Origin of the sequence: Nostoc sp. NMS9 (assembly GCF_017114995.1) — a bacterium.
In the GTDB taxonomy this organism is placed as follows: Bacteria; Cyanobacteriota; Cyanobacteriia; order Cyanobacteriales; family Nostocaceae; genus Nostoc.
This window is the reverse complement of record NZ_JABXKL010000093.1, coordinates 1-57,374: the sequence shown is the minus strand read 5'-3', so window position 1 is coordinate 57,374 and position 57,374 is coordinate 1. Positions and strand designations below refer to the sequence as shown.

The 57,374-nt window shown below is 40.5% G+C and carries 57 protein-coding genes, 1 pseudogene and 1 riboswitch (1 of these 59 running past the window's edge); of the genes and pseudogenes, 27 read left to right on the top strand and 31 right to left on the bottom strand.

Features of this window, described 5'->3' with window-relative positions; all coding sequences use genetic code 11:
• Positions 1–1,921: the 5' portion of a TrkA family potassium uptake protein gene (locus HWQ40_RS31730; RefSeq protein ID WP_292785880.1), read on the bottom strand. The gene continues 155 nt to the left of window position 1, outside the view; only the first 1,921 of its 2,076 coding nucleotides appear in the window; its start codon is at positions 1,919–1,921; its stop codon lies off the left edge, out of view.
• An 87-nt stretch (positions 1,922–2,008) separates the two neighbouring features.
• Positions 2,009–2,093: riboswitch (Fluoride riboswitch) on the top strand.
• A 95-nt stretch (positions 2,094–2,188) separates the two neighbouring features.
• On the opposite strand from HWQ40_RS31730, the gene HWQ40_RS31725 reads away from it, so the two are divergent.
• From HWQ40_RS31725 to HWQ40_RS31715, 3 genes are all read left to right on the top strand, one after another.
• On the top strand, positions 2,189–3,517 hold the full coding sequence (locus HWQ40_RS31725; protein ID WP_292785879.1) for a voltage-gated chloride channel family protein: 1,329 nt from the start codon (positions 2,189–2,191) through the stop codon (positions 3,515–3,517).
• Between the two features lie 217 nt (positions 3,518–3,734).
• Entirely contained in the window at positions 3,735–4,946 is a 1,212-nt protein-coding gene (locus tag HWQ40_RS31720; RefSeq protein WP_292785878.1) for an ATP/GTP-binding protein, read from the top strand.
• Positions 4,939–5,538, top strand: coding sequence for an RloB family protein (locus tag HWQ40_RS31715; RefSeq protein ID WP_292785877.1), 600 nt, complete (start codon positions 4,939–4,941; stop codon positions 5,536–5,538). Before HWQ40_RS31720 ends, HWQ40_RS31715 begins: the two co-directional genes overlap by 8 nt.
• A gap of 37 nt (positions 5,539–5,575) precedes the next feature.
• Here HWQ40_RS31715 and HWQ40_RS31710 read toward each other — a convergent pair whose 3' ends face one another.
• From HWQ40_RS31710 to HWQ40_RS31690, 5 genes are all read right to left on the bottom strand, one after another.
• The gene (locus HWQ40_RS31710; RefSeq protein WP_292785875.1) at positions 5,576–6,214 is read right to left on the bottom strand and encodes a Uma2 family endonuclease; all 639 of its coding nucleotides are present in this window, start codon (positions 6,212–6,214) and stop codon (positions 5,576–5,578) included.
• 127 nt (positions 6,215–6,341) lie between these two features.
• Positions 6,342–7,577, bottom strand: coding sequence for an LL-diaminopimelate aminotransferase (locus HWQ40_RS31705; protein WP_292785873.1), 1,236 nt, complete (start codon positions 7,575–7,577; stop codon positions 6,342–6,344).
• A gap of 193 nt (positions 7,578–7,770) precedes the next feature.
• Positions 7,771–9,129: an NAD(P)/FAD-dependent oxidoreductase gene (locus HWQ40_RS31700; protein WP_292785871.1), complete on the bottom strand. Its 1,359-nt coding sequence runs from the start codon at positions 9,127–9,129 to the stop codon at positions 7,771–7,773.
• Positions 9,130–9,363: 234 nt separating this feature from the next.
• Positions 9,364–10,290, bottom strand: coding sequence for a DUF4349 domain-containing protein (locus HWQ40_RS31695; protein WP_292785869.1), 927 nt, complete (start codon positions 10,288–10,290; stop codon positions 9,364–9,366).
• A 108-nt stretch (positions 10,291–10,398) separates the two neighbouring features.
• Positions 10,399–11,031 (bottom strand): DUF1003 domain-containing protein, encoded by a 633-nt coding sequence (locus tag HWQ40_RS31690; protein ID WP_292785868.1) that lies wholly within the window; start codon positions 11,029–11,031, stop codon positions 10,399–10,401.
• Between the two features lie 122 nt (positions 11,032–11,153).
• On the opposite strand from HWQ40_RS31690, the gene HWQ40_RS31685 reads away from it, so the two are divergent.
• Complete coding sequence (locus tag HWQ40_RS31685) at positions 11,154–11,294, top strand: hypothetical protein (protein ID WP_292785866.1); 141 nt, start codon at positions 11,154–11,156, stop codon at positions 11,292–11,294.
• Positions 11,295–11,631: 337 nt separating this feature from the next.
• Here the strand turns inward: HWQ40_RS31685 and HWQ40_RS31680 are convergent, their stop codons facing one another.
• Positions 11,632–11,772, bottom strand: a complete 141-nt coding sequence (locus tag HWQ40_RS31680; RefSeq protein ID WP_292785864.1) for a hypothetical protein — start codon at positions 11,770–11,772, stop codon at positions 11,632–11,634.
• Positions 11,773–11,973: 201 nt separating this feature from the next.
• On the opposite strand from HWQ40_RS31680, the gene ilvC reads away from it, so the two are divergent.
• A complete protein-coding gene (gene ilvC, locus HWQ40_RS31675; RefSeq protein ID WP_292785863.1) occupies positions 11,974–12,969 on the top strand; it encodes a ketol-acid reductoisomerase in 996 nt (331 codons plus the stop codon).
• 232 nt (positions 12,970–13,201) lie between these two features.
• Here the strand turns inward: ilvC and HWQ40_RS31670 are convergent, their stop codons facing one another.
• From HWQ40_RS31670 to ovoA, 5 genes are all read right to left on the bottom strand, one after another.
• Positions 13,202–13,612: a pentapeptide repeat-containing protein gene (locus tag HWQ40_RS31670; protein ID WP_292785861.1), complete on the bottom strand. Its 411-nt coding sequence runs from the start codon at positions 13,610–13,612 to the stop codon at positions 13,202–13,204.
• A gap of 63 nt (positions 13,613–13,675) precedes the next feature.
• Entirely contained in the window at positions 13,676–13,969 is a 294-nt protein-coding gene (locus HWQ40_RS31665; RefSeq protein ID WP_292785859.1) for an HU family DNA-binding protein, read from the bottom strand.
• The gene (locus HWQ40_RS31660; protein ID WP_292785858.1) at positions 13,970–14,146 is read right to left on the bottom strand and encodes a hypothetical protein; all 177 of its coding nucleotides are present in this window, start codon (positions 14,144–14,146) and stop codon (positions 13,970–13,972) included.
• A 682-nt stretch (positions 14,147–14,828) separates the two neighbouring features.
• Positions 14,829–15,548, bottom strand: coding sequence for a sterol desaturase family protein (locus HWQ40_RS31655; protein WP_292785857.1), 720 nt, complete (start codon positions 15,546–15,548; stop codon positions 14,829–14,831).
• A gap of 170 nt (positions 15,549–15,718) precedes the next feature.
• On the bottom strand, positions 15,719–17,056 hold the full coding sequence (gene ovoA / locus HWQ40_RS31650) for a 5-histidylcysteine sulfoxide synthase (protein ID WP_292785856.1): 1,338 nt from the start codon (positions 17,054–17,056) through the stop codon (positions 15,719–15,721).
• 768 nt (positions 17,057–17,824) lie between these two features.
• Here ovoA and HWQ40_RS31645 point away from each other — a divergent pair.
• Together HWQ40_RS31645 and HWQ40_RS31640 are read left to right on the top strand one after the other, a co-directional pair.
• Entirely contained in the window at positions 17,825–18,820 is a 996-nt protein-coding gene (locus tag HWQ40_RS31645) for a glycerophosphodiester phosphodiesterase (protein ID WP_292785855.1), read from the top strand.
• Between the two features lie 35 nt (positions 18,821–18,855).
• A complete protein-coding gene (locus HWQ40_RS31640; protein WP_292785853.1) occupies positions 18,856–20,031 on the top strand; it encodes a DUF3466 family protein in 1,176 nt (391 codons plus the stop codon).
• 153 nt (positions 20,032–20,184) lie between these two features.
• Here the strand turns inward: HWQ40_RS31640 and HWQ40_RS31635 are convergent, their stop codons facing one another.
• From HWQ40_RS31635 to HWQ40_RS31620, 4 genes are all read right to left on the bottom strand, one after another.
• Entirely contained in the window at positions 20,185–20,880 is a 696-nt protein-coding gene (locus tag HWQ40_RS31635; RefSeq protein ID WP_292785851.1) for a class I SAM-dependent methyltransferase, read from the bottom strand.
• 218 nt (positions 20,881–21,098) lie between these two features.
• On the bottom strand, positions 21,099–22,196 hold the full coding sequence (locus HWQ40_RS31630; RefSeq protein ID WP_292785887.1) for an iron-containing redox enzyme family protein: 1,098 nt from the start codon (positions 22,194–22,196) through the stop codon (positions 21,099–21,101).
• 239 nt (positions 22,197–22,435) lie between these two features.
• On the bottom strand, positions 22,436–24,280 hold the full coding sequence (locus HWQ40_RS31625; RefSeq protein ID WP_292785849.1) for a penicillin-binding protein 2: 1,845 nt from the start codon (positions 24,278–24,280) through the stop codon (positions 22,436–22,438).
• A gap of 20 nt (positions 24,281–24,300) precedes the next feature.
• Positions 24,301–24,981 (bottom strand): hypothetical protein, encoded by a 681-nt coding sequence (locus HWQ40_RS31620; protein ID WP_292785847.1) that lies wholly within the window; start codon positions 24,979–24,981, stop codon positions 24,301–24,303.
• A gap of 502 nt (positions 24,982–25,483) precedes the next feature.
• Here HWQ40_RS31620 and HWQ40_RS31615 point away from each other — a divergent pair.
• Both HWQ40_RS31615 and HWQ40_RS31610 read left to right on the top strand, forming a co-directional pair.
• Entirely contained in the window at positions 25,484–25,684 is a 201-nt protein-coding gene (locus HWQ40_RS31615) for a hypothetical protein (RefSeq protein WP_292785845.1), read from the top strand.
• A 534-nt stretch (positions 25,685–26,218) separates the two neighbouring features.
• Complete coding sequence (locus HWQ40_RS31610) at positions 26,219–26,551, top strand: hypothetical protein (protein WP_292785843.1); 333 nt, start codon at positions 26,219–26,221, stop codon at positions 26,549–26,551.
• 15 nt (positions 26,552–26,566) lie between these two features.
• Here the strand turns inward: HWQ40_RS31610 and HWQ40_RS31605 are convergent, their stop codons facing one another.
• Entirely contained in the window at positions 26,567–26,725 is a 159-nt protein-coding gene (locus tag HWQ40_RS31605; protein ID WP_292785841.1) for a hypothetical protein, read from the bottom strand.
• A gap of 26 nt (positions 26,726–26,751) precedes the next feature.
• Between HWQ40_RS31605 and glgB the strand changes: the two genes are divergently transcribed.
• A complete protein-coding gene (gene glgB, locus HWQ40_RS31600) occupies positions 26,752–29,043 on the top strand; it encodes a 1,4-alpha-glucan branching enzyme (protein WP_292785839.1) in 2,292 nt (763 codons plus the stop codon).
• 463 nt (positions 29,044–29,506) lie between these two features.
• Complete coding sequence (gene ligA, locus HWQ40_RS31595) at positions 29,507–31,543, top strand: NAD-dependent DNA ligase LigA (protein ID WP_292785837.1); 2,037 nt, start codon at positions 29,507–29,509, stop codon at positions 31,541–31,543.
• A gap of 224 nt (positions 31,544–31,767) precedes the next feature.
• Here the strand turns inward: ligA and HWQ40_RS31590 are convergent, their stop codons facing one another.
• Positions 31,768–32,544, bottom strand: a complete 777-nt coding sequence (locus HWQ40_RS31590; RefSeq protein WP_292785835.1) for a Uma2 family endonuclease — start codon at positions 32,542–32,544, stop codon at positions 31,768–31,770.
• A 97-nt stretch (positions 32,545–32,641) separates the two neighbouring features.
• On the opposite strand from HWQ40_RS31590, the gene HWQ40_RS31585 reads away from it, so the two are divergent.
• Positions 32,642–32,845 carry a hypothetical protein gene (locus tag HWQ40_RS31585; RefSeq protein ID WP_292785833.1) on the top strand — a complete coding sequence of 68 codons (204 nt, stop codon included), beginning with the start codon at positions 32,642–32,644 and terminating at the stop codon, positions 32,843–32,845.
• A 78-nt stretch (positions 32,846–32,923) separates the two neighbouring features.
• Entirely contained in the window at positions 32,924–33,049 is a 126-nt protein-coding gene (locus tag HWQ40_RS31580; RefSeq protein WP_292785832.1) for a hypothetical protein, read from the top strand.
• 18 nt (positions 33,050–33,067) lie between these two features.
• On the opposite strand, the gene HWQ40_RS31575 is transcribed toward HWQ40_RS31580, so the two are convergent.
• A complete protein-coding gene (locus HWQ40_RS31575; protein ID WP_292785830.1) occupies positions 33,068–33,736 on the bottom strand; it encodes a cadmium resistance transporter in 669 nt (222 codons plus the stop codon).
• Positions 33,737–34,489: 753 nt separating this feature from the next.
• Between HWQ40_RS31575 and HWQ40_RS31570 the strand changes: the two genes are divergently transcribed.
• Positions 34,490–35,563, top strand: coding sequence for an aliphatic sulfonate ABC transporter substrate-binding protein (locus HWQ40_RS31570; RefSeq protein WP_292785828.1), 1,074 nt, complete (start codon positions 34,490–34,492; stop codon positions 35,561–35,563).
• Positions 35,564–35,733: 170 nt separating this feature from the next.
• On the opposite strand, the gene HWQ40_RS31565 is transcribed toward HWQ40_RS31570, so the two are convergent.
• Together HWQ40_RS31565 and HWQ40_RS31560 are read right to left on the bottom strand one after the other, a co-directional pair.
• Positions 35,734–36,471, bottom strand: a complete 738-nt coding sequence (locus HWQ40_RS31565) for an SDR family oxidoreductase (protein ID WP_292785826.1) — start codon at positions 36,469–36,471, stop codon at positions 35,734–35,736.
• 223 nt (positions 36,472–36,694) lie between these two features.
• On the bottom strand, positions 36,695–37,360 hold the full coding sequence (locus HWQ40_RS31560) for a phosphoribosyltransferase (protein WP_292785824.1): 666 nt from the start codon (positions 37,358–37,360) through the stop codon (positions 36,695–36,697).
• Between the two features lie 804 nt (positions 37,361–38,164).
• On the opposite strand from HWQ40_RS31560, the gene HWQ40_RS31555 reads away from it, so the two are divergent.
• Both HWQ40_RS31555 and HWQ40_RS31550 read left to right on the top strand, forming a co-directional pair.
• On the top strand, positions 38,165–38,665 hold the full coding sequence (locus HWQ40_RS31555) for a hypothetical protein (protein WP_292785822.1): 501 nt from the start codon (positions 38,165–38,167) through the stop codon (positions 38,663–38,665).
• Between the two features lie 71 nt (positions 38,666–38,736).
• Positions 38,737–38,928: a hypothetical protein gene (locus tag HWQ40_RS31550; RefSeq protein WP_292785820.1), complete on the top strand. Its 192-nt coding sequence runs from the start codon at positions 38,737–38,739 to the stop codon at positions 38,926–38,928.
• Between the two features lie 176 nt (positions 38,929–39,104).
• Here HWQ40_RS31550 and HWQ40_RS31545 read toward each other — a convergent pair whose 3' ends face one another.
• A complete protein-coding gene (locus HWQ40_RS31545; RefSeq protein WP_292785819.1) occupies positions 39,105–39,896 on the bottom strand; it encodes an ion transporter in 792 nt (263 codons plus the stop codon).
• Between the two features lie 88 nt (positions 39,897–39,984).
• Between HWQ40_RS31545 and HWQ40_RS31540 the strand changes: the two genes are divergently transcribed.
• Complete coding sequence (locus HWQ40_RS31540) at positions 39,985–40,410, top strand: nucleoside deaminase (RefSeq protein WP_292785818.1); 426 nt, start codon at positions 39,985–39,987, stop codon at positions 40,408–40,410.
• Between the two features lie 177 nt (positions 40,411–40,587).
• Here the strand turns inward: HWQ40_RS31540 and HWQ40_RS31535 are convergent, their stop codons facing one another.
• From HWQ40_RS31535 to HWQ40_RS31525, 3 genes are all read right to left on the bottom strand, one after another.
• Entirely contained in the window at positions 40,588–41,091 is a 504-nt protein-coding gene (locus HWQ40_RS31535) for an O-acetyl-ADP-ribose deacetylase (protein WP_292785817.1), read from the bottom strand.
• A 218-nt stretch (positions 41,092–41,309) separates the two neighbouring features.
• Positions 41,310–41,972 carry a response regulator transcription factor gene (locus HWQ40_RS31530; protein ID WP_292785816.1) on the bottom strand — a complete coding sequence of 221 codons (663 nt, stop codon included), beginning with the start codon at positions 41,970–41,972 and terminating at the stop codon, positions 41,310–41,312.
• Positions 41,972–43,237 (bottom strand): sensor histidine kinase, encoded by a 1,266-nt coding sequence (locus tag HWQ40_RS31525; RefSeq protein ID WP_292785815.1) that lies wholly within the window; start codon positions 43,235–43,237, stop codon positions 41,972–41,974. Before HWQ40_RS31525 ends, HWQ40_RS31530 begins: the two co-directional genes overlap by 1 nt.
• 343 nt (positions 43,238–43,580) lie before the next feature.
• On the opposite strand from HWQ40_RS31525, the gene HWQ40_RS31520 reads away from it, so the two are divergent.
• The 3 genes from HWQ40_RS31520 (at position 43,581) to HWQ40_RS31510 (ending at position 45,157) form a co-directional block, all read left to right on the top strand.
• Positions 43,581–44,099, top strand: a complete 519-nt coding sequence (locus HWQ40_RS31520; protein WP_292785814.1) for a P pilus assembly/Cpx signaling pathway, periplasmic inhibitor/zinc-resistance associated protein — start codon at positions 43,581–43,583, stop codon at positions 44,097–44,099.
• Between the two features lie 200 nt (positions 44,100–44,299).
• Positions 44,300–44,542: a regulatory protein SipA gene (sipA, locus tag HWQ40_RS31515; RefSeq protein ID WP_292785812.1), complete on the top strand. Its 243-nt coding sequence runs from the start codon at positions 44,300–44,302 to the stop codon at positions 44,540–44,542.
• A gap of 57 nt (positions 44,543–44,599) precedes the next feature.
• Positions 44,600–45,157 (top strand): peroxiredoxin, encoded by a 558-nt coding sequence (locus HWQ40_RS31510; protein WP_292785885.1) that lies wholly within the window; start codon positions 44,600–44,602, stop codon positions 45,155–45,157.
• Positions 45,158–45,460: 303 nt separating this feature from the next.
• On the opposite strand, the gene modA is transcribed toward HWQ40_RS31510, so the two are convergent.
• A complete protein-coding gene (gene modA / locus HWQ40_RS31505; protein WP_292785810.1) occupies positions 45,461–46,270 on the bottom strand; it encodes a molybdate ABC transporter substrate-binding protein in 810 nt (269 codons plus the stop codon).
• Positions 46,271–46,364: 94 nt separating this feature from the next.
• Between modA and HWQ40_RS31500 the strand changes: the two genes are divergently transcribed.
• The 6 genes and pseudogenes from HWQ40_RS31500 to HWQ40_RS31475 all read left to right on the top strand — a co-directional run bounded on the left by HWQ40_RS31500 (position 46,365) and on the right by HWQ40_RS31475 (position 51,769).
• Positions 46,365–46,808 (top strand): molybdopterin-binding protein, encoded by a 444-nt coding sequence (locus tag HWQ40_RS31500; protein WP_292785807.1) that lies wholly within the window; start codon positions 46,365–46,367, stop codon positions 46,806–46,808.
• Between the two features lie 84 nt (positions 46,809–46,892).
• A pseudogene (locus HWQ40_RS31495) lies at positions 46,893–47,321 on the top strand (LLM class flavin-dependent oxidoreductase); the annotation flags it as partial.
• A 27-nt stretch (positions 47,322–47,348) separates the two neighbouring features.
• The gene (locus HWQ40_RS31490; RefSeq protein WP_292785806.1) at positions 47,349–47,963 is read left to right on the top strand and encodes a carbonic anhydrase; all 615 of its coding nucleotides are present in this window, start codon (positions 47,349–47,351) and stop codon (positions 47,961–47,963) included.
• Positions 47,964–47,983: 20 nt separating this feature from the next.
• Entirely contained in the window at positions 47,984–48,550 is a 567-nt protein-coding gene (gene ssuE / locus HWQ40_RS31485) for an NADPH-dependent FMN reductase (RefSeq protein ID WP_292785804.1), read from the top strand.
• 441 nt (positions 48,551–48,991) lie between these two features.
• Entirely contained in the window at positions 48,992–50,350 is a 1,359-nt protein-coding gene (locus tag HWQ40_RS31480) for an FAD-binding oxidoreductase (RefSeq protein WP_292785802.1), read from the top strand.
• A 63-nt stretch (positions 50,351–50,413) separates the two neighbouring features.
• Positions 50,414–51,769: a (Fe-S)-binding protein gene (locus tag HWQ40_RS31475; protein WP_292785800.1), complete on the top strand. Its 1,356-nt coding sequence runs from the start codon at positions 50,414–50,416 to the stop codon at positions 51,767–51,769.
• 181 nt (positions 51,770–51,950) lie between these two features.
• On the opposite strand, the gene HWQ40_RS31470 is transcribed toward HWQ40_RS31475, so the two are convergent.
• From HWQ40_RS31470 to HWQ40_RS31460, 3 genes are all read right to left on the bottom strand, one after another.
• Positions 51,951–53,396, bottom strand: a complete 1,446-nt coding sequence (locus tag HWQ40_RS31470; protein ID WP_292785799.1) for a PQQ-dependent sugar dehydrogenase — start codon at positions 53,394–53,396, stop codon at positions 51,951–51,953.
• A 631-nt stretch (positions 53,397–54,027) separates the two neighbouring features.
• Entirely contained in the window at positions 54,028–54,834 is an 807-nt protein-coding gene (locus tag HWQ40_RS31465) for a pentapeptide repeat-containing protein (protein ID WP_292785798.1), read from the bottom strand.
• 10 nt (positions 54,835–54,844) lie between these two features.
• Positions 54,845–55,486 (bottom strand): hypothetical protein, encoded by a 642-nt coding sequence (locus HWQ40_RS31460; RefSeq protein ID WP_292785797.1) that lies wholly within the window; start codon positions 55,484–55,486, stop codon positions 54,845–54,847.
• A 125-nt stretch (positions 55,487–55,611) separates the two neighbouring features.
• Between HWQ40_RS31460 and HWQ40_RS31455 the strand changes: the two genes are divergently transcribed.
• Positions 55,612–55,824: a hypothetical protein gene (locus tag HWQ40_RS31455; protein WP_292785796.1), complete on the top strand. Its 213-nt coding sequence runs from the start codon at positions 55,612–55,614 to the stop codon at positions 55,822–55,824.
• Positions 55,825–56,163: 339 nt separating this feature from the next.
• Here the strand turns inward: HWQ40_RS31455 and HWQ40_RS31450 are convergent, their stop codons facing one another.
• Both HWQ40_RS31450 and HWQ40_RS31445 read right to left on the bottom strand, forming a co-directional pair.
• Complete coding sequence (locus HWQ40_RS31450; protein ID WP_292785795.1) at positions 56,164–56,538, bottom strand: hypothetical protein; 375 nt, start codon at positions 56,536–56,538, stop codon at positions 56,164–56,166.
• 99 nt (positions 56,539–56,637) lie between these two features.
• Positions 56,638–57,003 (bottom strand): hypothetical protein, encoded by a 366-nt coding sequence (locus tag HWQ40_RS31445; RefSeq protein ID WP_292785794.1) that lies wholly within the window; start codon positions 57,001–57,003, stop codon positions 56,638–56,640.
• Positions 57,004–57,374 lie beyond the last annotated feature (371 nt).

Here is a 57,374-nt window from a genome sequence, read left to right as displayed (position 1 = left end):
CTGATATTATACTTATTTCATTTGCACCATCAAAAATAGCATCTTGGGCTAAAACTTTCTCCACCTGTACTTGCCAAGTTCGAGGAAACATTTCACCTCGCTCAATCCGCTGGAGGCTATTGCTATTTGCCAAAACAATCAGGCGATCACCAATAGTAAGTTGTGTATGATCGCCAGGCATTAACTTAACAGGCGATCGCTTGAGGCTTTGATATAAAATTGGTACAACTCCATAACCATAAGCAACCTCAGCCAATAGTAATCCATTCAGTGTATCTCCAGCCTCAATCATATACTCTACTACCAAAATAGCTTGAGTATCGAAGTTAAACAAGCTGAGAATATTTTCTCCAAAAGCCGCAGCAGCAAACACTTCTGCTGAAATAGCAGATGTGCAAATAACTTGAGCATAAGGAAACAACCGTGCTACGTTATCACGAAAGTATTGGTCGTAAGTCCGAATAATCACACGAGTTGTAGGACTCTGAGCGTATGCCATCAAAGCTATTTCCAAATTTTCCATGTCATCGTCCGTAACAACAACGACACTTTTACTATTAGCGAGATTTACCTTGACTAGAGCATCAGCAATATTATCAATAATCAGTGGTATTTTGTTGAAAAAATCGGCGTTTAGTGCTGTGCTGCTAATACCTACCAAAGGTTGCTTGAATTCTTGTAACAAAGTTGCGACTCGCTGACCAACTCGATTTAATCCAATAAGTACAACATGGTCTTTTTCAGGGATTGATGGCTGAAAACTATTGAAGAACTTAAACCTTGAACTTAACAAAGCATCAGTTAGCAATGCATATAAAACCCCAACAAAACCGATACCCGTTAAAGTTAGTGCGAGGCTAAACAATCGCAACCACCCTGGCATATTTTGCGCTGGCTCTGGTGGGGTTTTAAAATTCACACCGCCAAATATATCTCCGTATCCTCCCAAAAGCAAGACAACAGTAGCATAAAATGCTTCTATTATGTTACTTCCAGGATAATTTAAGATATAAATAATTGTTCCAAAACACCAAAGAAAAAGTACTGTAATTCCACAGATAATTGCCACCCGCAAACTCTGATAACGATAGAATCTTCGCAAGAGATATGCTATTTTCTGTTTGAAATTATTCCAAGCTCTGCCTAATACAATTTCTTGCCATAACTGCTGCCAGTTGTACTTACGCACAGTAGCAAGTTGTTTCAAACTTTTAAGCTGCTCTGTAACTTCGATATAAATAATCGTATCACCTGGGTGTAATGTCGCTTCTGGTTCCCACTGATGAAACTCTTTAGGTAAGGGAGATGAATCATTAGCGTGATTTAATACCCGACGATATAAAGTATTTAGTTCATGTATACGCCATTTATTGCTCCAGTTATCACTCATTTTAATCTGACGCTTTACTACCCGAAATTGGCGTTCCTCTAGTTGGAAATATCCAAGATTATCATCTCCAAGGGCTGCAACAGCAAAGCCAGAAGCAGAAATTTGATTTGGCTCAAAGGCAATAAAATTACCAAGAGTTTGACTTAAAAGTTCATTGAGATTTTGTTTGTCAGAACGTACAACCAGGCGAACTTGAGGATTTAAAAGCCTTGCAGCAAAGGCAGCTTCTATATTTACCCGCTCATTACCAGTGACTAAAAGTACAGTTCGGCATTGAGAAATATTTGCCTGTTCTAAAACACTAGACTGACGGCAATCTCCGATTAATAACTGTTCTAATAAACTTGATAAATTTGATACCTGCAAATTTTGAGGTTGTTCTTGATCGATAGCATTGACAATAGCACCATACTCTTTTAGGACTGCAACACAATGCTGACCCAAACTTCCTAGCCCACAAACTAAAAACCGATCTAGTTTTGTCTGAGAATCTTTAACAGGCTGATAATTATTTTTTGATGATGGCAGCATATAATACCGCCAATGATACAGATTATTTATCTATATCGTAGAATACCAAAGATATTGACCCACAGCAAAAATGGTATTATTAATTAAATCATTAACGGCGATGGAGCTCGCCAAAACCGCCTTTCTGGCGCGATAAACTCTCTTCTGGAAGGCTGATGGCTCCTACTTTCCTTGCTAACTGCGGGAGAGTAGGGCTTGGCTAAATGCATTACCTGACTCTCCTGTAGAAAGTATCTGTCTACAAATCGCACCTCAAAGAGTCATGGTATGAAACACTTTCGTCAGTTTGAACCATTTATTGCCTTACCTCATCTAATCAAGTGGTTGCCTATTTCTTTTGTAGTTGGCATTCTTGCTGGAACTGCTTCTGCGGCTCTTTTAGGATCATTGGAATGGGCAACTGATTGGCGAGAATCGCATCGCTGGATTATCGCCTTGCTTCCTCTTGGTGGCTTCTTAAGTGGCTGGATTTATCATCAATTTGGTCGGACTGTAGAAGCTGGAAATAACCTTTTACTCGAAGAAATTCATAATCCTAAAAATATTATTCCCTTCCGTATGGCTCCTCTTGTTTTACTAGGAACAGACCTTACCCATTTTTTTGGTGGTTCAGTCGGTCGTGAAGGTACAGCATTACAAATGGGTGCTTCTCTAGCAGACCAGTTAACTAAAATATTGCATTTTCAAGGGGCTAATCGACGAATTTTGTTAACAGCAGGTATCAGTGGAGGATTTGCTTCAGTTTTCGGTACTCCCTTAGCTGGAACTGTATTTGGTCTAGAAGTTTTAGCGATTGGTAAAATTCATTACGATGCTCTTTTTCCTTCTTTAATTGCTGCGATCGTTGGAAATCAAGTAACCTTACTATTTGGTTTACAACATACACCATACCGACACGCTCCCTCTATACCAACGCTCACAATTTGGGGATTGATTTCTGCCATTATTGCAGGTGCAATTTTTGGAATTGTAGCGAGATTCTTTGCTAAAGTAACTCACCAAATTAGCCACTTCTTTAAAGCAAAAATATCTTATCCTCCACTGCGTCCTTTTATCGGCGGTGCAATAATAGCAGCAATTGTCGGGTTGAGTGGTACAACTAAATATATTGGGCTTGGTATTCCAACTATCGTTGATTCTTTCTACAATCAGCTACCTCCTTGGGATTTTGCAGCAAAATTAGGTCTGACTGCTTTAACTTTAGGAGCAGGTTTTAAAGGAGGAGAAGTGACACCTTTGTTTTTTATTGGTGCAACTTTAGGTAATGCTTTATCGTTGCTTTTAGCATTACCTGCACCACTCTTAGCAGGAATGGGATTTGTGGGTGTGTTTGCGGGTGCAGCAAATACACCTTTGGCATCCACCTTAATGGGAATTGAACTATTTGGTCTGGAAGCGGGGGTATTTATTGGTATTGGCTGTATAGTGAGCTATTTATTTTCAGGTCATTCAGGAATTTATTCTGCACAGCGTATTGGGTTGAGTAAATACTCTGCTGTATATTTAGAAGAAGGGGTGACTTTGGCTAATTATGGACGAGGAAAAATTGATTTACCCAATGATAACGAAGAAAGAGGAAGTAATTCTCAGGAATAATTTATTGATGTAATTAATGGATAATTGGAAAAGTGTGTATTTTCCCGCCGTAGGTATCGCAATTGTCAGACTAGTCATGCATGAGCGATAACCGCTATGCTTAACTTATATATTTGCGATCATTTCACAAATATGGTGTTTAGGATGAAAAGTTACTATGCTCATAGAGTTTAGTATTGGCAATTACCGATCCTTTAAGGATAAAGTCACCTTTAGTATGGTAACTGCTAATATTGTTGCTAAAGAAAAGGAACTTGATGACAACAACGTTTTTGCGGTAGATGATGATCTAAAATTACTCAAAAGTGCTGCAATTTATGGTGCTAATGCCAGTGGCAAAAGTAATCTTGCGAAAGCTTTGAGCTTTATGAAGTGGTTTATGATTAATTCCTCTAAAGATACTCAAAGTACAGAAAAAATAGGAGTTGAGCCGTTTGAGCTAAGTACAGAAACTGAAGTACAACCATCTTTTTTTGAAATTGTGTTTCTATTAAATGGTAAAAAATATAGATATGGGTTTGAAGCTAATCAAAAAAGGATTATTTCTGAGTGGCTATCTTATGTTCCTAAAACAAATAAAACTGCTCTTTTTGAGCGAGTTTCTGAGGGAAATTCACGTAAGCTCAAATATCTATCTAAAAAGTTTAAGGCTGAGGGTATTTACCCAAAAACTAGGAGTAATGCGCTTTTTCTATCAGTAGCTGCTCAATTTAATGTTGAAATAGCTGAGAGAATACTAGATTGGCTAACAAAAAAAGTAAATATAGTTTCAGGTTTAAATGATCAAGTTCATTTGATTCATACAGTAAGTTATTTAGCCAAAAATAATGATAATAGGTCAGAAATTATTCAATTAATAAAACAGCTAGATTTAGGTATCAAACAAATAAGAATAAAGCAAGCAGAAATTATCCCTATAGAACAAAGTTCTTATCATTTCAAAACAGAAAGTTCAATTAAGACAGGGCATCAAAAATTTGATAAAAAAGGTAATTATGTTTCTACAAAATTCTTTGATCTAGAAAATCAAGAGTCGGAAGGAACTAAAAAAATAATTTCTATTGCTGGACTTTTGGTAGATACTCTTAAATATGGCAAAGTTCTGATATTTGATGAATTGGATGCGAGACTTCATCCGCTAATCAGTAAAGCAATTGTTAAATTATTTAACTCCAGAAAGACAAATTATAATAATGCACAACTAATATTTATGACTGATGACACCAATTTGCTCAGTAATAAAATCTTTCGCAGAGATCAGATTTGGTTTACTGAGAAAAATAAATATGGTGCTACAGATTTATATTCATTAGTTGAATATAAAATACGGAATGATGCCTCTTTTGAAAGTGACTATATCAAAGGCAGATATGGTGCTATTCCATTTATTGGTGACTTAAGTCAACTTCTTGGTGAGCCTAATGCCTAGAAACCGTGGCTATGCCGATAGAAAAGTTGCCACAAGAGAGCTTAGGCAAATATTTTTAATTATATGTGAAGGTGAAAAAACCGAACCAAATTACTTCATGAGCTTTCGTGTTTCCACGACTATCAAGCAAATTGATATTAGAGGATTTGGATACAACCCAAGTAAACTAGTACAAGAGGCTAAAGAATTAAAAGCTCAAGGAGATTACGATCAAATTTGGTGTGTATTCGATAGGGATGATTGGCCTAAGGAAGATTTTAATAACGCTATTGCGAATGCTGAAAGAGAAGGGTTTAAAGTTGCTTACTCTAATGAAGCTTTTGAATTATGGTATGTATTGCATTTTGAATTTTTAAATACTGGACTTCCTCGCAAAGATTACATCGATAAGTTAGAGAAAGAGAAATTGCTTGGACACAAATATAAAAAAAATAGTGTGACAATCTATGACGAAATAGAAAATCGGCAATCTACTGCCATCAAACACGCTAAAAGTCTTCTCAAGCAATATAACCCTTCTAATCCAGTAAATGATAATCCTTCAACAACAGTACATCTTTTAGTTGAGGAGCTAAATAAATTTATTCGATAATGCTTATCCTTGAGATGACATCAATTATTTTTATTTACTAAATCATCGCTTCCAATTCTTTCGAAGCTTGAAAACTTCCTACTTGCCAACTACGCTCCACAGCAGCAGGAATAATTTGAGTAATAGCTATATCTTCAAAATTAGGACTGGTGTTAGATTTTATATATTTACCCTCTTTTAGCAAATAAATAGAAAGACTCCCGCTATCGTAAACCCATAGTTCTGGAACTCCAATGGCTTCATAAGCATCAAGGGTAGTTTTTGATGTGATATCAGTTTCAATCGCTAAATCTGGGGGCGGATCATCAGGTTGTAAGCGGCGATGACCAATCATCTGTTGATAATTTTGAATATAAAAGCAAGCGTCAGGTTCAACTCCTGCTACGCCTTGCCGTTTAAAGGTGGTGGAACCAAAAGGTTGATATCTGATATCTTTAGCCTTCAGCAATATTTTGACGATATCAGAAATTAAATCTTTGGGAATTTCATGTTCTGGTAAAGGAGCCATAATTTCTAAAGCACCCTGGCTGTAGGCAATTCGTGTAGTTCTTTTGTCTCCCAATTCTTGTAAAATAGATTCAAATTCTTGCCAGCTAACATCTGGAATTGTCACCGTGCTACCAGGTGCTAACTGCATCTGGCTAACAGCTTTGAAAACGGGGATAGCAGCAGTCATGTCGCTTCGCTCCAATTCAAAATTGAAAATTCAAAATTGAAAATTCAATATCTATTAGGTTGCGGTGGATAATACAGCCCACCGTAACCTTTAGACTAATAGAATGAGTTTAACAAAAGCGATCGCTCTACACTTTAAACTTCTCGGTAATCCGCTTCATCGCCTCTTCGACATTCTCCCGACTGTTAAACGCCGAAATGCGGAAGTAACCTTCACCCGCAGCACCAAAGCCAGAACCGGGTGTTCCTACCACATTGACAGTTTGCAGCAACTTATCAAAGAATTCCCAACTGGATAAACCATTAGGAGTTTTTACCCAAACGTAAGGTGCATTCACGCCACCATAAACTGATAATCCGGCGGCTGTGAGTTTTTCACGGATAATTTTGGCGTTTTCGAGATAGAAACTCACCAATCCTTTGATTTGCGCTTGTCCTTCTTCGGAGTAAACCGCTTCAGCTCCTCGTTGGATGATGTAAGAAACACCGTTGAATTTGGTAGACTGGCGGCGATTCCAGAGTTTCCACAGTTCTATATCGGAACCATCGGCGGCTTTTGCTGTGAGTGTCTTCGGTACTACAGTTAACGCGCAACGGGTTCCTGTAAAACCTGCGTTCTTAGAGAAAGACCGAAATTCGATCGCAACTTCTCTTGCACCTTCAATTTCATAAATTGAGTGCGGAATCGACGGATCGGTAATATAGGCTTCGTAGGCTGCATCAAAGAAAATAATCGAGTTATTAGCTTTGGCATAGTCTACCCATGTCTTTAAATATTCCTTGGTAGCAGTTGCGCCAGTGGGGTTATTGGGAAAGCAGAGATAAATTAAATCGACTTTCTTTGAGGGAATCTCGGCGGTGAAGTTGTTATCAGCTGTAATTGGCAGATAAACTAAGCCCTCAAATTCGCCTTTATCGTTGGCATCCCCAGTATTTCCCACCATAACGTTAGTGTCTACATACACGGGGTAAACTGGGTCAGTAACGGCAATTAGATTGTTATGACCAAAGATTTCCAGAATGTTGCCTGTGTCGCACTTGGAACCATCGGAGATAAAGATTTCCGAGGCATCTATATCGGCTCCCCGTGCTTGAAAATCTTGAGTAGCAATTTTCTCCCGCAACCAAGCGTAGCCTTGCTCAGGGCCGTAGCCTTTGAAGGTATTGCGATCACCCATTTCTTCCACAGCTTTAATCATCGCTGTGCGGCAAGCTTCTGGTAGAGGTTCTGTGACATCGCCAATGCCTAGCCGAATGACTTTAGCATCAGGATTGGCTTCTGCAAAGGCATTCACCCGCCGAGCAATTTCTGGAAACAGATAACCCGCTTTCAGTTTCAGGTAGTTGTTGTTAATAGTTGCCATTATGTAGATTATGAAAAACGCCCTCAAATAGCTTACTGCTAATTTATGAGGGCGGGGAGAAATCAATTCAAAATTCAAAATTCAAAATTCAAAATTGAAGAAAAACACTGGAATAGATGTAGCTTCAGCTTCCCCCAAGGAAAGAAATAACTCCTAACTCCTAACTCCTAACTCTTAACTTAACAATGCCCAATTAGACATTTACTGGTTGTTTATTATCGGCTGATGTGTAACTGTTGCGATCGCCAATTCCGAACTGCGTGATTGATTCCTGGCCTGTAATCAATCTTGCTCCACGATTACGGGTGAAATAGTTCCATGCCCACTGAATCATTACTACTAATTTGTTGTTAAATTCAATTAAAAAGTAGATGTGAATCAACAGCCAAAACAACCATGCAACGAAACCTTTCAGCTTGATAAAGCCCAAATCGACCACAGCAGAATTGTGCCCAATCATTGCCAAACTACCATGATCGGTATAAGAAAAGGGTGGCAAACTGTTACCTGCAAGCCGCTTTTGGACTAGTGCTGCTACATATTCACCTTCTTGCTTCGCTACAGGTGCAACACCAGGTAGGGGTTTACCATTTTGATGAGAAAAATTTGCTAAGTCGCCAACTACAAAAATATTGGGATGTCCCTTAATACTTAAGTCAGGTTCAACGATAATCCGTCCAGCGCGATCGCACTCAGCATCTGTGCGTTCTGCTAGCACTTTTCCCATTGCGGAAGCTTTTACACCTGCTGCCCATAATACCGTTTTTGAGCCAATTTCTTTAACTTCATCGCCTTGTTTAAGGGTAACAACATCATTTTCAATATTTGTTACCAATGTTTTTGTCTGCACAACCACCCCCAAGCGCGTTAAAGATGCTTCCGCTTCTTGTGATAACTCTGGTGCAAAAGGCGGCAAAATCCGATCCAAACCTTCTAATAGCAAAATTTTGGCTTCTGAGGTGTCGATGTTGCGGAAATCTTCTTTGAGAGTTTGATTTGCCAATTCTGCGATCGCACCAGCTAACTCTACACCAGTAGGGCCACCACCTACAATTACAAAAGTTAACCAAGCACGGCGTTTTTCTGGATCGGTTTCTTTTTCTGCGGCTTCAAAGGCCGAAAAAATCCGGCTACGCATTTCTATAGCATCTTCTACTGTTTTCAAGCCTGGGGCGAATTCTTCCCAGTTATCTTTGCCAAAGTAGGAATGCTTCGCACCTGTAGCGACAATTAACGTATCGTAAGCTATTGCTTCGTCGCCCACAATCACTTTTTGCGCTTCTGGATCGATATTATTCACCTCTCCCAGCAGTACTTTCGTATTCTTGCTCTTGCTGAGGACAGAACGCAACGGTGAGGATATATCAGCGGGAGATAGCGCACCTGTGGCGACTTGATATAAAAGGGGTTGAAATAGATGAAAGTTACGTTTATCAATCAGAGTAACCTTTACTGCTGCCTTGGCGAGTGTTTTTGCTGCATAAAGTCCACCAAAACCACCACCAACAATAACAACTTGATGGGGTGGACTATTGTCAAGTGAATTTACCATAAGAAATATTATCGTGTACGACGACTATTGTAACTATTCTTAACAAATTTGTATCAAAATTGTCATCACATATTTTGTATTGCTCTTTACATTTAAAAAAGTATTAAAGTAATCAAGACTACAGGATAAAGAAAATTTTTTAAGAGAAAGGTACAGACAATAGGAGTTTGGAATATTTTAATCCCTCTTTGCTTGTATAGATTTATCAAAAGTAGGTATAGAATTTATGCAAGTTTACTCAGAACTAGTTGACTCTGGTGTTTGTGTCAAACGTGGTGAATTAGTTCGCCGCCAACGCCTAAAGCCATAGACAAGAGCAACAAAAATTAACAAATAGGGACTGTAAACAATCAACCAAATACCCAGTTTGAGTAAGCCAACGGAAAATGCACTCAAAGAATGGGTAGAGTTGTTCCAAGTTTCCTGAACTTGCAAACCCAAGGCAGGTTGGGGACTGGTGCTAGAAACTGCTGCTTCTAGGTTCAGCGTAATGGTGGAATAAGCAACTTGATTTTGTAAGCTTTTTAGTTGGGCATCAATTTGTTCTATTGTTTGTCGGACATTACTCAGTTCTTGGGCAACACTAAGCACATCTCTCACAGAACCTGCCCGATCCATAATTTTTTGCAAATTAGCTTCAGTTTTTTGCAAATTGGTTAATCTGGCTTGAAAATCCACTAGGCGATCGCCTACATCTTCGGCAGTGATATTACGACTATTAACAGTGCCTAATTTAGCTAGTTGTTCTAGGGTAGGCTCTAGCCGATTCTCTGGTATCCGCAATTGGATTGTTGCTGTGTAACGCGGGTTGTCGTTTTTGGGTTGTTGTTGTTTCAACCCGATTAAATCCCCTTGCTGTTGATTGATAATTTGCGAAACGGCATCAATAGTCCGATCTACAGAGTTGACAGTCAAAGAGATTGCTGCTTTTTTGATGAGTTGAGGACGAGAACGCTCTATTGGTGCAGCTTCCGCCTTTTGGGAAAGACTGCTTTCACGAGCAGGTGCAGATCCTGGATTTGCCGCACTATCGGCTGCCATTGGAGGTAAAGCCTGATTTCCTGACTGATGGGAAGAGGCGCAACTGGTGAAAATCACCCCTCCCAATAACCCACTTATAAATAAAGCAGATGTGCGCGGTAATTTAGTCGAAGCGTACATAATCTATCCCCAGATGGATGAAGTTAACCCCAGTATTACTGAAGAAAAACTCAAAATCTGGATTGTTGCGATTTATGTAACAGGGATAAAGTTTTGTCCAAAGTCCAATTATTCTTCAATTGATGTTTGTTGCTGAGAGAAACTTGCTAATTCGGATGCTAAAGTCTCTTCTAATACATCTATAATTGCGTGCGGATCAGTAGGGGACTTCATCATTTCAGCCTCCGGGTCAGAGCGATTTTTGACATTAGGAATATCCAGGCGTAATTCCTCAAGCAAACCGATGAGTTTAGCGATTTTCTGCTCAGAGAGCAGGTTAAGTTGAAGACTAAGCTGCGCCCGTTGCTCTGCTAACTTTTCTTGTCGCTCTTGTTTAATCAATACCCCAGTTGTCACCAATAATGAACCCGCAGTCAGTGAAAATTGTAACCAAGGAAATGGAAGAGGATCAAATCTTGGTATGCCCAAACGTCGTGGTAAGACATTGGGTGTTACCCACAGAATAATCCCAAGCAGAATGCTATACAGGAATGCAGGACGACCAAAAAAGGCAGTTACCGTTTCTACAACCCGCTGGTGTTGTGGTACGTCATTTTCAGAACGTCTGTGCAATGCGATGATAGTCTCGATATTTTTACTAATAGATTCCGGTAATGGGGCAGTGGGCAAAATGTTTTGACGACGTGTTTCGCACGATCCTTGCGGTGAATCTTTTGGATTTGGTTTATCTTGGGAGAGCATTGGTAGTCTGACTTGATAAATGATTACTTCAATTTACTAACTCAATTTAAACCGCAATTCGACTCTTATATGCTTGATTAATCAATCAAGTTTGAACTAAAATTGGAGGTAATAAGGTTATAGTGTCTACTGGAACCGTTAGTGCAGGTAAGTTTCAAGGTGACGCCAACCAGGATCGCACTCTCGCTACGCCGAATGTCTTAGAATGCCTTTCCTCTCAAGGAATCACCATTACTAACCCTATATCAGTGACATTATACTAGGGTAAAACTTTCGATTTCAAATCCTTAATAACGAAGCTTCCCTGATGGGAAACACTATTATAACTGTGGGGGACGGTGCTGATGATTTTGGGTAACTTAAGTAAATTATCTGTGGAACCTGTCAAATTAACTACTAATACCAATTTTATATGAAGATGCGCTAAATCATATTAGGACTGAAGTATAAGAAAGAAAAACGAACCGCAAAGGGCGCAAAGGACACAAAGAAAGAAAGAAAGAAAAGAAAGAAAATTTGGCGCACCCTCACAAAAAAATGGTATAAATTACTGCGTTGCCGTATACGTCCAGTTTTTTGAATATATTCCTAATTTGAGAATTAGCGATCGCATTCGGGATTTCCAAGAAATAAATTATTCAATCTTGTGAAATGGGCAACATGAGCGCCCATAGTCAAAGGGCGGTGTCCACCTGACAAGAAGTAGTTGAGTATTTTTTTATTTGTCAGTCTCTGATTCATAACCTTTACCCAGAGCATCTTTCTGACATTTCTGACGGCTAAAAATTTTCATGCAGTGTGAAACTTATGAATCTAGCTTTTATAACGCTTTGAGCAATATTGTGAGAAATCTGGGTCACAGTTCATCTGTGGTTACTCAATTTGGGGTACAATCGAAAGCCTGCCAATAAATGACGATGCTTGCTGACAGGAGATGCTTCTATGGCCCGGATGTATTATGACGAAGATGCCAATTTAGACCTTTTGGCTGGAAAAACTATCGCTATTATCGGCTATGGTTCCCAAGGTCATGCCCACGCTCTCAATCTCAAAGACAGTGGTTTGAATGTGATTGTGGGATTATATCCGGGTAGCAAGTCAGTCGCAAAAGCTGAAGCAGCTGGGTTAACTGTGAAAAATGTTGCAGATGCTGCCAATGCTGCTGATTTCATCATGATTTTGTTACCTGATGAAGTTCAAAAAACGATTTACAAAAACGAGATTGAACCCAATCTAGAAGAAGGAAACGTGTTAGCCTTTGCCCACGGTTTCAATATTCACTTTGGACAAGTTGTACCACCGGCTAACGTCGATGTGGTGATGGTAGCACCAAAAGGGCCGGGGCATTTGGTACGCCGGACTTATGAAAGTGGTGAAGGCGTACCAGCGCTGTTTGCAGTTTATCAAGATGCTAGTGGTCAGGCACGCGATCGCGCCATGTCTTATGCTAAAGGTATCGGTGGTACTCGCGCTGGTGTCCTCGAAACGACTTTCCGCGAAGAAACTGAAACAGATTTATTTGGCGAACAAGCAGTATTGTGCGGTGGTTTGAGCGCTTTAATCAAAGCCGGATTTGAAACTTTGGTAGAAGCTGGTTATCAACCAGAATTGGCTTATTTTGAATGTCTGCATGAAGTCAAGCTGATTGTTGACTTGGTTGTAGAAGGTGGTTTAGCCAAAATGCGCGACAGTATTTCTAATACAGCTGAATATGGCGATTATACTCGTGGCCCGCGGATTGTCACCGAACAAACCAAAGCTGAAATGCAGAAGATTCTCAGCGAGATTCAATCTGGGCAATTTGCGCGGGAATTTGTTTTGGAAAACCAATCTGGTAAACCAGGATTTACCGCCATGCGTCGTAAAGAAGCTGAACACAAAATTGAAGAAGTTGGTAAAGATTTACGCGCTATGTTTAGCTGGTTGAAAAAGGCTTAAGCACTGAAGTTGTGACTTCACTAGTCTAAACACACAATGGCTTAGACTTCTTGTAAAAGTCAGGAAAAGGTTAAGGGGAAAAGATGAAAAGGATAAAATTTTCCCTTACCCTTTTATTAGGAGTAAACCAAGTCGACCCGAAATTCTTTACTGTATCTTGCTTTGTCCCAATTTTTTTGCTTTCTTAACTTGTTTAGGATTAAGTAAAGGGTTGATGATGTCTTCAACTTAGTCATTTTAGAAGTAGAAACTTTTCAAATGAGAACCCTTCGCGGGTAGCTCCTTTGAGGTTAGCTCCTTTGAGGTTAGCTCCTTCGAGGTTAGCACCGCTGAGGTTGACATCGCTGAGGTTGGCACCACTGAGGTCAGCACCTTTGAAATGGTTTTTCAAATGGTTTATGATTTTTACATCAATCAGAAATTGAATAACGCTTCTTTTTCGCTTTCCATCTTGATTCAACCTTCGCAGCAGCCAAAATGTTTTAGCACACGCTACATTAATCGCTGCATCTAGCTTCTGTTTTTCGGAGTCTGATAGTTTATGTTCTTCGGAGTCTGGTAGTTTTGATGATTCTTGCTTGTAAATCAATACTTGCTTGTTAATCAACACTTTTAATTCTTTATCAATTAGCAGTTCTGACATTTTGTCAAGATAAGCCTCTAGAGCTTGCTCACGTGAGTTGTTATCTGCTCGTCTCTCTTCTGCTCAATCAAAGTAAAACACTGCCAAAGGAATAGCGAACGTGCCACCAAGCTGCAATAAATCCCACAAAGTCTTAGAAGATTGAAAATTTTTAGTTTCTTTTTTTGTTATTTTAATAACTTCGTTGGTTCTGGGATTAATTTCTTGTTCTGTGGTTACTGATTTATTAGAGTCTTTTCCAAAGCCTGTCCACTCAGCAATTCCGTTGAACGGATACAATTTTGCAAAAATTAATATTAATGCAAATATGACAATTAGGATTAATAAGTTATTTTTAATTTCTGAACGATTCATCATTCACGACGCTAACCTTTTTCTAAGTTCTGCCTCTAGCTGTTCTGGTGTAGCCACCACTACGCGCCCCGGTTTTGCTCTCATGATTGATAAATAGTGCTGAAATGCATCTTCATCATCTGGGTGAGTGATAACGTATTGGCGTAAGTCTGCCTCGCTAAGGTTTATGTAGTCAGTCATCCTATAATGTTCTCCCCATTGCTAAGAATTTCTACTTGAATAGATTCACCAATTAAAATCACAATTCTGTTTGTTCTCTGATCGTACCGGACTAGGGCGATATCACGTAGGAGGTTGCTAGCGCGAACGCAGAAGTCGAAAAATGCTTTTAATTGCTCTATTGTTGGCTCCATAGACACCACATTAACGATATAGCAATACTTTCAGTCGTTGATACACCCAAACACCCACCAAGCCCACCTACGCAATAATAAGGTTTTTACCATAGCCTCCACTTCACCCACCACGCGGGCCACCTACACCCACCAAAATGTAGTTTTTGTTACGCTTTTTTGATTTCTCTGGCTTTTAGTGCTTCAGAAGCACTAAACAATTTTATCATCTCAAATAAACACAACTTCACTCTAAGACTTACACGGCGAGTGGCGAGTGTAGACTTTTCAAGGCTAAAATGGGGAAGAAAGCGGCAGCCGTTGGCTGCCGCTTTCTTCCCCCCTCAGAATGATTATCATTATTAATAAAATGCTTAAAAATTAATTTTTTGGGACAATTTATTCTTTGGAAGTCCCTTAAGTGAGGACAAGAACTCCACTCCCAACCCACTAAGAGCAAGCCAAGAGAGGACTATGATGTGCCTTGTATGATTAGGAAACGCTATAATACCATGATTTTTTTAGTAGAATTATGTTTTTTCAGTGTCATTACTCATAGATGGCTTAATAGTTATATACTCGATAAAACTCACAGGAAACATAATTCCCGGCTTCTTAGTAGGAGGATTCAGTGTGTTAAATATTCTGTCCCAGAATCCCTGAATACCATAGTTTCCATTAAAGCAAGTGTGATGAAGATCGTGGAAATCTGATGGAATGAAAAATATTGACAAAGAACTATGACCTTCTAAGTTGTAAGCATTGCCTATAACGCTCCATGCACATAGTTGAGTTATATCATATCCAAATATAAAAATAGGCAAAACATCAGCGATCGCAACAATAATATATTCAATCAAACTCTTGTGTCCAGCAACAAAACTTGATGAGTCACGAAACTCATGATGTTTAAGATGGATTTTCTGCAAGAATCTTGTGTGCAAGAGCCGATGAGCAACATAAAAACAGAAATCAGCAGCAACTATTCTCATCAAAAACCATCCAAGGTTTAGAAGTAAGCTATTTCCTCTATGAACCTCTGGAGCTAGATATAGAATTATGAGTGCTGAGAGAAAAGTTTTAATTTCTCCTGTTATAATGCTTTTGATAGTAAAGGAAGGAAATTCTTGATTTTTGACTTTCTTGACCCTTGCAGTCAGCTTATCTCTTAAAACATCGTTACTTTTGATTCCTTTTTCAATAAGAATGCCAATACTATAAAATGAGATAGAACCAAGGAGCCAATACAACAGGACCTGCGTTATAAAGTCGATCTCGATCTTGTTTAACAGCAAATAAAATACCTGCTGAACAATCGTACAACTAATAGCGATCTTGAGATAGAATTCGATCTCAGAACAGAAATTCAAAATCTTTTGCATCTCTGTAACCTTATAGTATGTGACTGAGGTATATTCTGTTAACTTTTGATATCTTGAACAATCCGAAAACCAGCGTGCTGATAAAAATTTGGACGGAACCAGTTGCGGTAATATTTTAAAGCTTCTGTACCATTAGTTATCCAACATCCTCCTAACATCATTTGATGTTTATCATCAAAAAAGATGGCAGAATTATCTTCATAAAGAAAATGAGGTTGGTATCCTGCAAGAGGGTTTAAGTTATTACTCAACCATTCCCAAACATTCCCACGCAAATCATACAATCCCGAAGAACTTTTGGCTGTTTCTAACATCCCAACTGGGCTAGGTGAGCCAAATTTTAAATTGAGATTATAATTGTTGATATCATCTGATAAACTATTACCATAAGTTGCTAAATGGTATTCTGGTTCACTTATTAAGCGAGTATCTTTCCCTTGCCAACGACAATAAGCCATTGCTTCATAATGATTGACTTCTACAGGCCAATCTAAAGGTAAGTCGATTTCATCAAACATGGCTCGATATTTGTAACTACCATTTTCATGTAACCAAAATTTAGGACATTGAATATTGTATCGATTTTTCCAATTCCAAGATCCTTCATCCCAATAATCTTGATTTTCGTAGCCACCAGCTTTTACAAAATAAATAAAATCGGCATTGGTAATCAGATATTTGCTGGCGAAAAAGGGTGCAACTTCAACAGTGCGATCGCCATAATCAATATCCCATCCATAAGTTGAATCATCTAAGGCTTTACCGAGTTTTACTACCCCACCAGCAACTTCTATCATTTCGTTCTGATGAGTGTAACCATTAAAAGGAGCATATTGCCAATTTTGAGGACGTCTCACTTTCTCAATTGGTAGTTGGCGAATTAACATCGAAGAAGTTTCAATGTGAATACGTTGGTGTTCAATCCCCATCATTAAAGCCCAAAGGGGATGATTGGGATGAATTGGCAGAGTAATTGGGGTTATCTTAATTAGTTCGGAAATCACAGAATATGCTTGTTCTCGATATTCCCAAGTTTGCGCAACTTGCGGCCATTGCAGATGAGCGATCGCTGCATTCAACTCTTCTGCTATTTCTGGATCAACTCCAATTTCAAACAAAATTTCATACTCTGGATTGAGGCGTTTTTCTAATAACCCCACCTGAATTAATTTATTGATGTAGAAAATAGCTGAATGTCCCAGATAAAAAATTAGAGGGTTTCTCAAAGGGTCAGGATTGAGATAAAATATCTCTTCCCCAACTAGACTTTTCAATAATATATCTTCAAGTTGCCAAGCATTCTCAAAGTAATCGAGGATAACTTGGTTATTACAACTATCTAGTTTTGGAGGTTGAGCAGATTGCAAACTATTCATGGTTAAATTGCTATTAGAGAACAATGAAACAAATTAATTATCTATAAATCCGATTTGATTCCTGAATTTACTTGCATAGGTAGGGAACACGGAATAAAAAAATAGATATGTACTGAGTTTTGTGAAAAACCAAATATGAGTCCGATAGAATGTGTTAAACAAAGTAGGATTGAAGCAGGTATCAAATAAGATTCTTAAATATGACAGATTTATTATTTAATAGCAATACTTCTTGTTGAATAATTAGTTTTTCAAATAATACTAAAGCCCTATCGACTTAGTGTAGTACAGCGGGTTTGACTAATTTAATATTTGTGGAATAATTAAACTATCAGCTAACAAGTAATGCAGTGAGAATAAACATAACTATATTATTAAAGTTAAAGACTATTGAAACTCTTACCAATGAAAAATTACAACCCTCTTTAGACAGTTTTATTTGTCTTGACTTATTTAGAGTTAAGTTAAAAAGAATTGTAGGTTGAGTAGCGATCGCAAAACTAAAAATACTTATTTTCTAGTCTCCCATAGAGAACTAAATTGTATTGAATTATGAGTTATTCTGGCTCTCGATCGATGTATTGGAACTAGATTTATCCACCTTTGATACTTATTAACGTAATATCGTTAACTTAATACGGTTGACAAAGTGGTCGGTCAAGGATATTTATTAGTTGACGTAAATGACTACAGCATCAAACCCTAGTAACACACTGCTTCTTAACGACATATTACGGATAGCTTGCTTCTGTGTAGGTGGGTAAAATAATGACTACAACTTTGCAAGATACATCTCCAATTATCATTGCACACCGAGGTGCTAGCGGCTATCGTCCAGAACATACTTTAGCTGCTTATGAGTTAGCCATCGCACTTGGGGCTGATTATATTGAACCTGATTTAGTTTCCACCAAAGATGGTATTTTAATTGCTCGTCACGAAAATGAGATTTCTCAAACCACCAACGTTGCAAGCCATGTAGAATTTGCTCATCTTCAAACCACTAAAATAATTGATGGCGAATCAAAAACTGGCTGGTTTACTGAAGACTTTACCCTAACAGAACTGAAAACACTACGAGCTAAAGAGCGAATTCCCCAACTGCGATCGCAAAATACCGCCTATGATGGACTCTTAGAAATTCCCACGCTGCAAGAAATTATCGATTTAGTCAAGGTTAAAAGTGGCGAAATTAATCGGACGATTGGCATTTACCTAGAAACTAAGCACCCAACTTACTTTCAATCTATTGGGTTAGCCCTAGAAGCACCTCTACTTGCAACTTTAACAGCCAACGGTTATCAGGGAGCTAACGCACCTGTTTTTATTCAGTCTTTTGAAGTAGGTAATTTACAAGATTTATCCACAAAGACTGATTTACCTCTAGTGCAATTGCTGAATAACAGTGGTAAACCTGATGATTTTGTCGTTAGTGGCTGCGAACGCACCTATACAGATTTAGTCACAGCATCAGGTTTAACAGAAATTGCCAAATATGCACAGGCGGTAGGAATTCATAAAAATTTACTGGTTCCTAGAGACAACAATGGTAAATTGCGATCGCCTACATCTTTAGTGATAGATGCTCATGCGGCTGGTTTGCTGGTTCATGTCTGGACTTTCCGCAATGAAGACTGTTTTTTGCCACTAGATTTTCAAGGAAATCCCCAAGGCGAATATAAACTATTTTTCAGCTTAGGTGTTGATGGTGTATTTAGCGACTACCCAGATACAGCAGCTTGCCACCCTACTGTTCAGTGGTAATTTGGTAGGGTAATAGAAAATCACGGCAAAGTAACATGGTTTTATTTAAGTGGAAATCCTGTATAACAGCAATAACCTTCACCGCAATCAGTCTTACTGCATCCAAGTCGGCATTGGCGGTATCTTTATACTCAGTTACTGACTTAGGCAATCTTACAGGAGAAGCTTACAGTTACGCTACAGATATTAATAACTCAGGTGAGATAGCCATTAATACTTTAAGCGGTTCTTTTTTTTACAGCAATGGTTCGCTCCAAAAAATTAGTCCCTTGCCTGGTGATAGTCAACTTGGAGTGACTGGTATCAATAACTTGGGGCAAGTAGTTGGTAATTCCATCGGTAAGACCGACAGTGATAATAACATCTTTATTTACAGTGGTGGAACAACGCAAAATACCGGTCTTAAAGGCATTCCTTATGCTATCAATGACTCAGGTGAGGTGGTTGGCGGTACAAGTGGTGGCGGTATATTCCCAAAACTTGCCTTTCCCTACGGAGCCGCTTTCCTATACAGCAATGGTACGACGACTATTATTAACAATAATTTAAAAGAAAATTATGTTGCCTATGGCATAAATAATCTAAGTCAGGTAGTTGGCATTTTCGGTTCTTCCGGCCGAGCCTTTTTATCCGACAACGGTGTAATCACTAATCTCGGTACCCTCCCTGGTGACAGGTACAGTCAAGCAAATGATATTAATGACTCAGGACAAGTCGTTGGTAGTTCGGGACTCACTGGCGTAAATGATAGTCGCGCTTTTTTATACAATTCTAGCACGGGACTTAAAGACCTTGGTAGGTTACGTCCTACAGATTTGTTTAGTACTGGTTTGGGGATTAATAATTTGGGTCAAGTAGTCGGGTTTTCTGGCACTAACAATAACTTTTTTGCCGCAGATGGTAATGGTTTACGGGCTTTTCTTTATAGTGATAACACTCTGTACGACTTAAATGACCTGATTGCTTCTAGTTCAGAGGCTGGCTTTACCTTGACAGCAGCATCTGCCATTAATAATAATGGACAAATTGTCGGTCGTGGTGCAATTAATGGTGAATTACACGCCTTCCTCTTGACGCCAATCTCATCTGTCTCTGTAGCTGAACCAACTTCAGGCTTTCCTATTTTGTCGTTCGGTGCTGGTGTAATTTTATTAGCAACGTTCAAGCGCAAACTTCACTCTAGCAGTGCAGCCATAGAACAAAGAAGTTAATGCAATAACTTCAAACAGACAAAATGATTAGTTGGGAATATGCATTTATAAAAATGCTTATTGAAAATCTTTGAGATATGTCTCTAGGCAGCACTTCGAGACATATCATACTTTAGGCAAGGGATGAAATCACTGCTAAGTTGTTCTCGATTTTCACAAACTAGTCATCACCTGAGCTAATTGATTAGATAAATCAACCACAGAACCCTGGCATTTTTTAAATAAAACTCCAGCTAAAAAATAATAATCGCCAGAATAAAATGCCATCTGATTTTTTTGGAGTTTTTCGATGTGCCTCTTTACCTTGGGGTCAGAGCTATAGTAGCCGAACTGCAAAGGTAACACCATGAAGTTTTGAACATAATAACCATTTTCTTTTGCTATGTTCAACGTATTTATTGGATTAGAAAAGCTAGATATTAAAACCAATACATTTTCATAACCTAACGATAAAAGCTCGTTGGTAACGGTGGCTCCATCTACACCACCAAATAAGAGTGGCATATAAATATCGTTATCTGGTGCGGGGAGATAGGGCGGATTGGCTACAAGATACTCGGCATCGGGTTGAGAAGAATTAAACAAAGATGAATTATGAATGATGTATTTATTAGTGAGATTGTATTCATCAATGGTTGAATTTGCGACTTTCCATGCAGAAGTATTTAATTCAAATCCCTGGATGACTCCATCAAACTTGTTTCTCAATAATGAATTAATTACAGGGCTGCCATCTCCTGAACCAAACTCCACAATAGATTCGGAATTTTGGCAATTTCTGATCACAAAACTTTCTAAGCAATTTGAGTAGAAATTAGATTCTTCAGGACAAAAAAAGATATCTTTCATTTGACTGCACTTCAAAGTGTATGGTATAATCAATGCAATATGAGGTTTTTTATTACCTTAGTATTAAGGCAATAAAAAACTGTTCCTTTAGTAAAGGGTTACTAAAGAAATGTTTTTCCAAGAGAATTAGCAATAAAATCACTTAGAATGTCAAATTAAAATGCCAAGAACAACCTGCTATTGATAATTTTTGGGATTGCTCATACGAGTAAAGCGGCTTATTCGGCTTGGCGTATTGATCGCATAACAGCACCAGCGGCGCGATCACCCATTCGCTTCTCTTGGTCATAGCCAAGCAGCAGTTCCCACGCATCATTGGGATATAGTTCTGCCAAAGACAGAGCTACATCATCTAACATCCAACGACCGTGGCGTTCATCTTCTTTGATATGCAGTTCCCAATAACCCATCGCCGCCTCTGATAGTTCCAGTCGTTGCGCCGCCGCCAGATAGTTTTTGTAAGTCGCAGGGCCAGCCACCTCAAAATATGTCAACGCGCCACTGTAACGTAAGAAATAGCGTTTGCGATCGGTGGTCAAAAAGTTATGATTATCGCAAGCTAAGACTTCCCAAGGCACTAAATCGAAGTATCCTTCCGGTTCAGTGTTCATCCCAAACTCAGCCAGCATTTGAGCAAAAAATGTCGAGTGCTTGCGGGATAAACGACCGTTGCCGTACTCTTCTAATAGTACTCGCACCAGCGTACACTGCACTTCATTAGCAGCACCACCTAATACGTAACAAAGACGACTACCTTCAACCAAACCATCAAAGGAGCCGATCGCAAGCAAATGACGATAGCCAGCTTCAGTCATTTCCTCACGAATGTAGCGGCTATTCTCCGACAAAGGTGGATTTAAATCGGCAGATGCACGCTCAATTAAAGCTTGTTTTACATCCAATTCTTGCAATGCAGCCACATCGATTTGCGCCAATTCCCACTGTTGCCAAGCAGCTTCAATTTTGTCACGACAGGAGTACAAATACAGCGATCGCTCATTGTTATAATGCCGCAAATCGTCGTACCAAAACAGTTTTAGCCGATTAATTCGATAAAGTATCCGTTGGAGAAAACGGTGAGCCTGTTCATCAGAGCGATCTTTTCCATAAGCAGCGCCAATTGCCATATAGAACGACTGTTCAAACTCACTGGCTATTGAAGGTTTTGCATCCAGTTTACTGTCCAAATCCTCCATTGCTAGCAGTTTTATAAATTGCTCCTCAGCACGGTCGTACTTGGTAATTGTTCTTTCTTTAGTTTGCGTGCTATTTTTCGCAGCCCCAGCCTTAGGAAATATAACTAAATTGCTTTGCATGGAATCTTCGGTAGCTTTGGAAGAAAAGTGAGAAATTACTTTCACCTCTAATACTTAAGTTTTCACACAAGTAGCTTTCTGTACATCTTTCCCTGGTTATAAAGAAAGATTAAGTTTCAAAGGAATGGGGAATGGGCAGAGGGGTAGGGAGCAGGGGAGCAGGGGAGCAAGGGAGAAGTGCAGTAAGTTTTTCCCCTCTGCCTCTTGTGCCCAATGCCCAATGCCCCCTACCCCCTTCCCTACGGCACTCCCTTCTGTTGCTCAATTGCCTTACTGGGCGGAATTTGCTCAAGAGGAATCAGTGCTTCCATCACCGACTTCACAATTGGCGCGGCGACAGTAGAACCATAGGCACTTTCTCCTTTTGGCTCATCCACCAGTGCAAATACTACATAGCGAGGAGATTCCACGGGTAAAATAGCGACGAAACTGGTCATTCTAGCACCCTTGATGTATCCGCCATTGGGACTAGCTTTTTGGGCTGTACCAGTTTTACCAGCAATGCGATATCCCGGAATTTGTGCTGGCTTACCGCTGCCTTGAGTAACAACAGTTTCCATCATTTCCACAACCTTTTGAGTTGTTGCGGTTGAAAAAATTTGGCGGGGGATGGTGTGAGTAGGTGAATCATGCATCTGCCCTTTGCTATCAATCAACCCGCGAACTACATGGGGTGTAACTAACTTACCGCCATTAGCTAAAGCACCGTGCATTTGCACTAGCTGTAACGGTGTCATGGAAAAGCCTTGTCCAAAGGAAGTAGTAGCTGGTTCAATTGGTGAAGCGATAAATTCTTCTTGACTTTTGAGCCTTCCGCCGACTTCAAAAGGTAAATCTGTATCAACTTTTTGTCCTAGCCCTAAACGTTCTAACCAGTTGTAGTAGATTGAAGGCTTTAAACGTTGGATAATTTGCACCATGCCAATATTGCTAGAATATTGCAAAATCTGAGCGATGCTGATTCGCCCATTACCATTATTCATGGCATTTTTGATGGTGTAATTAGCGACTCGAATAGAACCAGAGTCATTAAACATATCATCTGGTTTGATGATGCCATTTTCCAGAGCGATCGCCACATTCAAAGGTTTAAAAGTCGATCCCGGTTCATAAAGATCCGCTACTGTCCAGTTTTTAAATAGCGAGATATCAGATTTAGTATATTCATTCGGATTATAAGTAGGCTGAGAAACGAGGGCGAGTAAAGAACCATCCAATGCATCCATGACAATTACTGCCCCACGTTTAGCGTCAAACTTCTCCATCTGTTGTTTGAGCGCAATCCGAGCAATTCGTTGCAGACGGCTATCGATAGTGAGTTGTAATCGCAAATCGTCAAAATGCAAAAAACCTTCGGGCGCCCGATCTGGCATCAGGGCCCCATTCCCCGACCGACTAAGCCGCACCGTTTGCACAGGACGTTCTAGCAACTTCTCTTGAGAGTATTCCACACCAGCTTGACCACGGCGGTCAACATTCACATAGCCCACCACATCAGCAACCAAATCGTCTGGCGGGTAATATCGGGAGTATTTTTGAATCCACTCCAGGCCATTTAAGCGCAAAGAGATGACGCGATCGATAATTTCTTCTGGTAAGGCTGGCGCAAGTATAATTCCGCTTCTTTTGCTTTGAAAAGTTTTCACCAATTCAGCAGTATCTTTTGCCAAAATTGGAGCAAGTCGCTCTGCCATATCTTCATTAGACTTATCAAACAGCTTGGGATGAGCGTACAAAGTATATACAGGACGGTCAATAGCCAACAGATCGCTATTGCGATCTACCACTGGGCGACGGGGCATAAAAGGTCGCACATTCACCATTTGCTGGTTGCGTGCTTGCTCAGTTAACTTTGGCCCCTTGACAATTTGGAGATTATACAAGTTAATAGCCAACCCCAACCCTGATGCCATTAATACGCCCCAGACGATGAACAGTCGAGACTTAGAGTTGGATATTTGGTCTTGCATATTAGAGGCTAATTGTCCCAAAAGCCCTCGTTTCTCACCCTTGTCTTTGTGTCGCCCTGTAAATTTTGAATTCCGAAACTTTCTGAATTTTGTTTTGCTTGGTGACTTCTGCATTGGGTTCTGACGAATTACGATTAGTATCCCAGTGGCGAGAGTGTTTGCGGTTGGGTTTCAGAATTTGGCGTTGTGTTGGGCGATGCTGGCTTAGGACTCTGAGATGCTGGAGGCAAGAAAATCATTCCTTCAGGAGTTGGCGATACCAGCCCTGCTGTTGGTTGTTCTGCTTCATTAGCCATTTTATTTTTCAGCGTCGCGTTGGTTGTCGTTAGCAGCCGTTCATGACGTTGGAGGCTTTGCAGTCTGCGATATGACTGACCCCAAAGCTCTTGAGAATATACTGTCCAACCATAAACAGCAAGTGTCGATGCTACTAACAAGAACGCTAAAACTGACGAATAACGATGAAAGGTATATAAGCGCAGCAACCACAAAGGTGCGGCTCCAGAATTAGGCATTGTGGGAAGGCCAAGAAAACCTACCCCCAGAGTCTTTTGGTTCGCATTCAACTGCTCATTGAGATTTGGTAATTGTTGTCTACCCAACTGTTTCACCGATTTGGCTATAACTGCCTCATTTGTGGGAGAAACCGCTAAATTTTTTGAGGAACGCTGTTGTTTTTGAGAGGATACTGGTGTAGAAGCGCTCCGTGCTGCTGACTCCATACGCGCAGAGCGTCGCCTCCCTAAAGAAAGGATAGAATCTCGCCGGAACCAATTACCCCTTGTAGAAACAGTAGATTTACGAGCAACTACCATAAATTTTTAAATTTTTTTAGATGGGAAATACTGCACTTTCGATTGATTGTCTTGATTGTCTGTTTTTGCTATGGTTAAAATAACCTTCTGGGCAACAAGCACACATAACAGACTATACCCTTTTAACTTTTCTGATAGGTAGCTGTATAAATGTTTGCATCCCCTAGATATGCAATGTTTGCAATCAGCGATTAGAAACTGGACAGCTTACCTTTTAGGTATCGCACCTAAAGTATGGCAACGTCATGTAGCAAGATGCAATACTCTGTGAAAAAAATAAAATTTTTTGCTATCATAGCTCCATTTGCTAAATAAGTTGGTAATTTTCGCTTCGCTCCTGAGTTAAGAGAAACTAATCAGGATACGTAATTCCCAAAACAATACCCCAAAGGATTGTTTTTTTTAAGTATGTAATCTCGCAGAATTTAAAAAAAGCAATAAATACGGTATCGTATTCAACAGGCGAAAAATTGTTCTAGCCACAATTGGTGAAAGAGGAGTTATGAAAACAAAAATCTTTGGTTTTGCTCTAATGTTAAGTCTGGCTGCAATTCTTGGGGCCTGTGAAGGTGGTGGTGGTGATGGTGCTGGTACTGCTACTCCAGCTGCTACAGGTGAACCAACTGATGCACCTGCTAAGTCTACTCCTGCCACGACTCCCGCAGCGACTCCCGCAACTACTCCCGCAGCGACTCCTAAATAAGGCATCTTAAACTTTAGTTGAAATCGCGCCCAGAACTACTTAGTGACACCATTCCTCACTACATAGCTCGAAACACCGCTCGAATTAATTGGGTTCACGTGGGTTCACGAAAAAACCTCATTTTTATGCTGGTTTATCAGAGCCTAGAGTTTGCTCTTTGCTCAAATATCAACTAAGTAGGGCAGGAAGTAGAGGACACTGGTAAAGAGGGTTATGTCCTCTACCAAGTGTCCTTCTGAAAGTCCCGCCCGCTCAAACCTTGTTATCAGTCCAAGGGGGTTGAGTGAATCTAAGCTATTTTGTAGGCAGATACTTCCCTCATTCATTTGGCATTTTAAATTACTTATACTACTGAGTTTTGAGAGGGTAAAATAATTTATTGCGTCGCTGGCAATTGCTTTTGAGCATTCCTGTAGTCTATTCCGTATCAGGAAAGACCTGGTTATCTGCTTTGATATTGCCAGATTTTTATTGGGAAAATTTGGGCATGAGAAAAACAGATTTTCATCCTGCGTTGTGAACGTAGTTCCGGAGATGAGGAGAGTTAAAACGAGAAAATCTATAAAATTACTGAGCTTAATTGTAATTACTGTAACTTCGATTGTCTTAAGTAGCTATTGGAGATCGGCAGCAATAGCATTACCGCCACCAGAGGATACACCAGAAGAAATATTACGGACAAAGATTATTATAGAAGCGCGATCGCCTATTGATGGAAGATTCCTAACAGCTGCCGAGTATGTCCAATTGCAAGCCCAGCTGCAAGAAGTCCCGCCACCAAAACTAAACCCCAAAATTCGAGAACAGATTTTCTTGCTTCGCTTACGTAAAACATTATTGCAGTTTTTCCCATTTTTAAATTTTTGATAAATTCGTTATTAGTCATTTGTCATCCATCCTCTGCCCCATGTCCCATACCCAATGCCCAATGCCCAATACCCAATGCCCAATACCCCATTCTGATGTAGGATAACGGTGGCGACAAAATTGCAAATAAATGTAAAGAATATATATAGATATTAAAAAAGTAGATTTAGTCAATTACGTTATTTCACTTAGGTAGCTTCATGTCCATGACCACGATCGCCCCTGAACAGGTTAACAGCATCGTTTGGAATCAGCATAACGATCCCTTTGAAATTCTAGGTTCTCATCCCATAGAGCAAGACGGCAAAACTGTCTGGGCTGTGCGGGCCTACTTACCAAATGCAAGTGCAGCATGGGTCGTTCTTCCTGAACAACGCAAGGAATACCCAATGCAAACGGTGCACGATCCTCACTTTTTTGAATGCACCATTGAAACTGCCGAACTGGCAAACTACCAGTTACGGATTAAAGAAGGAGAACATGAGCGTGTCATCTATGACCCTTACGCTTTCCGTTCTCCCCGCTTGACAGATTTTGACTTGCATTTGTTTAGTGAAGGCAACCATCACCGGATATATGAAAAACTGGGAGCGCACCCCACGGAAATAGACGGTGTTAAAGGTGTTTATTTTGCCGTTTGGGCACCTAACGCTCGTAATCTTTCATTGTTGGGAGATTTTAATCTCTGGGATGGACGTAAAAACCAGATGCGTAAAGGCCCCACCGGAGTTTGGGAATTATTTATTCCTGAAATTGGAGTAGGGGAGCATTACAAATATGAAATCAAAAATTTTGAAGGACACATTTACGAAAAATCCGATCCCTACGGTTTCCAGCAGGAACCCCGTCCGAAAACAGCATCCATTGTCACTGATTTAGATGCTTACAGTTGGAGTGATGAAGACTGGATGGAAAAGCGGCGTCGCACTGAGCCGCTCACTCAGCCAGTTTCAGTTTACGAAGTGCATTTAGGCTCTTGGTTACACGCTTCGAGTGCAGAACCAGCTAAACTCCCCAATGGTGAAACTGAACCTGTAGTTGTTGTTTCGGAACTGAAACCGGGCGCACGCTTCCTTACCTACCGAGAACTGGCAGACCGACTCATTCCTTACGTCAAAGAATTAGGATACACCCACATAGAAATGCTGCCCATTGCGGAGCATCCCTTTGATGGTTCTTGGGGTTATCAAGTAACTGGTTACTATGCCCCTACCTCCCGTTTTGGCAGCCCCGAAGATTTTATGTATTTTGTTGACAAATGTCACAAAAATGATATAGGGGTAATTGTGGATTGGGTTCCTGGTCACTTCCCCAAAGATGGACATGGTTTAGCTTTCTTTGATGGTAGCCACCTGTACGAACACTCTGACCCCCGCAAAGGCGAACACAAAGGATGGGGTACTTTGGTGTTCAATTACGGTCGTCATGAAGTCAGTAATTTCTTAGCAGCAAATGCCCTCTTCTGGTTCGATAAGTACCACATTGACGGGATTCGTGTCGATGCTGTTGCCTCGATGCTCTACAATGATTATTGCCGCGAACCAGGAGAATGGCTGCCCAATCAGTACGGTGGCAGAGAAAACCTAGAAGCAGCAGATTTTCTGCGTCAAGTAAATCACATTATCTTTAGCTATTTCCCTGGCATTCTCTCAATTGCGGAAGAATCTACTTCCTGGCCAATGGTATCTTGGCCCACCTATACAGGCGGACTGGGTTTTAACTTGAAGTGGGATATGGGCTGGATGCACGATATGCTGGATTACTTCAGCATGGATCCTTGGTTCCGTCAGTTCCACCAAAACAATATCACCTTTAGTATGTGGTACAACCACAGCGAGAACTTCATGCTGGCCTTGTCCCACGATGAAGTGGTACATGGCAAGAGCAATATCATCGGTAAAATGCCAGGGGATACATGGCAGAAGTTAGCTAATGTACGTTGTTTATTTAGCTATATGTTTGCTCACCCAGGTAAAAAAACCATGTTTATGAGCATGGAGTTTGGGCAGTGGAGTGAGTGGAATGCTTGGGCTGATTTGGAGTGGCATTTATTGCAACATGAAGCCCACCAACAGTTAAAAACGTTTTTCCGGGAATTGAACCATCTCTACCGTTCTGAACCAGTCTTGTATACCCAGGATTTTGCTGAACCTGGGTTTGAGTGGATTGATTGTAGCGATAACCGCCATAGTGTAGTTTCCTTCATCCGTCGTGACAAGGATTCTGATGATTTTGCGATCGTCGTTTGCAATTTTACACCACAGCCCCATTCTCACTATCGTATCGGTGTACCGCAAAAGGGATTTTATACCGAGTTGTTTAATAGTGATGCGCGTCAGTATGGCGGCAGTAATATGGGCAACTTAGGTGGTAAATGGGCGGATGATTGGTCTTTGCACAGTCGTCCCTATTCCCTGGATTTGTGTTTACCACCTTTGGGTGTGTTGATTCTCAAGTTGGATAAGAAGAAGACTGCTGAGGTAATTGGATAACAATTTGGGGTGGGGTGATGCCCCAACCTACAGATAATCTTGCCTATTCACAGCTACTCAACCCAGTTTTCTAATAGACTCTGGTGAAATTAAATATACGTTATTCATAACCCTTGTAGAGACGTAGCAGTGCTACGTCTCTACATTTTTTTACAGCAGATTGGAACTTCTCTACGAGAGGCTACGCCAAGGTGAGCTACAGATAATCGTAGGAGCACAACATGTTGTACCCCGACTTCATTTACTCGCGATCGCTCTACATTTTTTACCAGTGGAATTATACTTAGTACTCAGGGTAAGGGTACTACTGAAGTTGGCGATGCGATCGCCCTATGCAAGTATTGGTTAGCAGGGGATTTGGTAAAACTTATTTAGCTTTTGATATGGCTGAAAAGCCAAAATTTTGTATAGTACAAATGTATGATTTGTTAGCCCTAATCCGAGATATTTTATAATAATTCTAATGACACAGATTAAGCCGGAAGTAAAGCGTACAGAAGAATTGCGCCAGTTATTGCAACAAGCAAGCTATGCTTATTACGTCTTAGATGCTCCAATCATGGAGGATGCAGTCTATGACCAGCTATATCGAGAATTGCAACAGCTGGAAACTCAATATCCAGAATTGACAGCACCTGATAGTCCGACTCAGCGCGTAGGTGAGAGGCCAGCAACGCAGTTTACCTCGGTGCGGCACAATATTCCCTTGTACAGTCTGGAAAATGCCTTCAACATTGGTGAATTGCAAGCATGGGAGCAGCGTTGGCGGCGACAAGTACCAAAAATAGATTCAGTGGAATATGTCAGTGAACTTAAAATTGATGGTTCTGCTTTAGCTCTTACTTACCAAAATGGCATTCTAGTTAGAGGGACAACTAGGGGTGATGGGGTAACGGGTGAAGAGATCACCCAAAATGTGCGGACAATTCGCTCAATTCCCTTACGTTTGAATTTTGAAGGGTTAGAAATTCTAGAAAGGGTGGAAGTGCGAGGTGAGGCGTTTTTGCCGTTGGAAGTATTTAAACAAATCAATGAGGAAAGACAAAAAGCAAGTGAGCAATTATTTGCCAATCCCCGTAATGCCGCAGCTGGTACACTCAGGCAACTAGACTCCCGCATTGTCGCTAAACGCCGATTAGATTTCTTTGGCTACACTCTGCACATTCCTGGTAGAGATGACACCAGTATTGCTAATACCCAATGGGAAGCTTTGGAGTTGTTGGAAAAGATGGGTTTTCGAGTTAACCCTAACCATAAACTCTGTGCTTCGATCGCAGAAGTGGCAAAATATTACGAATATTGGGACACGGAACGGCTGAATTTACCCTACATGACTGATGGGGTGGTGGTGAAGCTGAATTCTTTTAAACTTCAGGAACAGCTAGGGTTTACGCAGAAATTCCCCCGGTGGGCAGTAGCCTTAAAGTACCCAGCCGAAGAAGCACCTACTCGTGTGGAAAATATTGCTGTAAATGTGGGACGAACGGGCGCGTTAACGCCATTAGCAGAGATGCGCCCAGTGCAACTGGCGGGAACAACGGTTTCTCGCGCCACTTTACATAATAGCGATCGCATTGCTCAATTAGACATCCGCATTGGCGATACTGTCATCGTCCGCAAAGCTGGAGAAATCATTCCAGAAGTGCTGAGGGTAATCAAAGAACTCCGTCCCGCTGACACCGAACCCTTCGTTATGCCTACCCATTGCCCAGTCTGCGGTCAATTAGTGGTGCGAGAATCAGGTGAGGCGGTGACTCGGTGCGTCAATGCTTCCTGCGCGGCGATTCTTAAAGGTTCCATCGAACATTGGGTAAGTCGTGATGCCTTGGATATTAAAGGTATGGGCGAAAAGTTGGTATATCAACTCGTAGATAAAGGTTTGGTGCATTCCGTTGCCGATTTATATGAGTTGACAGCAGAGAAATTATGTGAACTAGAAAGGATGGGGAAAAAGTCGGCAGAGAAATTAATCGATGCGATCGCTCAATCAAAAAATCAACCTTGGTCAAGGGTATTGTATGGTTTAGGCATCCGTCACGTTGGCAGTGTAAATGCTCAATTGTTGACTCAGAAATATTTCACTGTAGACCAGTTAGCGACAGCAAAGCAATCAGATATTGAAGGCATTTACGGTATTGGTGCTGAAATTGCCCAATCAGTGTACCAGTGGTTTCGGATTGATGCCAACCAAAGGTTAATAGAACGCTTACAAGTAGAAGGATTGCAATTAACTGCCACCGAGGAAACAAAAATAATTGGTGATGGTAATCAAAAGTTCGCAGGTAAAACTTTTGTAATTACAGGTACATTGCCAACATTGAAGCGAGATGAAGCGAAGGTTTTGATTCAAAAAGCTGGGGGAAAAGTGACTGATTCAGTTAGTAAAAAAACAGATTATTTAGTATTAGGAGAAGATGCCGGTTCCAAGTTAGAAAAAGCAATTTCCTTGGGAATTACACAGTTAAGCGAGGCGCAATTGTTGGAGATGCTTGAAGATTGAAATAAGGTAAACGCCTGGAAAGCTATATATTTCGTGAACGAACCCAGGCAATTAACCCATACTTATCAATCAGCCCAAAAGCATGACCGCTACAACCTGCATGTCCCCGATTTTTCAAATAAGTCGGCTATATTATTTTTTAGGAACGATTCAGGATTGCTATAGCAAACTAGTTGGTTTTGCAAAATCGGATGATTCTCGTAAGGGCAATTTATGAATTGCCTCTACTCAAACGGGGGCAAGTTATTCGGGTCAATACCCTGAGATTGCAAATAAGCAATCAGTCGTTCTTTCTGCTGGCGTTCTTGTTCAGCACGTTGACGTTCTTGTTCAGCACGTTGACGTTCTTGTTCAATCTGTTCTACAGCCCACGCTAACAAATTACCATCTCGATCCCACCAGCGCAACCAATACCCAGTGCGACCTTCTTTTGTTCCTTGCAAAGTTCCTAAAAATAAGCCCATTACATCAATCCAATGACGACCGTTTTCGTCGGGTTGCTTTAACTCATAGCGCTTATTTTCCAGTTGATAATATTCTAATAAACCGCCATAAGGTTCAAAAATCACGTAGATGGGAATCTGCAAAATTTGCTCGTATAAAAACCATTTTCCTGGTGGATAAGTTCGCTTGACCGAATATTCTCCACCGTCAGTATCGGATAAAAATTCGATAGCGATCGCCGGAATATCTCCTTCTAAATTGGGTGTATAACTTTTGCGATTAGCCACCACTTCATTAACCGACAGCACATAAACCCAGTCTGGTGCTTTGGCAATAAACTGACCGTTGACTGTCGCACAAAGACCAAAGTTTGAAGCTATCAACATCTGAGGTTGAATAAACCCACTGATTTCTAGGCCTTCACGCAAAGCACCAGCCAAAAGTGGCTGACCGGTATTCTCCACTGGTTCATCCTCTAGTTGAAAATCTTTGGGCAAGGCTTCCCAAGAGATTACCAGTTCTGTTGGTGATTTGGCTTGGCTGAGTTGGGTTGCCATAAACACAGCATGAATTTATTCTCGATCTTATCGCTTGGAGGAGGGCTATGGTGGGAATGGGAAATGGGGAAAAATTTGTTGTTTAACCCAATGCCCAATGCCCAGTCCCTTTTATTTACTCTTCAGGTTTATAACACCAGAGTCTTCACTTGCTATTCAGGATGGCGATCGCACTGAAGTAATCAGGGAATATCAAGCTTTAACGACAATTGGGAATAAGTATTTAATTCCCAATGCAATCCATCAGGAGAATAAGCAATTTTTTCAAGTTGATTACCATTTCTCCCGAAAAATGGCGTAAAGGATTCTTGATTTTTCTTGGAGTTTTGCGATCAGAAGGTTGACGAATAGTATTCACATACTCTTTTTGGCATACTAAGTGATAAAGAGCCACAAAATTCTTAGTGCGATCGCCGTATTTTTATTAAATTTCAATATTTCTTTGTTTCCAGTAATTCGGTTTGCGCTTACCATGCGCGATCGCAACTGCTTTGTCAGCACTTAATATAAGTGGTCATAGCAGTCAAGTGTTCGGTAGAAAAAGACGATAAGATTCGCTGTCCATCAAAATTCTGAAACCTAGCCACATCAGCACAAAGGGGAAAATCTTGCCAGCATAACGGCTGAGTACCAAGGCGATACCAGGTTGATGAGTCAAAGTATAAGACATAAATAACCAGCAGCAAACAATGAAATAGCAAACTGGTACGATCACGGCCAGATTTTGAATGCTGCTGCTGGCAAACAGAGGTATATAGATCCCAAGATTGTTACCGCCGTTAGAAATTGTTACCGCAGAGACGCGATAGGTTTGGGGATCGCGGATTATGTCCCAGAGCGATCGCTTTCTAGAATCAAATCCTTTAAATTTAGAGTTTCTTTTCAGATTAGCTGACTTATCTTCGTCTGAATTATCCTTATTCAAGTTAAACAAATTGTTCAAGCCAATGAGTATCGGTAGAATTCCCAATAGACCAATCCAAGTTGACGGAATTGCTAGACCGAGTAAGAAACCAAGGAAACTTACTGTCACTAATGCCGTGAACCCGATAATTTCGCCAACCACAACATGCTGAGGACGAAAAGTCCGATTAACCTCACTGAAGAAGGCAGTTAGATAAATATTGTCGTCAAACGTTGTCGCCACAGCAGTAGCTAGCCCGATCTTAATTGTTGCAATTAACCAATCCATCACCATTCCTCACTCAACACCTAATCTGATAAACGAAACTAGCGATCGCTTAACCTGAGAAATCAGCCCCACAAGATCGAGAAATATTAATATGAAAATGTGAGTTTCGCGCATCAAGTGTGACTCGACTTCTTATTTATTCAACTTAGTTATAATACAAGAATTACGTAGCATAATTACTAATAGTGGCGATGGAACATTATGCTACGCTTCTCTCAAATGCCTCACCCTATACATATAAAACATTTGTGTAAGTCCTAATAATATATAATAGGAATTACGCATTGACAAGAAATACCAAATAGGTGTGATTTCAAAAACCACACTGTAGGAACAATTCATGAATACACCCCTACGCTATGGGTGTATTTATCATCAAAAAATGATGAATAAAAGCCTGAAAAAACCTATTTTGGGAAACGCATACCATGATTAATTTGTACAGTGCGTAAGTCATAATATAATAAATATCCCCAAAAAATTTAACCCTCTGGCTGTATCGTCGTATGTAACGCGCCATTCATTTCCAGCATCAACAAAGGAGTCATTATGATTAGCCGTTTGATTGACCTTGTGCCTAGAAGCAGAGGTCAAAACATCTTACGGTGGTTCAGATCAGCCACTCGTAGATCGGCTACCTACAGGTTCGCAGTTCGGTTTTGCCTCGGATTTGTCTCGATTTTGGTTTTGACTCTAATTTTTGACGGTCATGCTGTTGCCACTTCTGAATCTGGCAATCAGATCTCCACTCTCATGAATCAGTTTAAACTACCCAAAAGCTCCATAATCCAGTTACTGGAGACTGTGGGACTGTTTATGGGGGGGATAATTTTCTGTGTAGTTTTGGATCGCTGGTTTTCTAACCGTCCCGAGCGCTCTAGCAATACGCCCTTAGCAGAGCAAGCGCGGCGGCTCAAGCAACTCAAAATAGGATATCCAGAAGGGATGACAAATCTGGAAGTTCTCCGTGCTCAAGGCTTGCTCGAAAGGCGTCTGCAACCATTTGGGCTGAGTGTCACCTGGACAAGTTTTTTATCAGCCTCTTCTCTGATAGAAGCACTCAGCAACGGGACGATAGACTTCTGCGGCGGTGGTGGCACGGCCAGCATTTTCTCTCAAGCAGCAGATCATGTATTTGTGCGGGTAGCTAAGGAAAAATATACCGCTCCCAAAGGTCAAGCGATTCTAGTACCGGAAGATTCGCTGATTCAGACGCTAGCTGACCTCAAGGGTAAAAAGATCGCTTTTGACAAAGGCTCAAGCGCCCATTATGTGCTAGTGCGATCGCTGGCAAAAGTCGGACTCGATTTTAGTGACATTGAGCCAGTTTATCTGACACAACCGGAGGCGCTACCCCGATTCCGCCGGGGTGAAATCGATGCTTGGGTGATTTGGGTTCCCTACACAGCTACTCTTGCCCGAAGCGCTTATCCAGGGCGATCGATTGCAGATTTAGAGAGCATATTTGGTGACAAAGCCTCCGTGGAAGTTCCGACCTATTACTACGCAATTCCAGAGCTGGTACGCGACTATCCTGACCTGCTCAAGGTGATTTTAGAAGAGGTAAACGAAGCTGGAGCTTGGGCTAAGAAACAGGAATTAGAAGCGGTTCAACGAATGGCAGAACACCATGAAATCGATCCATCTATTGTCGGAACTTTACAGCAACGTAGTGCTGAACGCGCCATCATCCCGATTGATGACCAATCGCTCACTGCTCTACAGCATCAGGCAAATATATTTAGAGATTTAAATCTGATTCCTGAGCGGGTGAATGTGAAAGATGGAACCTATAGCTTGCAGACTAAGCAAAACTGGACTTATTAATCTGACACTGACAATTTAGTACAGCTTTGCTTACAAATCGTTACGTTTTAAACGCAGAGGGACGCTAAGGAAAGCGCAGAGGTACGCAGAGTTTTTTTAAGCGAATTCTATACTTGCTTGTTCGGTGAGAGAGTTTATCTGAGCCGAATGCTTGCTCTATAAACCTAAATCTAAAGTTCTTGACGTGTCGGACGAATGATGATTTCATTCACATCAACATCATCGGGTTGCTCAATGGCGTATGCGATCGCACGAGCAATCGCATCTGCATCAATGGCGATCGCATAAAGTTGATTAATTCCGGCTGCTGTGTCTTTATCGGTAATCGTGTTAGCCAGCTCGGTGGCAACGGCTCCTGGTGAGATATTAGTCGAACGGATTTCACCATTTGACTCTAGTCGCAGCCCTTCAGAGATGGCTCGCACTGCGTATTTGGTAGCACAGTAGACGGCCGATCCTGCAAACACCTTATGTCCAGCCACTGACGATAGGTTAATGACGTGACCAGACTTTTGCTGACGCATAATCGGTAACACGGCAGCAATGCCATAGAGAACGCCCTTAATATTGATATCGATCATCCGATCCCACTCCTCCACCTTTACTTGGTCGAGGGGAGAAAGCGGCATCAACCCGGCATTATTGATTAGCACGTCGATCCGGCTGTATGTACTCAAAGTTTCCTTCGCTAAGGCTTCCACTTGGGCGCGATCTGCTACATCCGTTACTTGATAGGTTGCAGTCCCTCCTGATTTAGCGATCGCTGCAACCAATTCTTTCAGCCGATCTTCGCGTCGAGCAGCCAGCATCAGTTTGGCTCCACTAGCAGCAAGTCGCTTCGCAGTCGCCTCACCTAACCCACTGCTGGCTCCGGTGATGATTATCACTTTGTTTTGAATCTCAGACATATTTATTCCTGCGGGTTATTGAGTATGGATCGTGAAACATCGCGTGCTGTTTCAGATGAACTCAGCATTATTTAACCATATCAACTAGTTTGTATACTCGATCGACGTTTTTGTCTCGGCAACGTCACTAATAATCCGAACCGCTATCATCACGCCGTTTGAGTTCTGTCCCGTTAAAACTTCAGTTGGTGAGTTGAGACCATCTGATAAACTTAATCTTTATCTACATACCAAGAGGTATTGCTTCACCGTTCTTTGCCGCTTTTGCGAGTAGGTCGCGGACTTCTTCATCCGTAGTTTGAGGAAAGCTTTCGTACCAAAGACCAACGCTCTGAAAAGGGCTGGGTCTGGAGATGCAAACGATTTCGTCTACCTCAGCTTCTAACTCTTGGCAAGTTTCAGGTGCAGCTACAGGCACAGCAATCACAATCTGAGCAGGTTGCTGTTTTCGCACAGTTACAACAGCAGCCCACATCGTTGCACCCGTGGCTAAACCATCATCTACCAAGATCACTGTACGTCCTTGTAAATCTTTTAAGGGGCGATTTCCCCGATAAAGCCGTTCCCGCCGCTCTAACTCCCGTTCTTCTTGCACCGCCACTCTGACAATTACTTCATCGGATATCTTCACCAGGCTGATAATATATTTATTGACTATCCGCACACCACCAGAAGCGATCGCTCCCATCGCTAGTTCTTCTTGATCGGGCACACCCAATTTACGTACCACTAAAACATCTAAGGGAGCATTTAACGTTTTGGCAACTTCAAAAGCAACGGGTACACCACCCCTTGGTAGCCCTAATACCAGAACATCTGGGTCGTTAGCATAAGCGGTTAACTCCTTAGCCAAAACTTGACCCGCAAACCTCCGATCTTTAAATAGCATGGTGTGATATTCCTAATTAGTTTCTAAAAAATCAAATAAATATTTACATACGTTTGTTATTGGCTATCAACCTCAAACAATGGAGCAATTGAGCAAATTCCAAACTTGTTGTTATAGTTCAGATGTTCTGAATCGATCTTAGAAAGCTAAATATTCCCTGTCCTCCACTAACGGAGCGACATCTTTTATCTACAGTTCTATCAAACGGATGAGTTAGCTTTAATGCAACAAGATTTCTGCATCTTGCGCTGAGACTATTTTACTACTCCACACTCAATATCCGTCCCCAAATGGCTTGTTGAGGAGACACAGTGACGCGGTGAACTCTCGCTGTAGGGGGTTTACTGCTGTAGGTAACTGGTGTTAGCGTGAAGCAAAGTTATAGTGCGACCACAGGAGAAGGGTGACATGGAAAACCTAATGTTTAAGTAGGGGTGGATTTGAAAACTGCTATAAGTTTTGCCACTTGCTAACATTTACTGTTAGACTTTTACCGAGTATTTTTTTTACTGGAGGTTATTAAAAAATTACTTAATCGCTAGCAGATGCAAAAATCTCTGAAAATCCAGTGATAATTCAATTGTTAATTCTTTGCATATCCCCTGTTACTGACGTTGTGTTGATATTATCTTTACATTATCCCTAAATTGTGAATATGAGATAATGCACCATCTGTTTGTTCGTTATATAATGCTTAATATTACACACAAAAGTCATCAAAGTTACCCAATTAACACTTTTGAATAAAAATTAATAGGGTAGAATCACTGAATATGTTTGAAAATCAAAAGAAGGGTGTTTTTAATGATCGGCTTAACTAATTCAGAAAACGGCACAGTTAGCAGCACAGCAGCCACTAAGAGACTGGCAAGGGCGATGATGGTTTCTGGTGGAGAGTTTTCGCTGTTATTGGCGTGTTGTAACTGTGTTCAAAGGCAGCAGCAAGTGCTGAATTTGTTAACAGAATTTTCATCAGCAGATATCCACGAAATTTTGCTCTCACCTACGGTTGACAAGTTATACACAGCTATTACAAGTGAAATTGGTACTACTCAACCCGAAGCTTTGATGGTAAGGGGCTTAGAATCTGTAGTGGCAATTAACCAACTGATTATTAGTACCAATATCATGCGAGATGAGTTTCGGAAACAGTTTCAGTTCCCCTTGGTGTTGTGGGTCAATGATGAAATTCTGCGTAAGCTAGTCTGGCTAGCACCCGATTTCAAAGACTGGGCGGCTAGTACTATTAGATTTGATGTACCAAATAATCAGTTTGAATCTGAACAACAACCCATCAGCGCCTAATATTGCCTGAAATTACTTTCAAAATCTTATATACGTTAGGTTGAGCCGAGTAAAACCGAAGCTGATGTTCTGTGACATTCTTTTCTAAAATTACTTTTATTGAACCCTCCCTTACCAAAGTGAGATATAAAAACCCTTGGAAGCTATTTTCCAAAATAGAAGATGGTATGGGTGTCGGGTGTGTTATCGCCTTAGTAGACGTCACCCTAAAAAGTGTGGAAATTAAGCTGCGATCGCCAGATTTGTTTGAATCGTATAATTAAAGTCTTGAATTTGTTAAGCTAAAATTTTAATCGTTGCTGACTATTGAAATTGTTGTTATTGAACTTGGGTTTTCCTCAAGGGAGATATCCTATAGGAGTGAAAAAGAATATAGAGACATAGCAGTGCTAGATCTCTCCAAGATTGTGGATAACGCATATTTAATTTCCCCAGATGTCTAATCAATCCTGCGACTAGGTAATTTAGTCCCGCACCTCTGACAAAACCCAGCATTTACATCATGGAAAGCTAAACCACAACCTGAACAAACTATTTCTACCTGATTAGCAGTTTTCACCACTTGCTTAATTAAATCTCCCACTTGCCAAGGAATCAATGCAATTCCGGTAAAAATCATCAATACTGTTAGCAAGCGTCCTAATTCCGAAATTGGAATAACATCGCCAAATCCTACAGTTGTCATTGTGACAACAGAGAAATAGAATGCATCCAAAAATGTACCGTAATTTTCAGGATTAACCGGATGCTCCACTTGATAAATTAAGCCAGAGTAAATAAAAACAATTGCAAATAACGTAAATAATATTCGCGCAAAAATCATTCCATCTTCACTGCTGATACTAGCGAATAAAAACTTTCTATCTATAAATCTAATTAATCGTAAAATCCGAAACCATCGTAATAGGCGGATAAAGCTAATATCCACCATACCTAGAAAAAATGGCAGAATCGCCATTAAGTCAATAATCGAATAAAAGCTAAAAATATACTTAATTTTGTTTTCCGCACTCCACAGGCGAAGTAAATATTCCACAGCGAAGATGATGACGATCGCAGTATCAGCTACATTTAACTTAAACCGCATATAATCAGGAATATTATATGTTTCTGCCACAAAAATTCCTGATGATATTAGCACCAAAGAGGCAAGTGTTAAATTAATCGCTTTACCTATTGGTGTTTCTAGGTCTTCTAAGTAAAACTCTGTTTCTTGTCTGCTTAGTAACATATTCGACCATTAATACATCTTAATTCCCAGTTATAACATTAGAAATACGATATTATTAACCATTATCCTTATGTTAACCTCAGCTTATATGAACCCAGAATCTTTTATGCGTTTAGCATTGGCAGAAGCAAAAGAAGGTGATGCACCCTACGGTGCAGTGATTGTTAAAGATAACGAAGTCGTTACCGTAGCTCATAATACTGTGAGGAGAGACAACGATCCATCAGCCCATGCAGAAATCAATGCTATTCGTAGTTTAACAGCTAAACTGAAAAACCCCTCTTTAGAAGGTTATAGCATATATACAACTGGCGAACCTTGTCCGATGTGTGCAACTGCTTGTGTTTGGAGTGGTTTATCAGAGATTGTATATGGTGCTTCAATTCAAGATTTAATTACTGTAAATCAATCACAAATTAATATATCTTGCGAAGAAGTAATCGATAAGTCATTTAGGAAAATCAAAGTCACAAAAGGCGTTTTAAAAAATGAATGTTTGGAATTATTTAAATAAGCTATCAAAAAAATGATTTCTAGGAGTACTCCTTTCAAAGGAACTCAAAAAATATCGTTTTTTCTATCTGTGCCACGGACACTTTACTCAAGTTGGAAAACCTTGCCAAGCTAGTTTCATCCTCTGTGCTTCTATGGTTTAAAAGTATTTTATATAACCAATATTCATTGACTTCTGTCAATGCCTAAGTCCTAAAATATTTGTATATATTCCATAATTTTCTGGGTCATAGCAGCAAAAAATTATTCTTTGTGGACGGCCATTCTTTTGTAGCTGTTCATTGCATATTTTCACTGCCACATCAGCTGCTAAAGCTTTAGGATATTTATAAATGCCAGTACTAATGCAAGGAAATGCCAAACTATTAAACTCTTTATCTGAGGCAATTTGCATACATTTATAGTAACACTGAGCTAGAAGTTCGGGTTCTCCGTGATTACCTCCTCGCCATACTGGGCCTACGGTATGAATGATAAAGCTTGCAGGCAAGCGATATCCTTTGGTTAGTTTAGCATCGCCAATCTTACATCCTCTAAGTGACCTACACTCATCAACTAGACCCGATCCAGATGCCTTGTGTATCGCTCCATCTACGCCACTACCCCCAAGCAAACTAGTATTTGCAGCATTGACGATGGCATCAACTTCTAACTTTGTGATATCACCTAAAATCACTTCCATAAAACAATTAAGCGTAATCAAGACTAATCCACATACTACAATAGTAGTTTATACTACTATACAGTTTGAGCTTCAAGCTTAATGATCGGTCTGCTTAAGGTGATGAGCGATCGCTTGTTTTTCCTGATTTATTCAATCATTTTTTATGATTTATTCATTAATACAAGTACCTTGGTGAATAATTACGTTAGCAACGTAGGAGCGTCATTACGAATTATTTAACTTAGCTCATTTAAATAGGATAAATATGTATTTGCCCAAATCGCAGCTTGAGTGCGATCGCGCAAATTTAATCTGTTTAAAATATTCGTAACATGATTTTTTACTGTTCCCTCAGAAATGTAGAGTTCCTGAGCAATTTCTCGGTTACTAGCGCCTGTAGCAATTAACCGCAAAACCTCTTTTTCTCTAGGAGTAAGTTCAGCTAAACTAGATGGTACAGGCGGTGAATGAGTTGGTGCAACATGAGAAAATTGAGTCAACAGCTTTTTAACTATACCTGGGCCTAATTGCGTATATCCTTTATGAACGGCACGAATAGCAACAGCTAATTCTTCTGATGGTGTATCTTTTAATAAATAACCCATTGCCCCATTCTTTAAAGCTGCGGACACATATTCATCATCATCAAAAGTCGTTAGTACTAAAATCTTAGTTTTGGCAAAACGTTTTTGAATCTCCTGCGTGGCTGCAACTCCATCCATTATCGGCATTCTGATATCTAGCAATATTACATCTGGCTGAAATTCTGCAACAAAATTAATCGCCTGTTCACCGTTTTCTGCTTCTCCAACTATTTCTAAATCTGGTTCTAGTTCCAATAACGCTCTTAATCCTTGACGAATTAAACTTTGGTCATCTACCAGCAATACTTTAATCATTATGTTAACCTTGTTAATGGAATATTAACTGTAATTTTGCAACCAGAGCTAAGAGCGCTATTAATATTAAACTTACCGCCAAGTGCTAAAGTGCGATCGCGCATACTATGAAGTCCAAAACCAGTAGTATTTTGCCCGACATCAAAACCTTTACCATTATCCTGAATTATCAATCGCAAATTGCCTTTAGTCGTAGTGAGTTCCAATTTAACCTCTGTTGCATACGCATATTTAGATATATTAGTTAAAGATTCTTGAGTAATCCGGTAAATAGCAGTATTTATTTCAGGTGGTAGAGAATATTCCAGATTGATTTGATAAATTGGTAATATCCCATTAAAGCGATGAAAATTTTCTGAAAGACTAGCGATCGCATCTTCTAAAGATTGTTCTTGTAAGGGATTAGAACGCATAGTAGAAACAGATTGACGAACATCTTTTAGCGCCTTTGAACCTAATTCTTTTGCAGTTGCGAGAAATGTTTCAGCCTTACCTGGGTTAGATTGCCATAGTTTTAAAGCAGTTTCTAATTGTAGATTTAAAGCAGTCAGAGAGTGTCCTAATGAATCATGAATTTCACGAGCAATGCGGTTACGTTCTTCTAAGGTAGCTTGATTTTCAATTTGCATAGCATATTGACGGAGTTTTTCGTTAGCAAGAGCTAGCTTTTCTCGACTTTGCCGTTCAGACAAAACTGCATTCATCATCAACAACACAAAAACCAAACTTAAGCCAAATACTAGCGACGAATTCAAAATCAAAAATCGATATCGCTCTTGTGCCTGTGGCGATGCTTGAAAATTGAATAACTGATATTTTAGTTGTGTAGTAACTAAAAATAAGGCAAATGACAAAGCTGTAACGAATAAACGCCCATTTAACTGAAAAATCAGACAACTGCGAGTCACTAAAATTATATAGAGAAAAGGAAAAAGCCGAGCAAATCTTTCCCCAAAAAGTCCAATTATTAAAATTAATAAAATTTCAATGGCTGTATATATTACCTTAGTTGTCTGGTTACTTCTGGGTAATCTTAAGCCCATTAACGCAAAAATAATCAGACTATAAATTGATAGTTCTGGCAATATGCTACAAACTGACAAGTCTGGAAATGCACCACAAATTGATAGTTCTGGAGGCTTGGGACGAAAACGCCGTAACGGAGGTGGTATAACAGCTGTTAATGCGGTGATCGCCAGTAATGTCCACTCCAGATAAAGCAGAGACGGAAAAGGATGTTTCTTAATTTGAATTGGACGACTCATTAGTCGCATTGCTCCAGTTAGAAGTGATGAGTTAGGAATTAGAAGTTAATAATTCTGAAGATTTGAGCAGATGCTTTCACCGCTTAAATTTTTTGCTGAGTGAGAAATCAAAAGTAAATTCAAAGAACAAACCCGTTAGGTAATCAGCTAAATAATGACTTATAAAATCATCATAATCAAAATTTTCATAATTTATAACTCCTAACTTCTAACTTCTAACTCTTAACTATCTATTGTCAATCATGACTAAAGTCATGGGTAGAACCATGACTTTCTCCTCATGTAACTACTGAAGATAAGTTCTTATGATAGTGGCATCCAACCAGGAAAAACCCACCAGACCATGAAACTCAAAGCATTATCGCTAGTTGCTGGAGCGATCGCTCTCACTTTAACTGCAACCTCCTTTGCTGTTCACGCTCAAACAGCCTCTCCTTCACCCCTGTTACTTGCACAAACTCCACAAAAAGAAAGAGGCCCTTGGAAAGATTTGGGTCTAACAGATGCCCAAAAAGACCAAATTCAGACGATTCGCCGCGATAGCCGCACCAAATTTGAAGCAGTTTTGACCCCAGAACAAAAAGCAAAATTAGAGGCAGCGAAACAAGCACGTCGGGCTGAATGGCAAGCGCGTAAGGCTCAGGGGCAAACAGGTCAAGGTCAACGGCAACCCGGTCAACGTCGAGGAAAGGGTGGTTTTGCTGACTTAAATCTAACTGAAGCACAAAAAACCCAAATGCGACAAATCCGCGAGTCTGAGAAACAACAGATTCAAGCAGTCTTAACCTCCGAACAGCGTCAAAAATTAGAGCAATTCCGTCAAAATGCTCCTTCACGCCGTCAACAAGGCAATCCTCAATAATCATCTTTTAAAAAAGAATAATACTGATGTCCAGGTATTGTTTTCCATAGTTAAAAATTAATAGACTTCTTGCAGAAGATGCGGAAAGGGGAAAAACTTCATCCCCTTTCCCTTTCCCTATTTATTCCCCTGCCCAATTTAGTAGACTTTCAAGCTAGTTTTGAGTTATGAGTTAATTCAAAACTCCTAGCTTGATTAAGATGTCTAAAGAATTCACAATTGGTAGTAAAGTCTGTGTTGTGGCGCTACCAGCCTACGTCAAAACTGCTGAACCTATGCCCATGTTGCGCCCTCCCAATGTAATTCACATTGGTGAAGAAGGTATAGTCATTGACCGCAGACCCGGTGGATATTGGGGTATTCGCTTTGCTAGAGGGGTCTTTCTCCTAGATAGTCAATATATCGAAAGCACAGATACCCCTACCGAATCTCACTTAGAATAAGATTTTTTGCAACCAAGAATTGTAAACTTGTGTAAAGTTGTGATTTTGGTTTATACCATGATTTCCCGCCGCACTTTTTTAAGCATATTATTTGCCAGCTGTATTTCTATCATCAGCTGGCTGAATTTTACCCCTGCTGCTAATGCTCTTGGTGGTAAACTTCCGGCAATTAATAAACCCGCACCTGAGTTTACTTTGCCAACCAACACAGGTGATGGCAAAATTTCCCTCTCTGACTTGCGTGGTAAATGGTTAGTTCTGTACTTTTATCCTAAAGACTTCACCTCTGGTTGTACTATCGAGGCTCGTCGTTTTCAGCAAGACTTACCCCAATACCTCGAAAAAAATGCCCAAATTATTGGCATTAGTGCCGATGATATTGATTCTCACGCCAAATTTTGCGATTCAGAGGGACTCAAATTCCCCCTGCTGGCTGACACTGATGGCTCAGTGAGCAAAGCTTACGGTTCGTGGCTCGGCTTTTTATCTATGCGCCACAGTTTCATCATCGATCCTCAAGGCGTCTTGCGCGAGACTTTTGTCAAAGTCAACCCAACTATTCACAGTTCAGAAGTGCTGGCACGACTAGAAAAATTACAGTCCACAGCTTCTTAAACTTCAATTAATCAGATATAGCGCTTCTCGTTTGCGTGAGGTACACCCGTAGGGGCACGGCAGTGCCCATACGTGTCAACCTAAGCCTTGGCGAATGGAATTCGCGGCTACACAGGCAAAGTCCGCCGCCGCGGACTAACGGAAAATCAAAGTTTTGAAACCCACGGAGGTGGGTTTTGTTTGTGTAGACGCGGTTTCTAACCGCCTATTTCACGTTAAGTTGACACCAATGGGCAGTGCCGTGCCCCTACACCCCACGATATAATGTTGTACCGCATCTGAATGGGAACCGCTATAAGGGGCTTAAGCCCCTTGTTTTAACGGCACAATAAACCCATATTTTTTGAGTATAGTTTTGGCTTCACTGCCAGATAGAAACTGGACAAATTCTTTGGCAGCAGAAGTATTTTTACTGCTTTTAATTATTGCTACCGGATAGACAATCGGTGAGTGAAATTTATCATCAGCAGCGACTACGACTTTTACCTTGTTGGAAATTTTGGCATCAGTGGCATAAACTAAACCTGCTTCGGCATTACCACTTTCTACTGCTGCTAAAACTTGACGCACATTGTTAGCAAAGACAAATTTCGACTTGAGGCGATCGTAAAGTTTCAATTTCTTCAAGACTTGCTCGCCATATTGACCAGCGGGTACGCTTCTGGGTTCACCGATCGCAATTTTTTTAATCTTACTATCTGTTAAATTGTAGAAGCTATTGATGCCAACAACATCCTGAGCCACAATCAAGACTAGACGGTTATTTGCCAGGTTAGTACGGCTACCTGGTAGCAATAGTCCTTTTTCTTCCAAGGCATCCACTTGCTTTTTGCCAGCAGAAATAAAGATATCCGCTGGCGCACCTTGCTCAATCTGTTGCTGCAACGCACCAGAAGCCCCAAAGTTATAACTAATATTGATATTTGATTTACTTTGTTGGTACAAAGGCTTAATTTCTTCCAGTGCCTCTTTTAAGCTAGCAGCTGCGGACACGAGTATGCTGGTGTTCGACTGTGCTATTACAGGAGAAGGAGGAACCAACGGTAAACCAATTGCTAGCAGCAAGCCAGCGATCGCTATACCCAGGAAGCCAAAAATTTGTCTTCTTTTCATAGAAAAGGCGTTTGAAGGGTTTCTTCCATAAAATTGATGCTAGGTAAAATAGTACCAAAGATACCAACGTATAACCAACTATATCGGTAAAAATATGCCTAGAAAAGAACAAGGGTGGGTCACATTCCAAACTTCAGAAGAGGAGCGGAAGATTTTGGAAGAGTTTTGTGGCCAGTCTCAGCGAACTAAGACCGAGATTCTCCGAGAACTGGTACGTGGTCTTAATCAACACTCTTCACCATCAAACTTGCTACCAACCATAAATACAGATGAGGAAGATATCTACACTCAAATGCCTGAGATAGAAATTAGTTTTCAAAAGAAACCACTCAAAGTTAGCTCTCGCAATATTCTCAAGGGTGTTGTTAAGCGAGTTGTTACTGGAGCCGTTAATAGTGAAGTCACGCTAGAGATTGTTCACAAAGTTGAGTTAACTTCAATTATCACCAGAGTATCGGTAGAAGAGTTGGATTTATCTGAGGGGAAAGAGGCTTATGCCGTTATTAAGTCCAACGATATAGTTATTGCTAGAGAATAGGCTGTGGTGATGTCTCTGAACCATTGCTTGGGGTAGGTGTAGACATCACTATTACCAAGCATCTGGAATTTCATAACCCGCAACTTGGATTATGTCGATGACGAAGCGATAGCTTATGCCCAAAAAGCTTATGCCCGGATGGATTCAGTTGGACAACAGCGGATGACTCAATTACACCACGGTAATCGTGAGGCATTAGAGATTAGCCCGAATCTGTGGGCAGGAGTCGGTTTGGTGCGGGGTGGTGTGGGAACAGCCTTAGTCGGCGATCCCCAAACCGTAGCAGCTAGGATATTAGAATACGCTTCTTTGGGTGTTGAGTCCTTTATCCTCTCTGGCTATCCCCACTTAGAAGAAGCTTATCGAGTGGCAGAACTTCTATTTCCCCATTTGCCCTTAGATAATTTACTCGCAGTGGAGAAGCAACATGTCTTAAGTCCATTTGGCGAGATTGTGGCAAATGAAGATTTCCCTAAGCAAAAGCCTCAAGAAAGAGCAACGTCCATATCCTAGTAATTATGAACTAGGAGATTAACAGCTATGCTGCACCAACAAATCGACCAAAAAATCTCAGAAAAAGAAGCGTGGGCATTGCGTCGTCAGTTGGGAATACCTAACAATAAACGCTTGTGGGTGCTAGCTTGCATGGATGAACGTTTACCAGTGGAGAAAGCATTAGGAATTGGTGAAGGAGATGCTCATATTTTCCGTAATGCTGGGGGGTTAGTTACAGATGATGCGATTCGGTCAGCGATGTTAACTACACAGTTTTTTGGCACAAAAGAAATCATTGTTATTAATCATACCGAATGTGGCATGATGATAGCATCAGGAGACTTACTCAGTGAGGTATTGCGAAATCAAGGTATTGACGTGGATCAAGTTAGTGTCGATCCTGCTTTGCCAGAATTGAAGCTACCAAAAGGCGTTTTTTCCAAATGGATCAAAACCTTTACCGATGTGGATGAAATCTGCACACAGCAGGTGGAATTACTGCGTAATTCTCCTTTAATTCCCCAAGATGTAGTTATTCATGGCTACATCTGGGAAGTAGAGAGTATGAGTTTGCGCCGTCCCTACAAACTTCTCAGTGAGAAGGTCAACACAGCATCAGCGATGAAGACCAAAACTGCAAAACATACTGAACCCGTTTGAGAAATTGGGAGTTTAATTGAATGACAAATATTTTAGCGATCGCAGGTAGTCCAACCCATCCATCTAGAACCTATGGTGTCGTCGAATATACAGCCAAGCTTTTACAACAAGAAGGCTTGCATGTAGATATTATTTCAGTTCGGGATTTGCCTGCTGAAGATTTAGTTTTTGGACGATACGAGAGCCAAGCATTAGAACAGCCAAAGGCTTTATTAGCAAAGGCAGATGGTGTGATTATTGCCACCCCAATTTACAAAGCTGCTTACACAGGAGTGCTAAAAACATTTCTAGATTTGCTGCCACAAAAATCATTAACAGGTAAACCCGTGTTACCAATTGCTTTGGGTGGAACGATCGCTCATTTATTGGCAATTGAATATGCCCTAAAACCTGTCTTATCTGAATTAGGAGCACGGCATATCCTAGCTACTATTTATGCGGTAGACAAACAAATTCAACGACAAGCTGATAACAGCATCCTGTTAGATGAGGAAATTGAGCAAAGACTCAAAGACGTTCTCAAGGAATTTGTTAAAGCTGTAGAATATGATGCCGCAGCGCCTCAAGAATTGGTTCATGCCAATTAAATAATCAAGTTTATACCTCCGTTTGCTCGTAGCAGACGGGTAATTTCTACCCCTCTGCTACCTTTCTCTAAAAGTTAATCATAGCAACATAAATTTATTTTCAGAAATTACACTTTTATAGCGATATTTAAATGAATAGACTACATTTAGCGTTAAGTAAGCATTTAATAAAATTTTAATAATTTATTAGGTTGTTAATATCGTTAGATTATTAGTCATAAACGTTAGAGTTACAAACTACCGCAGGAACTTTATTGTAAATGAGTAGCGATCGCCTAAAGAACAAACTTTCTTTTATTTGGCGCTAATTACAAGCTGGCGTTGCCGCAGCCCGCTGTAGGCATCGCTTTTTATATTAAAGCCACCGTATATTAATGACAATGCGCTTTTTTGGTCAGGTTAGCCAGTAAATTAGAAGTAGGGCGTAAAAAAATAAACTCAATGAAAGCGATGTCTAACGACAGGCCGCAAGGCGTCTGCGCTTCTGAACTTGCATCTATCGTCGGTGAAGAAAATGCTATTTGTCTTTGGGAAAATATCGAACTCGGTCAGCAAAAACGTATCCAACAGGCTATAGCTTCTGGAAATTCACCTAGTTGTATTGTTTATCCCCGCAGCCAAGAACAGCTAGCCGCAGTCATTACCACGGCTCACACAAATAACTGGCGCGTCCTTCCCTGTGGTAGTGGTAGTAAACTCACCTGGGGCGGTTTAGTTAAAGGCATTGATGTTGTAGTTAGTACAAAACGCATCAACCAACTGATTGAACACGCTGTTGGCGATTTGACTGTCACAGTAGAAGCTGGGATGAAGTTCTCCGATTTGCAAGCACTTTTGGCAAAATCGCGGCAATTTCTTGCCGTCGATCCCACAGCACCAGAGTCAGCAACCATTGGTGGTATCGTTGCCACAGGTGATACAGGTTCTCTGCGGCAACGTTATGGTAGTGTGCGCGACCAGTTACTAGGTATTACCTTTGTCCGTGCTGATGGACAAATCACCAAAGCTGGGGGAAGAGTAGTTAAAAATGTCGCCGGATATGACTTGATGAAGTTGCTTACGGGGTCTTATGGCACATTAGGCTTTATTAGTCAACTAACTTTTCGCCTGTATCCGCTAGCTGAGGCATCGGGGACGGTGGTACTAACTGGTAAAGCTGAGGCTGTATCTGAAGCGGCTGATATCCTTCGAGGTTCGGCGTTAACACCAGTGCAGGCTGATTTACTATCAACTAAATTGGTGTCTAGTTTAGGATTGGGTCAAGGACTGGGATTAATTGCTCGCTTTCAAAGTATTAGTGAGAGTGTTAAGGAACAGTCAAACCGAGTTTTGGAAGTTGGGCAAAAGTTGGGCTTAGATGGGGCAATTTTTGCCGATGGTGATGAAGCTAATCTATGGCAAAGATTGCAAGAACGAATACATACTACTGCTACAGAAACAGTAATTACCTGCAAAATAGGAGTGTTACCTACTACTGCTGTGGAGATTTTGACCCAGGTGGAGTTGGGTTTAATTCATATTAGTAGTGGTTTAGGTTTGTTACAATTAGAAAGTAAAAATCAAGTTTTGAAAATCCGCGATGAGCTAGGCTCTGCTGGAAGCGATGCCTACGGCGGGCTGCACCTACGCACTCAAGCTAATAAAGGTTTTTTAACAATTCTGTCAGCACCAGTTGCGGTTAAAGAACAAATAGATGTTTGGGGTTATACGGGGAATGCTTTGCCGTTGATGCGCCGTATTAAGGAACAGTTTGATAGTAAGAATATTTTAAGTCCTGGTCGGTTTGTGGGTGAAATTTAGTTTTAAGAAAACGTACCGCAGAGACACAGAGGACGCCGAAATAGAGAGGGGAAAGGGAAAAATATGCAAGTTTCAAAAAATTCTGTTAATAATACGGCTAGTTTAAAAAATTTAAAGGGGTTTGATGTTAATCATCCACCTGACCCGAAGTTGATTGATAGTTGTGTCCATTGTGGATTTTGTCTCTCGACTTGTCCCAGTTATCGGGTACTTGGCAAGGAGATGGATTCTCCTAGAGGACGTATCTATTTAATGGATGCAATTAATGAGGGTGAAATTGCTCTCAATACGGCAACAGTAGAACATTTTGATTCTTGTTTAGGGTGTCTTGCTTGTGTGAGTACCTGTCCTTCTGGTGTACAGTATGACAAGTTAATTTCTGCAACTCGTCATCAAGTTGAACGAAATTATCCCCGCAGTTTGCCAGACCAATTTTTTCGTCAACTGATATTTTCTCTGTTTCCCTATCCCAATCTTTTACGGGTTTTATTAGTTCCGTTATTGGTTTATCAAAAATTGGGGTTGGCTAAATTCTTTCGGGCTACAGGTTTACTGAATAAAATATCGCCTCGTTTGGCAGCAATGGAATCAATTCTGCCAGAAATTACTCTCAAATCTTTTCAAGATAATTTGCCTACTGTGATTCCTGCTAAAGGTGAAAAGCGGTATCGCGTTGGGATGATTTTGGGTTGCGTCCAACGGCTGTTTTTCTCACCCGTGAATGAAGCGACAGTTCGCGTTTTAACAGCGAATGGTTGTGAAGTTGTGATTCCCAAATCTCAAGGTTGTTGTGCCGCACTTCCCGAACACCAAGGACAAACAGAACAGGCGAAAGCTTTAGCAAGACAGATGATTGATAGTTTTGCCAAGACAGATGTAGATTTCGTGATTATTAATGCTGCTGGTTGTGGTCATACTTTAAAAGAGTACGGTCATATTTTAGAAGATGACCTAGAATATCGGGAAAAAGCAAAGGATTTTGCAGCTAAGGTTAAAGACGCTCAAGAGTTTTTAGCAACTGTTGGGTTAACAACGAAACTTTCACCGCTGACTGATAAACCATTGAATTTAGTTTATCAAGATGCTTGTCATTTATTGCACGGACAAAAGATTAGCGTCCAACCGCGTCAGGTGTTGCGACAAATTCCAGGGGTGAAGTTGAGAGAACCAATAGATGCAGCTTTGTGTTGTGGCAGTGCCGGGGTTTATAATATGCTGCAACCAGAAGTTTCTGAAGAATTGGGTCAGCAAAAAGTGCAGAATTTGTTGAATACTGGTGCTGAGTTAATTGCTTCTGCTAATCCTGGGTGTACTTTGCAAATTACTAAACATTTGCAGTTGCAAGGTAAGAAGATTTCAGTTATTCACCCGATGGAGTTGTTAGATTATTCGATTCGCGGTGAAAAGTTGAAATTGTAGACATTTTTTGTGGGTTGGACATTTTGTCATTGATTTTAAAGTAAAGAGCCAAAACTACGTTTTTACTCCCCTCCTCGTTCCCAGTCTCAGACTGGGAATGCATTCATTGAGTCAGAGACTCAATGTCTGACTAAAGGCAGCACTCCAAAGGACTAAGTAATGCGGAAATACCCAATTTGTTTTACTTGGTAGGCATAGAGACTTCCCAAATTCCTTGATTTCCGCCATATTCCAGAACATAAATCTTATTGCCAATAATCTCAGCATCAATGGGATTACTAAAACCTGTGACAAGGCGCGTAGCGTTAAGTTTATAGTTAGTATTTCCTACTTTAGTTAACTTTAAATGCAGTAGGTCTTGGCTAGCATCTTTAAAAGGGCCTATTAGTGTTTCGCCAGTGGGGTCGCCTGGTGTCCAACTCAACATAAATCCATCTCTGTTGAATTCTGGACTCATTACTCCTTGTGTATCAAAAACTAGTCCTAAAGGAGAACGGTGTGTTGTAAAAGTGCTAAAAGTTTGCCCAAGAACACTGGCATCTTTGATTTTTCCATCTACAGGATCGCGGTAATTATCTGCGTCCGGCCCAAGATTAGGAATTGGTTCAATCAAATTTTCAGTAGGCCGAATAGGAAAGGTTGGATCGTTACGATAGTAGCCTTTTTGGATGGCGTTAAATTGAGGGCTTAACAATCGGTCAGTGGCAGGATTATAATTGAGAAATTGTTGTGGATTGTCTGTCCCACCAATACGCCAAGGAAAGCCGTAATTACCACCTAAACGTAACCAATTTAATTCTTCTGACATGTCGCGGTCTGAGCCATTTTCTGTGCCAAACAAATCCCCATTAGGCGCAAAAGCCATATCGAAAGTATTGCGTGTTCCTTCTGCAAAAATATAGCCAGCTGTCTTTAAAGTTGCTCGATTGTTTGCCAGAAAGAGATTGTTGCTATTACTAGGAAGACGGAGTATACAGGCGGTTAATCCGACTTCGCGAGTATTGGGATATAGACCATCAACAGACTGAACCTCACCATGATCGGTACGAGAACCGCTATTCACATAGATAAATTTACCATCCAGACTAACAACCACACCGTTGAACCGATGGTCATAAGCTGTTTTGCTTTTGGGATAGCCTGCACTCTGAGCTAAAATAGACCAAATACGCTGTCCTGTACTCGAATTAATTACACCTTTAACAATAATTGCTTTAGTTTGGTTTTTCACAAGGTCTGCATTGCCAACTAAATAAATTGTGCCGTTAGGACCAATGGCCATACCTTGAGTTTCACTTAAATTATGATTACTAGAGTTGTACACAAGTGTACTAGTAGAGTAACCTAAATTGACTTGATAAATGTCACCATTTCGTTTGAGGTAATAGAGAGTATTGTTTCGTGGATCTTTTACAATCCGAACAGAAGGAGAGACTGATAATGTATTAATAATATTGCGAACCTTAATCTCGGGGCGCAGGGTTTGTGGTACAACATTTAATCCAGTAGTGCGATGATTTAATAAAACTATTGTAAATAATAGTGTTATTGTAAATAACAGCATTTTAGTAGCAAACTTACTGATAAACCTGCCTTTCACTTGGTTAGATAATTTAGTGTTATTCATAATTTTCTTGATAAAATAGTCAGTTAATTTTGTAAATAACTCTTCATAAGTTCAATATTGATTAATTACAACCGTAAGTTTAAATACACATGCCTTTGCTAACCTAATCAATACCAATACACTGAAAAAATATTAGTTATTGATTTGGTTAGTTGATTATAGGAATAATAAGTAATTAGGTCAAAATTAATCTATTTTAATTACTTATTTTCCCTAGGCTTTTTGATTTTAAACTTTCCTATAATTATTTATTATCATGAGTGAAAGGTTACGTCAAATTCTTTACCAAATCTTAAAAATGCAAATTCTTTAATTTTTAGTACTGTTAGAAAAATTTGTAACCTTTAATTAAGTTTTGTGAAAATATACTGTTTTTCTTAGTAAAGATTACAAGATTTTTTAGCTGAATACGACATTTTCGTTAAGTTAGGTTTCAATATCAATTTTGGTTTGGAAAAAAATACTTTTTCTATTAAAGAAATACATCTGAAAACACATAAGTTAAATTGATAGATTATCTAAAACATTTTGAACTTAATAACAGTTAAGCTTTACATAAATTTTATATACTTCTTGTGGGAAGAAATGCCCCAAAAAATGAATCTAAACGTCAATTTCTTTTTCTTGTAAACTAATAGTGTGTTGAAGCGTTAGGCATAATTGTTTCTTGAAGATTTACGCCGCTGAGGTTAGCTCCCCGAATGTCGGCTCCTCTAAGGTTAGTTCCTCTGAGATTCGCCCCTGCTAGATTCGCGTCTCTAAGGTTAGTCCAACTCAAGTCAGCTTGACTCAAATCAGCTTCACTTAGGTTAGCCCGCAACAAGTATGCACCACTTAGATGAGCCTTGGTCAGATTAGCTTTGTATAGGTCAGCTTTGTAAAGATAAGCCCCTAAAACTTCTGCTTCGTACAAACTCGCCTCACTGAGATCAGCCGCAATCAAGTTAGTTTCAATAAGGTTGGCAAAAGAGAGGTTAGCCCGCATCAACTTCGCTGCACCTAAATCGGCATCTCTCAAGTTAGCGCCTTTTAAGTCAGTGCCAATTAGATTAGCAGATGCGATCGCAGCACCTCTAAGATCCACCTGACTCAAGTCAGCTCCAATCAAATTGGCATGACTCAAATCTGCCTGCGTAAGTATAGCGCCACTTAAGTTAGCAACACTGAAGTTAGCCGCACTCAGGTTAGCTTCATTCAGGAAGGCTTTATAGAGGTTGGCACTACTGAGGTCAGCACCACTGAGGTTTGCCCGCACAAGTAAAGCATTACCCAAATCGACTCTTCTCAAATTTACCCCTTGGAGGTGTGCGCCTCTGAGGTTATCGCCTTGCAAATTCGCAGCGCTGAGGTCTGGTTCAATCTGGGGATTTTTCTTTCTCCACTCAATCCATTTAACTGCACCTGCTTTGAGTAAAGTTAGATGCTCTCGATTTGCCATTTTCTCTCCTTTACTCCTGACGCCCACCCAGAGAATTTACCCGACCAGCGACACTTTCAATAGCTGTTAATGCTCCCGCTGCTCCTGCTAGAATATCCTGTTCTTGTCCACCTAAGTACAGCCGTCCAAAACTACCTACAGCTTGAACTTCTAGAATGTTAATCCTCGCTGCTTTTTCTGCTTCATTGGCAGCCAGTGCGGCGTAAGCAGCAGGCTCCACTTCTAATACATACAGCGTTTGACCTGCTAGTAGTAGCTGTCCCCGGCGCGTGCGATTAATCAGTTGTGTTTGATAAGCATCGATGTTACGGATAATCTGACTAGAAATAACACGCGGTTTCAGACATTCCTCTCTTCGGACTCCCAGTGCCGCTAAAATAGCTTGACCAGCAGCTCTGGTTTCACCTTGGGAGCTAGAATGAACTTCCAATAGTCCGTATAGTCGTTCAACTACCTGTACTCCCGGACGGACAGAGGCAGATTTCAGGGCTATATCCGTAATTTTATTAATTTCGATACCAGGAGAGATTTCAATCCACAGTGATGTATCTCCTGGTAATGGTAAGAAGCCTTGGGCTACTGTTCCCATATATGCTGCATGTTGAGGTTGCAGGTTGTCGAGAAATACGAAACTGCGTAATTCTATGCCCAAGATTTTGCTCTCCAGTCGTGAGGGTAAAATTTATCTATATGCTGCAAGATATAAGCGCCTAACTTGACAATATAGGGTATAAAGGAGCGCAAAATCCCTTAAACGGATTTACACCCGTGTGTCAAATGGCAATTATAGAAGCTAATGCTTATTTAGAAGACCATCGTCGTCTTGGGATAATATCTACTTTGATCGGACGACATAATTTTTGTTTAACACAGCTGCTTTGTAAACATCTTGACCCTTTTACATTACCCCAGTTTTACCCCAAATATTTCCCCAACATCTCCCAACCGGAACCACAAGGATTAGATACCAATGAATATGGCTCTTTCTAGTAGTATGCCAAGCCAAAATTGTTGGGTAGAGGCAGGCAGAGGAGCAGGGAAGCAGGGAAGCAGGGGAGCAGAGGAGAGGTTTGAAAAGTTCTTTCTCCTGTGCACCTCTGCTCGCTACCGCGCAAAGTTTGTGTGGTGCACTACTAGCTCAAGTTGTTTTTCCTAAAGTATTTTCACAAACGCCCGTAACTTCCTCTCCCTATCCTCCTAATCAGGTAAATAAGCAGATATAAAGCTCTAAAAAACTTTGCCGTGGTTTGAGACGGGCTTGACGGACTTTTTCGGCGCGATCGCCAATATTCACGCGGAAGGGCGATCGCGATTTTTCTGGTTTATCTATCAGGTACTGGGTAAGTCCCCTTCAGGTAAGACATTATCTATGCTGAGTACCCACGGTATACCTTTGTCAATTGGAGAACTGACAGTAATTTTAGCTCTATTGGCAAACTGTTTTAAGCGATCGGCAAATTGAGGAACAGTTTTCATGATATCGCGATAACTTTCCATGTTATTACAAATCAGGATCAAGGTCAAAACGCCACTATTGATTTGGAAATACCAATGACAACTCGATAACAAAATCCGTGTCATGCGATCGCAGGCTAAAAAAAAGCTTTTTTTAGTTGCTTCTTCAAGCTGTCTGAATAGTATTTCACTCAGCTTGATTGTTTGAGGTGAAGGCAAATCATCTGGATGTAGGCATGGTTGATTCATAAGTTTTTAGCAAACTCCAAAAGTAACGAAGCTGCGGTGACGATTGGTACTTTTGATTTTTTGCAGATTGAATATTGCGGAAAAATCAGGTTTACTAGGTTATTGTTCTTGAGTGACAATCCACAGCAAGTCTAACCACAACTGGGGATAAGCTTGCTTGAGATTTGAGAGAGGATCGCGCATCAAGTTATTGGCATTCAAGCAAACAACTTCAACTAGCCCCAAGTATTCTGCTACTTCTTTGAGTAGGTTTTTTTGTTCTATTACACCACTAATTAGTCTATCAGGGCAATAAATACCAATGTATTTTGCAGGGCGGATGCATGTTTTTATATTCACTCTTGTTAAGTGAGGATGAGGATTGATTATCTTCACATAACATTGGCTTAACAGGTTCCATACCCGTGGGTGAGTGTGTTCAATAATTACGTTAAATTGCTGGGCTAAGTCTTCTTCGGTAATCATTACTCTCTCCATTACTTTGTTGCTTGCCATCTGTTGCATAGTTTGGTAAATACCTAATTGATTATGCAAAAATTTAAAACAGCAATTCTTTGCTGATGCTATGTGCATATTCACTTTAGTCAAATAGGTAATTTTTCGTCAGGGCAAAATTTACCCAAAAAGCGAAATTGGTTGTTATGTTTTCTACTGTTTGTATTACTCGCCTATCAAGCATCAAAGCTGAAACTAATCTCTAAAACTGTATTAAATACTACGATTTACCAACTTAATTGGTAAATTTTTGCTGCTAGATAAATGCTCTGTTTCTTGGAATTTGGGGCTTTTAAGCCAAGATAGCAGGTAAAAAGTAACCACCCGCAAAAATAATTTGC

What these genes read in the sequence shown, in the direction of transcription:
- HWQ40_RS31725 (WP_292785879.1), top strand. Translation starts at nt 2,189, where the DNA reads ATGAAACACTTTCGTCAGTTTGAACCATTTATTGCCTTACCTCATCTA.
- HWQ40_RS31720 (WP_292785878.1), top strand. Translation starts at nt 3,735, where the DNA reads ATGGTAACTGCTAATATTGTTGCTAAAGAAAAGGAACTTGATGACAAC.
- HWQ40_RS31715 (WP_292785877.1), top strand. Translation starts at nt 4,939, where the DNA reads ATGCCTAGAAACCGTGGCTATGCCGATAGAAAAGTTGCCACAAGAGAG.
- HWQ40_RS31710 (WP_292785875.1), bottom strand. Translation starts at nt 6,214, where the DNA reads ATGACTGCTGCTATCCCCGTTTTCAAAGCTGTTAGCCAGATGCAGTTA.
- HWQ40_RS31705 (WP_292785873.1), bottom strand. Translation starts at nt 7,577, where the DNA reads ATGGCAACTATTAACAACAACTACCTGAAACTGAAAGCGGGTTATCTG.
- HWQ40_RS31700 (WP_292785871.1), bottom strand. Translation starts at nt 9,129, where the DNA reads ATGGTAAATTCACTTGACAATAGTCCACCCCATCAAGTTGTTATTGTT.
- HWQ40_RS31695 (WP_292785869.1), bottom strand. Translation starts at nt 10,290, where the DNA reads ATGTACGCTTCGACTAAATTACCGCGCACATCTGCTTTATTTATAAGT.
- HWQ40_RS31690 (WP_292785868.1), bottom strand. Translation starts at nt 11,031, where the DNA reads ATGCTCTCCCAAGATAAACCAAATCCAAAAGATTCACCGCAAGGATCG.
- HWQ40_RS31680 (WP_292785864.1), bottom strand. Translation starts at nt 11,772, where the DNA reads ATGAATCAGAGACTGACAAATAAAAAAATACTCAACTACTTCTTGTCA.
- ilvC (WP_292785863.1), top strand. Translation starts at nt 11,974, where the DNA reads ATGGCCCGGATGTATTATGACGAAGATGCCAATTTAGACCTTTTGGCT.
- HWQ40_RS31670 (WP_292785861.1), bottom strand. Translation starts at nt 13,612, where the DNA reads ATGTCAGAACTGCTAATTGATAAAGAATTAAAAGTGTTGATTAACAAG.
- HWQ40_RS31665 (WP_292785859.1), bottom strand. Translation starts at nt 13,969, where the DNA reads ATGATGAATCGTTCAGAAATTAAAAATAACTTATTAATCCTAATTGTC.
- HWQ40_RS31660 (WP_292785858.1), bottom strand. Translation starts at nt 14,146, where the DNA reads ATGACTGACTACATAAACCTTAGCGAGGCAGACTTACGCCAATACGTT.
- ovoA (WP_292785856.1), bottom strand. Translation starts at nt 17,056, where the DNA reads ATGAATAGTTTGCAATCTGCTCAACCTCCAAAACTAGATAGTTGTAAT.
- HWQ40_RS31645 (WP_292785855.1), top strand. Translation starts at nt 17,825, where the DNA reads ATGACTACAACTTTGCAAGATACATCTCCAATTATCATTGCACACCGA.
- HWQ40_RS31640 (WP_292785853.1), top strand. Translation starts at nt 18,856, where the DNA reads ATGGTTTTATTTAAGTGGAAATCCTGTATAACAGCAATAACCTTCACC.
- HWQ40_RS31635 (WP_292785851.1), bottom strand. Translation starts at nt 20,880, where the DNA reads ATGAAAGATATCTTTTTTTGTCCTGAAGAATCTAATTTCTACTCAAAT.
- HWQ40_RS31630 (WP_292785887.1), bottom strand. Translation starts at nt 22,196, where the DNA reads ATGCAAAGCAATTTAGTTATATTTCCTAAGGCTGGGGCTGCGAAAAAT.
- HWQ40_RS31625 (WP_292785849.1), bottom strand. Translation starts at nt 24,280, where the DNA reads ATGCAGAAGTCACCAAGCAAAACAAAATTCAGAAAGTTTCGGAATTCA.
- HWQ40_RS31620 (WP_292785847.1), bottom strand. Translation starts at nt 24,981, where the DNA reads ATGGTAGTTGCTCGTAAATCTACTGTTTCTACAAGGGGTAATTGGTTC.
- HWQ40_RS31615 (WP_292785845.1), top strand. Translation starts at nt 25,484, where the DNA reads ATGAAAACAAAAATCTTTGGTTTTGCTCTAATGTTAAGTCTGGCTGCA.
- HWQ40_RS31610 (WP_292785843.1), top strand. Translation starts at nt 26,219, where the DNA reads ATGAGGAGAGTTAAAACGAGAAAATCTATAAAATTACTGAGCTTAATT.
- glgB (WP_292785839.1), top strand. Translation starts at nt 26,752, where the DNA reads ATGTCCATGACCACGATCGCCCCTGAACAGGTTAACAGCATCGTTTGG.
- ligA (WP_292785837.1), top strand. Translation starts at nt 29,507, where the DNA reads ATGACACAGATTAAGCCGGAAGTAAAGCGTACAGAAGAATTGCGCCAG.
- HWQ40_RS31590 (WP_292785835.1), bottom strand. Translation starts at nt 32,544, where the DNA reads ATGGCAACCCAACTCAGCCAAGCCAAATCACCAACAGAACTGGTAATC.
- HWQ40_RS31585 (WP_292785833.1), top strand. Translation starts at nt 32,642, where the DNA reads ATGCCCAGTCCCTTTTATTTACTCTTCAGGTTTATAACACCAGAGTCT.
- HWQ40_RS31575 (WP_292785830.1), bottom strand. Translation starts at nt 33,736, where the DNA reads ATGGATTGGTTAATTGCAACAATTAAGATCGGGCTAGCTACTGCTGTG.
- HWQ40_RS31570 (WP_292785828.1), top strand. Translation starts at nt 34,490, where the DNA reads ATGAATCAGTTTAAACTACCCAAAAGCTCCATAATCCAGTTACTGGAG.
- HWQ40_RS31565 (WP_292785826.1), bottom strand. Translation starts at nt 36,471, where the DNA reads ATGTCTGAGATTCAAAACAAAGTGATAATCATCACCGGAGCCAGCAGT.
- HWQ40_RS31560 (WP_292785824.1), bottom strand. Translation starts at nt 37,360, where the DNA reads ATGCTATTTAAAGATCGGAGGTTTGCGGGTCAAGTTTTGGCTAAGGAG.
- HWQ40_RS31555 (WP_292785822.1), top strand. Translation starts at nt 38,165, where the DNA reads ATGATCGGCTTAACTAATTCAGAAAACGGCACAGTTAGCAGCACAGCA.
- HWQ40_RS31545 (WP_292785819.1), bottom strand. Translation starts at nt 39,896, where the DNA reads ATGTTACTAAGCAGACAAGAAACAGAGTTTTACTTAGAAGACCTAGAA.
- HWQ40_RS31540 (WP_292785818.1), top strand. Translation starts at nt 39,985, where the DNA reads ATGAACCCAGAATCTTTTATGCGTTTAGCATTGGCAGAAGCAAAAGAA.
- HWQ40_RS31535 (WP_292785817.1), bottom strand. Translation starts at nt 41,091, where the DNA reads ATGGAAGTGATTTTAGGTGATATCACAAAGTTAGAAGTTGATGCCATC.
- HWQ40_RS31530 (WP_292785816.1), bottom strand. Translation starts at nt 41,972, where the DNA reads ATGATTAAAGTATTGCTGGTAGATGACCAAAGTTTAATTCGTCAAGGA.
- HWQ40_RS31525 (WP_292785815.1), bottom strand. Translation starts at nt 43,237, where the DNA reads ATGAGTCGTCCAATTCAAATTAAGAAACATCCTTTTCCGTCTCTGCTT.
- HWQ40_RS31520 (WP_292785814.1), top strand. Translation starts at nt 43,581, where the DNA reads ATGAAACTCAAAGCATTATCGCTAGTTGCTGGAGCGATCGCTCTCACT.
- sipA (WP_292785812.1), top strand. Translation starts at nt 44,300, where the DNA reads ATGTCTAAAGAATTCACAATTGGTAGTAAAGTCTGTGTTGTGGCGCTA.
- HWQ40_RS31510 (WP_292785885.1), top strand. Translation starts at nt 44,600, where the DNA reads ATGATTTCCCGCCGCACTTTTTTAAGCATATTATTTGCCAGCTGTATT.
- modA (WP_292785810.1), bottom strand. Translation starts at nt 46,270, where the DNA reads ATGAAAAGAAGACAAATTTTTGGCTTCCTGGGTATAGCGATCGCTGGC.
- HWQ40_RS31500 (WP_292785807.1), top strand. Translation starts at nt 46,365, where the DNA reads ATGCCTAGAAAAGAACAAGGGTGGGTCACATTCCAAACTTCAGAAGAG.
- HWQ40_RS31490 (WP_292785806.1), top strand. Translation starts at nt 47,349, where the DNA reads ATGCTGCACCAACAAATCGACCAAAAAATCTCAGAAAAAGAAGCGTGG.
- ssuE (WP_292785804.1), top strand. Translation starts at nt 47,984, where the DNA reads ATGACAAATATTTTAGCGATCGCAGGTAGTCCAACCCATCCATCTAGA.
- HWQ40_RS31480 (WP_292785802.1), top strand. Translation starts at nt 48,992, where the DNA reads ATGAAAGCGATGTCTAACGACAGGCCGCAAGGCGTCTGCGCTTCTGAA.
- HWQ40_RS31475 (WP_292785800.1), top strand. Translation starts at nt 50,414, where the DNA reads ATGCAAGTTTCAAAAAATTCTGTTAATAATACGGCTAGTTTAAAAAAT.
- HWQ40_RS31470 (WP_292785799.1), bottom strand. Translation starts at nt 53,396, where the DNA reads ATGAATAACACTAAATTATCTAACCAAGTGAAAGGCAGGTTTATCAGT.
- HWQ40_RS31465 (WP_292785798.1), bottom strand. Translation starts at nt 54,834, where the DNA reads ATGGCAAATCGAGAGCATCTAACTTTACTCAAAGCAGGTGCAGTTAAA.
- HWQ40_RS31455 (WP_292785796.1), top strand. Translation starts at nt 55,612, where the DNA reads ATGGCAATTATAGAAGCTAATGCTTATTTAGAAGACCATCGTCGTCTT.
- HWQ40_RS31450 (WP_292785795.1), bottom strand. Translation starts at nt 56,538, where the DNA reads ATGAATCAACCATGCCTACATCCAGATGATTTGCCTTCACCTCAAACA.
- HWQ40_RS31445 (WP_292785794.1), bottom strand. Translation starts at nt 57,003, where the DNA reads ATGATTACCGAAGAAGACTTAGCCCAGCAATTTAACGTAATTATTGAA.